This window comes from Erwinia sp. GW821-FHT03D09 (assembly GCF_059420805.1).
This window is the reverse complement of the sequence record NZ_JBWKUK010000024.1, coordinates 1-57,671: the sequence shown is the minus strand read 5'-3', so window position 1 is coordinate 57,671 and position 57,671 is coordinate 1. Positions and strand designations below refer to the sequence as shown.

General features: G+C 51.0%; 51 protein-coding genes and 4 pseudogenes. 30 read left to right on the top strand and 25 right to left on the bottom strand.

What is annotated here, in order from left to right; all coding sequences use genetic code 11:
- Positions 1-125: 125 nt before the first annotated feature.
- The 4 genes from AC07U6_RS20185 to AC07U6_RS20170 form a co-directional block, all read right to left on the bottom strand.
- Positions 126-2,240 carry a peptidase domain-containing ABC transporter gene (locus tag AC07U6_RS20185; RefSeq protein WP_494763552.1) on the bottom strand — a complete coding sequence of 705 codons (2,115 nt, stop codon included), beginning with the start codon at positions 2,238-2,240 and terminating at the stop codon, positions 126-128.
- Complete coding sequence (locus tag AC07U6_RS20180; RefSeq protein WP_494763553.1) at positions 2,233-3,516, bottom strand: HlyD family secretion protein; 1,284 nt, start codon at positions 3,514-3,516, stop codon at positions 2,233-2,235. Before AC07U6_RS20180 ends, AC07U6_RS20185 begins: the two co-directional genes overlap by 8 nt.
- Before the next feature lie 504 nt (positions 3,517-4,020).
- Positions 4,021-4,338, bottom strand: coding sequence for a VasL domain-containing protein (locus AC07U6_RS20175; protein WP_494764533.1), 318 nt, complete (start codon positions 4,336-4,338; stop codon positions 4,021-4,023).
- Entirely contained in the window at positions 4,339-4,647 is a 309-nt protein-coding gene (locus tag AC07U6_RS20170; RefSeq protein WP_494763554.1) for a VasL domain-containing protein, read from the bottom strand.
- A 368-nt stretch (positions 4,648-5,015) separates the two neighbouring features.
- On the opposite strand from AC07U6_RS20170, the gene AC07U6_RS20165 reads away from it, so the two are divergent.
- The 7 genes from AC07U6_RS20165 (at position 5,016) to AC07U6_RS20135 (ending at position 11,445) form a co-directional block, all read left to right on the top strand.
- Complete coding sequence (locus tag AC07U6_RS20165; RefSeq protein WP_494763555.1) at positions 5,016-5,729, top strand: aminotransferase class III-fold pyridoxal phosphate-dependent enzyme; 714 nt, start codon at positions 5,016-5,018, stop codon at positions 5,727-5,729.
- A gap of 24 nt (positions 5,730-5,753) precedes the next feature.
- Positions 5,754-5,948 (top strand): winged helix-turn-helix domain-containing protein, encoded by a 195-nt coding sequence (locus tag AC07U6_RS20160; RefSeq protein WP_494764834.1) that lies wholly within the window; start codon positions 5,754-5,756, stop codon positions 5,946-5,948.
- Positions 5,949-5,980: 32 nt separating this feature from the next.
- A complete protein-coding gene (locus tag AC07U6_RS20155; RefSeq protein WP_494763556.1) occupies positions 5,981-6,547 on the top strand; it encodes an RBBP9/YdeN family alpha/beta hydrolase in 567 nt (188 codons plus the stop codon).
- Between the two features lie 278 nt (positions 6,548-6,825).
- The gene (locus tag AC07U6_RS20150; RefSeq protein ID WP_494763557.1) at positions 6,826-7,869 is read left to right on the top strand and encodes a hypothetical protein; all 1,044 of its coding nucleotides are present in this window, start codon (positions 6,826-6,828) and stop codon (positions 7,867-7,869) included.
- Between the two features lie 191 nt (positions 7,870-8,060).
- Positions 8,061-9,008 carry a BamA/TamA family outer membrane protein gene (locus AC07U6_RS20145; RefSeq protein WP_494763558.1) on the top strand — a complete coding sequence of 316 codons (948 nt, stop codon included), beginning with the start codon at positions 8,061-8,063 and terminating at the stop codon, positions 9,006-9,008.
- 92 nt (positions 9,009-9,100) lie between these two features.
- Entirely contained in the window at positions 9,101-10,165 is a 1,065-nt protein-coding gene (locus AC07U6_RS20140) for a DUF4056 domain-containing protein (protein ID WP_494764535.1), read from the top strand.
- A gap of 413 nt (positions 10,166-10,578) precedes the next feature.
- Entirely contained in the window at positions 10,579-11,445 is an 867-nt protein-coding gene (locus AC07U6_RS20135) for a nucleoside-specific channel-forming protein Tsx (protein ID WP_105593146.1), read from the top strand.
- Positions 11,446-11,522: 77 nt separating this feature from the next.
- Here the strand turns inward: AC07U6_RS20135 and AC07U6_RS20130 are convergent, their stop codons facing one another.
- A complete protein-coding gene (locus AC07U6_RS20130; protein ID WP_105593145.1) occupies positions 11,523-11,858 on the bottom strand; it encodes a DUF2002 family protein in 336 nt (111 codons plus the stop codon).
- A gap of 149 nt (positions 11,859-12,007) precedes the next feature.
- Here AC07U6_RS20130 and AC07U6_RS20125 point away from each other — a divergent pair, with 149 nt between their 5' ends.
- The 5 genes from AC07U6_RS20125 to nrdF all read left to right on the top strand — a co-directional run bounded on the left by AC07U6_RS20125 (position 12,008) and on the right by nrdF (position 16,431).
- Positions 12,008-12,331 (top strand): DUF883 family protein, encoded by a 324-nt coding sequence (locus tag AC07U6_RS20125; protein WP_494763559.1) that lies wholly within the window; start codon positions 12,008-12,010, stop codon positions 12,329-12,331.
- A 267-nt stretch (positions 12,332-12,598) separates the two neighbouring features.
- Complete coding sequence (gene nrdH / locus AC07U6_RS20120) at positions 12,599-12,841, top strand: glutaredoxin-like protein NrdH (RefSeq protein ID WP_105593143.1); 243 nt, start codon at positions 12,599-12,601, stop codon at positions 12,839-12,841.
- A gap of 4 nt (positions 12,842-12,845) precedes the next feature.
- Positions 12,846-13,256 carry a class Ib ribonucleoside-diphosphate reductase assembly flavoprotein NrdI gene (gene nrdI / locus AC07U6_RS20115; RefSeq protein ID WP_494763560.1) on the top strand — a complete coding sequence of 137 codons (411 nt, stop codon included), beginning with the start codon at positions 12,846-12,848 and terminating at the stop codon, positions 13,254-13,256.
- Positions 13,229-15,379: a class 1b ribonucleoside-diphosphate reductase subunit alpha gene (gene nrdE / locus AC07U6_RS20110; RefSeq protein ID WP_494763561.1), complete on the top strand. Its 2,151-nt coding sequence runs from the start codon at positions 13,229-13,231 to the stop codon at positions 15,377-15,379. Before nrdI ends, nrdE begins: the two co-directional genes overlap by 28 nt.
- Positions 15,380-15,471: 92 nt before the next feature.
- Complete coding sequence (nrdF, locus tag AC07U6_RS20105) at positions 15,472-16,431, top strand: class 1b ribonucleoside-diphosphate reductase subunit beta (protein ID WP_494763562.1); 960 nt, start codon at positions 15,472-15,474, stop codon at positions 16,429-16,431.
- A 306-nt stretch (positions 16,432-16,737) separates the two neighbouring features.
- Here nrdF and AC07U6_RS20100 read toward each other — a convergent pair whose 3' ends face one another.
- The 18 genes and pseudogenes from AC07U6_RS20100 to AC07U6_RS20015 form a co-directional block, all read right to left on the bottom strand.
- Positions 16,738-18,015: an ABC1 kinase family protein gene (locus AC07U6_RS20100; protein WP_494763563.1), complete on the bottom strand. Its 1,278-nt coding sequence runs from the start codon at positions 18,013-18,015 to the stop codon at positions 16,738-16,740.
- A gap of 201 nt (positions 18,016-18,216) precedes the next feature.
- Positions 18,217-19,254, bottom strand: a complete 1,038-nt coding sequence (locus AC07U6_RS20095) for a sulfite exporter TauE/SafE family protein (protein WP_494763564.1) — start codon at positions 19,252-19,254, stop codon at positions 18,217-18,219.
- A gap of 375 nt (positions 19,255-19,629) precedes the next feature.
- On the bottom strand, positions 19,630-20,040 hold the full coding sequence (locus tag AC07U6_RS20090) for a 3-hydroxyacyl-ACP dehydratase FabZ family protein (protein ID WP_494763565.1): 411 nt from the start codon (positions 20,038-20,040) through the stop codon (positions 19,630-19,632).
- Between the two features lie 4 nt (positions 20,041-20,044).
- Positions 20,045-20,938, bottom strand: a complete 894-nt coding sequence (locus AC07U6_RS20085) for an NAD-dependent epimerase/dehydratase family protein (RefSeq protein ID WP_494763566.1) — start codon at positions 20,936-20,938, stop codon at positions 20,045-20,047.
- Positions 20,935-22,074: an L-histidine N(alpha)-methyltransferase gene (locus tag AC07U6_RS20080; protein WP_494763567.1), complete on the bottom strand. Its 1,140-nt coding sequence runs from the start codon at positions 22,072-22,074 to the stop codon at positions 20,935-20,937. The genes AC07U6_RS20085 and AC07U6_RS20080 overlap by 4 nt, the downstream gene beginning before the upstream one ends.
- Positions 21,986-22,990, bottom strand: coding sequence for an enediyne biosynthesis protein UnbU (locus AC07U6_RS20075; protein ID WP_494763568.1), 1,005 nt, complete (start codon positions 22,988-22,990; stop codon positions 21,986-21,988). Before AC07U6_RS20075 ends, AC07U6_RS20080 begins: the two co-directional genes overlap by 89 nt.
- Positions 22,963-24,816, bottom strand: a complete 1,854-nt coding sequence (locus AC07U6_RS20070; protein WP_494764536.1) for an FG-GAP repeat domain-containing protein — start codon at positions 24,814-24,816, stop codon at positions 22,963-22,965. Before AC07U6_RS20070 ends, AC07U6_RS20075 begins: the two co-directional genes overlap by 28 nt.
- A 23-nt stretch (positions 24,817-24,839) precedes the next feature.
- Positions 24,840-25,484, bottom strand: coding sequence for a LuxR C-terminal-related transcriptional regulator (locus AC07U6_RS20065; RefSeq protein WP_494763569.1), 645 nt, complete (start codon positions 25,482-25,484; stop codon positions 24,840-24,842).
- Positions 25,481-26,443 (bottom strand): DUF1702 family protein, encoded by a 963-nt coding sequence (locus AC07U6_RS20060; protein WP_494763570.1) that lies wholly within the window; start codon positions 26,441-26,443, stop codon positions 25,481-25,483. Before AC07U6_RS20060 ends, AC07U6_RS20065 begins: the two co-directional genes overlap by 4 nt.
- The gene (locus AC07U6_RS20055; protein ID WP_494763571.1) at positions 26,440-27,633 is read right to left on the bottom strand and encodes a glycosyltransferase; all 1,194 of its coding nucleotides are present in this window, start codon (positions 27,631-27,633) and stop codon (positions 26,440-26,442) included. The genes AC07U6_RS20060 and AC07U6_RS20055 overlap by 4 nt, the downstream gene beginning before the upstream one ends.
- 38 nt (positions 27,634-27,671) lie before the next feature.
- Entirely contained in the window at positions 27,672-29,351 is a 1,680-nt protein-coding gene (locus AC07U6_RS20050; protein WP_494763572.1) for an FAD-dependent oxidoreductase, read from the bottom strand.
- A 6-nt stretch (positions 29,352-29,357) separates the two neighbouring features.
- Positions 29,358-30,662: a beta-ketoacyl synthase N-terminal-like domain-containing protein gene (locus AC07U6_RS20045; protein ID WP_494763573.1), complete on the bottom strand. Its 1,305-nt coding sequence runs from the start codon at positions 30,660-30,662 to the stop codon at positions 29,358-29,360.
- Complete coding sequence (locus tag AC07U6_RS20040) at positions 30,659-31,423, bottom strand: SDR family oxidoreductase (RefSeq protein WP_494763574.1); 765 nt, start codon at positions 31,421-31,423, stop codon at positions 30,659-30,661. The genes AC07U6_RS20045 and AC07U6_RS20040 overlap by 4 nt, the downstream gene beginning before the upstream one ends.
- The gene (locus AC07U6_RS20035; RefSeq protein WP_494763575.1) at positions 31,420-33,312 is read right to left on the bottom strand and encodes a beta-ketoacyl-[acyl-carrier-protein] synthase family protein; all 1,893 of its coding nucleotides are present in this window, start codon (positions 33,310-33,312) and stop codon (positions 31,420-31,422) included. Before AC07U6_RS20035 ends, AC07U6_RS20040 begins: the two co-directional genes overlap by 4 nt.
- Positions 33,305-33,580, bottom strand: a complete 276-nt coding sequence (locus AC07U6_RS20030) for an acyl carrier protein (protein ID WP_494763576.1) — start codon at positions 33,578-33,580, stop codon at positions 33,305-33,307. The genes AC07U6_RS20035 and AC07U6_RS20030 overlap by 8 nt, the downstream gene beginning before the upstream one ends.
- A 24-nt stretch (positions 33,581-33,604) precedes the next feature.
- Entirely contained in the window at positions 33,605-34,741 is a 1,137-nt protein-coding gene (locus AC07U6_RS20025; protein WP_494763577.1) for a DegT/DnrJ/EryC1/StrS family aminotransferase, read from the bottom strand.
- A gap of 42 nt (positions 34,742-34,783) precedes the next feature.
- Positions 34,784-35,137, bottom strand: coding sequence for a VOC family protein (locus AC07U6_RS20020; RefSeq protein ID WP_494763578.1), 354 nt, complete (start codon positions 35,135-35,137; stop codon positions 34,784-34,786).
- Positions 35,138-35,412: 275 nt separating this feature from the next.
- Positions 35,413-35,514: pseudogene (locus AC07U6_RS20015) on the bottom strand (IS5/IS1182 family transposase); the annotation flags it as partial.
- A 658-nt stretch (positions 35,515-36,172) separates the two neighbouring features.
- Here AC07U6_RS20015 and AC07U6_RS20010 point away from each other — a divergent pair.
- The 13 genes and pseudogenes from AC07U6_RS20010 to emrB form a co-directional block, all read left to right on the top strand.
- A pseudogene (locus AC07U6_RS20010) lies at positions 36,173-36,365 on the top strand (transposase); the annotation flags it as partial.
- Positions 36,366-36,467: 102 nt separating this feature from the next.
- Positions 36,468-37,169 (top strand): hypothetical protein, encoded by a 702-nt coding sequence (locus tag AC07U6_RS20005; protein WP_494763579.1) that lies wholly within the window; start codon positions 36,468-36,470, stop codon positions 37,167-37,169.
- A gap of 100 nt (positions 37,170-37,269) precedes the next feature.
- Positions 37,270-38,535 (top strand): methyltransferase domain-containing protein, encoded by a 1,266-nt coding sequence (locus AC07U6_RS20000; RefSeq protein ID WP_494763580.1) that lies wholly within the window; start codon positions 37,270-37,272, stop codon positions 38,533-38,535.
- The gene (locus AC07U6_RS19995; protein ID WP_494763581.1) at positions 38,535-39,857 is read left to right on the top strand and encodes an NDP-hexose 2,3-dehydratase family protein; all 1,323 of its coding nucleotides are present in this window, start codon (positions 38,535-38,537) and stop codon (positions 39,855-39,857) included. Before AC07U6_RS20000 ends, AC07U6_RS19995 begins: the two co-directional genes overlap by 1 nt.
- A gap of 76 nt (positions 39,858-39,933) precedes the next feature.
- On the top strand, positions 39,934-40,728 hold the full coding sequence (locus AC07U6_RS19990; protein WP_494763582.1) for an outer membrane protein: 795 nt from the start codon (positions 39,934-39,936) through the stop codon (positions 40,726-40,728).
- A gap of 138 nt (positions 40,729-40,866) precedes the next feature.
- A pseudogene (locus AC07U6_RS19985) lies at positions 40,867-41,034 on the top strand (IS5/IS1182 family transposase); the annotation flags it as partial.
- Positions 41,035-41,354: 320 nt separating this feature from the next.
- Positions 41,355-42,466: pseudogene (locus AC07U6_RS19980) on the top strand (IS3 family transposase).
- Positions 42,467-42,690: 224 nt separating this feature from the next.
- Entirely contained in the window at positions 42,691-43,875 is a 1,185-nt protein-coding gene (locus tag AC07U6_RS19975; RefSeq protein WP_494763583.1) for an MFS transporter, read from the top strand.
- 139 nt (positions 43,876-44,014) lie between these two features.
- Positions 44,015-44,758 (top strand): AzlC family ABC transporter permease, encoded by a 744-nt coding sequence (locus tag AC07U6_RS19970; RefSeq protein ID WP_494763584.1) that lies wholly within the window; start codon positions 44,015-44,017, stop codon positions 44,756-44,758.
- Complete coding sequence (ygaH, locus tag AC07U6_RS19965) at positions 44,755-45,102, top strand: L-valine transporter subunit YgaH (protein ID WP_494763585.1); 348 nt, start codon at positions 44,755-44,757, stop codon at positions 45,100-45,102. The genes AC07U6_RS19970 and ygaH overlap by 4 nt, the downstream gene beginning before the upstream one ends.
- Before the next feature lie 82 nt (positions 45,103-45,184).
- Complete coding sequence (mprA, locus tag AC07U6_RS19960; protein ID WP_105593133.1) at positions 45,185-45,715, top strand: transcriptional repressor MprA; 531 nt, start codon at positions 45,185-45,187, stop codon at positions 45,713-45,715.
- Between the two features lie 168 nt (positions 45,716-45,883).
- Positions 45,884-47,056, top strand: a complete 1,173-nt coding sequence (gene emrA / locus AC07U6_RS19955; RefSeq protein WP_494763586.1) for a multidrug efflux MFS transporter periplasmic adaptor subunit EmrA — start codon at positions 45,884-45,886, stop codon at positions 47,054-47,056.
- 14 nt (positions 47,057-47,070) lie between these two features.
- The gene (gene emrB / locus AC07U6_RS19950) at positions 47,071-48,609 is read left to right on the top strand and encodes a multidrug efflux MFS transporter permease subunit EmrB (protein ID WP_494763587.1); all 1,539 of its coding nucleotides are present in this window, start codon (positions 47,071-47,073) and stop codon (positions 48,607-48,609) included.
- Between the two features lie 74 nt (positions 48,610-48,683).
- Here the strand turns inward: emrB and AC07U6_RS19945 are convergent, their stop codons facing one another.
- On the bottom strand, positions 48,684-49,724 hold the full coding sequence (locus tag AC07U6_RS19945) for a tRNA/rRNA methyltransferase (protein WP_494763588.1): 1,041 nt from the start codon (positions 49,722-49,724) through the stop codon (positions 48,684-48,686).
- A gap of 266 nt (positions 49,725-49,990) precedes the next feature.
- Here AC07U6_RS19945 and trxC point away from each other — a divergent pair, with 266 nt between their 5' ends.
- From trxC to AC07U6_RS19920, 5 genes are all read left to right on the top strand, one after another.
- On the top strand, positions 49,991-50,410 hold the full coding sequence (gene trxC, locus AC07U6_RS19940; RefSeq protein ID WP_494763589.1) for a thioredoxin TrxC: 420 nt from the start codon (positions 49,991-49,993) through the stop codon (positions 50,408-50,410).
- A gap of 133 nt (positions 50,411-50,543) precedes the next feature.
- Entirely contained in the window at positions 50,544-51,272 is a 729-nt protein-coding gene (locus tag AC07U6_RS19935) for a tRNA-uridine aminocarboxypropyltransferase (RefSeq protein WP_494763590.1), read from the top strand.
- Between the two features lie 91 nt (positions 51,273-51,363).
- Positions 51,364-54,033, top strand: coding sequence for a bifunctional acetate--CoA ligase family protein/GNAT family N-acetyltransferase (locus AC07U6_RS19930; protein WP_494763591.1), 2,670 nt, complete (start codon positions 51,364-51,366; stop codon positions 54,031-54,033).
- A 99-nt stretch (positions 54,034-54,132) separates the two neighbouring features.
- Positions 54,133-55,488, top strand: a complete 1,356-nt coding sequence (pssA, locus tag AC07U6_RS19925) for a CDP-diacylglycerol--serine O-phosphatidyltransferase (protein ID WP_494764537.1) — start codon at positions 54,133-54,135, stop codon at positions 55,486-55,488.
- Between the two features lie 56 nt (positions 55,489-55,544).
- A complete protein-coding gene (locus AC07U6_RS19920; protein WP_494763592.1) occupies positions 55,545-55,865 on the top strand; it encodes a YfiM family lipoprotein in 321 nt (106 codons plus the stop codon).
- Here AC07U6_RS19920 and AC07U6_RS19915 read toward each other — a convergent pair whose 3' ends face one another.
- Complete coding sequence (locus tag AC07U6_RS19915; RefSeq protein WP_494763593.1) at positions 55,866-57,158, bottom strand: MFS transporter; 1,293 nt, start codon at positions 57,156-57,158, stop codon at positions 55,866-55,868.
- Between the last annotated feature and the right edge of the window lie 513 nt (positions 57,159-57,671).

Genomic DNA, 57,671 nt, shown 5'->3' with positions numbered 1-57,671 from the left:
CCCGGACGGGAAATGAGTGAACAGGTAACTCACAGCGTGAGTCCAGCCTGCTCCCGGCATGCTTCGCCGGGAGCAGCAGCCTCCCTCTACCCCAGCGGCAACAGAATCGCCGCAGGTTAATTCACTCAGCCGGTCATTGGCTGGGAAAGATCGATAATCCTGTCGGCGCTTTCAATCGTTGAAGGACGGTGCGCCACGATAATACGCGTGATATTCAGTGCGACTATCGACGCATTGATCATCTTCTCGTTATTAACATCAAGATGGCTGGTTGCTTCATCCATAAACAGCACGTTGGGTTTCTGATACAGCGCGCGTGCAATCAGCAGGCGCTGTTTTTGCCCGCCGGAGATCCCGCCGCCCAGTTCGCCGATCATCGTTTCGTAGCCCATCGGCATCATCATGATTTCATGGTGAATATTGCACTTTATCGCGCACTCCTGCACCAGTTCCATATCCTGTTTATCATCGAAACCAGCGATGTTATCGGCTATCGAACCGGAGAACAGGCGGTCTTCCTGCAGAACGCAGGCGGTGCTGGCGCGGAAGTTATTGATACCGATTTTCTTGACGTCGAAACCGCCGATAAATATTTCGCCGCTGTCCGGCTGCAGCAGGCCAGACATTACTTTTAACAGCGTGGTTTTCCCAATGCCGGAGGTGCCGATCAGCGCCACGGATTCGCCGGGGGCAATGACGATATTCACATTGGAGAAGATCGGTTTTGACAGTGCATCGTACTGATAGCTGACGTTTTTAATTTCCAGCGAGACGCCAACGTTCTCTTCAAATACTTTGCGCGCCGGTAGTTCTTTTTCCGGCTCGCTGTAGGCAATTTCGGAAATACGTTCATTGTGGAGCGATAACATTCTCAGCTGGATAGTCAGGTTAATCAACGACGAGGCCCGCTCAGAAAACTGCCCACGGTAGGCATTAAACGCCATAAACATTCCAAGGGTCATGTTGTTCTCAATGACCATCATTGCCCCCAGCCACAGAATCACTACCTGATCGAGGGAGTTGATAAAACTATTCACCCCGCCAAACATCATGTCGAATTTCGTCTGCCGTAAGGTGGCGTTACTGGCATCAATGTTGGTATTCAGCCAGTGCTGAGAACGCCTGTGCTTCAGGTTAAGGGATTTAATCGTCGCAATGCCGTACAGCGACTCCATAAAATGCGAGCCGGAGCGTGCACGCTTAACGATCAGCTCCTCGTTAATCGCCCGATAAAATTTGTAGGTTGACAGGCGGATCAGGATGTAGCACAGGGTAAAGCCCAGCACCACCAGTACCAGCCAGCCGCCGTACAGGGTCAGCATTACCAGCAATCCGATCGCCATTATGCTATCCATTATGCCGGTAACAATACTGCTGGTGAAGGTTGAGCGGATGGTATCCAGCGAGCTGAAACGCGACTGAATATCCCCCAGTTTACGTTTTTCAAAGAACGAGAGCTGCAGGCTGAGCAGATGATCGAAGAAGCTGGTCTTCCACTGAATATCGGTATAGGTATCCAGCTTGAGCGACACCCACGCGCGGATCATACTGACAAAGGTTTTGAAGATGGTGAAGAAGATTAACCCGATACAGATCACCAGCAACAGGTTGTGATCGCGGGGTGGGATCACGTGGTCGGTGACCATCTGTGTGCCCATCGGCAGCAGCAGGTTAACCATTTCAATGACGAGCGACAGCATAAAAATTTTGGTTAGCGCCGGCTTAAGGCCGACAATGCTGTGCATCAGATCCGCCAGACTGATCCGCGATCGCAGCGTCTCTTTCTTAAAGTGACTGTCGGGCCAGACTTCGAGAGCGATACCGGAGAAGTTCTCGGACATCTCCTTCTTCTGCACCACACGTCTGCCCATCGCCGGATCGTTAATCACATAGCGATTGCCTTTTACCGCCACCAGCACCACAAAGTGATTCAGCGACCAGTGCAGCACGCAGGGCAGCCTGAGTTCTTTGATCTCCTCCAGCTCGAGGGAAAGCGCGCGGCTTTTCATCCCTACCTCGTGGGCAACCTTATCCAATACGCTTAGAGTTGCCCCCTGCGAGGAAGATCCGTAGCGATTGCGGAAGTTAAACAGATCGATATCTTTACCGTAGTAGCCGCAGATCATCGCCAAACAGGAATTACCGCATTCCGTGGCCTCGGACTGAATAATGACCGGAACCTTACTGCGGATTGAAAAATTAATGCGTTTATAAATCTGATCAAGTACGTTTTTATTCATCACCCGGTCCCTTTAGGCTTTGCACAATTTTATATACTGGCGAGAACAGCCACATGTAGAGCGGGCGCTCATCCATAAACACCACGCTCCTCGCCTTCAGCCCGTTGGCGAGCACTAACTTTCTTTCCTTATAGATAAACTCTTTGTCTTTAATATCCACGATGGTTTTATACAACGTGACCGGCGAATCGGAGTTCGCGGCAGGATTATTGAGATCGCTTAACTCCCTGCGGGTGGCGGGCATGGACGAGATTGAGATGATTTTTCCGGAAAACTGACCGAATTTATCGGAAGGGAATGCATCGTAGCGGATATTTACCACATCCCCGGGTTTGACATACGGCAGGCTGGTATCCGGCAGCCACAGCATCAGATAATACTTCACGTCGTGGATCTGTTTAATCTGTGCCAGGCTGCTGCCAGCTTCAACCATCTGGCCCGGAGTGGCGGCGATCGACTCTAAGCGACCATCGATGGTGGATTTGATCATAATCGTACCGTTGGCGCTGTTTTCCACCAGCTGGGTACGATAGTCATTCAGCTGGTTGTACTGGCTGGAAATCTGGTTATCAATATCGGAAGACTTCACCGTCAGGTCACTGCGCAACTGAGTGATTTGCTGTTCAAGCTGCATCTTTTGCGAGGATAAAGACTGGTAGGTATTCTGCTGCTGGACGTACAGCGAGCGCTGACCGTTGTACTGATCTTTGGTGATTAACCCCTGCTTAAGATAGCCACTGTAGCCGTCCAGCGTGCGCTCCATATCCGCCAGACCACGCCTTGCCGCTACCAGCATGTCATCCGTCTCTTTGAGTGAGTTTTCATAACGCGTAATCTGCTGCTGAGTCGTTTTAAGAAAATCTTCCTTATTCTCTTTCAGCTTCCCGATGATCTCTTCCGCATTGATGATCTTTTCCTGCACCATCGAAATACTGGCATCGCTAACGTTACCCACGCTGGTCGTCCTGGATACATCCAGCTCGAACAGCACGGTCCCCCTGGTGATGGTATCTCCTACCTGGACAAACTGGCGCAGGATGTATCCCTGCTGTGGTGAAGAGATGTTCAACGGATGGGGTAAGGTTATGACCTCTCCGTTAACATCAATACGCTGGGTAAAGCTGAAGAAACACAGTATGGCAATCGCAAGCGCCAGAAATGTCAGGCTGCACGCTGTAATAACAACGGATGAAACTCCCCCTAGTAAAATGACCCGGCCGTTCCAGTAGCTTTTCTGATGGTCTACGGCTTCCTTCCTGAATAGTTTTCGACTCATTAACACTCAACCTTGATTTTAAGAATTCCCGAATCCTTAGGTTTGCAGACAATATTAACCGGATAACACAGTAGTTGCCCCATCAAAAATCATCCTAAAAAACCCATTAACGCCTGCTTCAGGATGATTAATTTACCGAAATATTATATTTAACTTGACTCGCAAATAGAAACACTTCTCTTCCACAAGATTTAAAAATCGTTCATTTGAATAAGGACATCGTGTGGTTCAGTTTTTGTGGGGCGTGAATGATATGCCTCCCTTCCCCCGTTTACAAGTCAGGCAAAAATACTTCTGCATAAATAGCAATATATCCATAAATATGCTATTGAGCGAAACGGTTAGAAACACCTGAGCAGAATTTTTAATTAACGCAAAAAAACACATTAGTAACAATTAAGATAAAACATCGAAAATCTCGTGAGAATTATCCCAATTCATCAGAGGATGAAATTGGGATAATCGTATTCGCCACAATGGATAACGGTTACTCCCCCTTTGCTTTCAGCTTAATCTGCCGCGCCTGGGACGCTTTTCCACTAAGTAAAACATCTCTTTTTTGCAACCGTTCGAGAGCCATCTCAACCTGCCTGTGCTGTAAATCCGGCGAATCCGCTTCATACTGGCGCAGCAGTTCCTCAACGGGCGGCGCGCGGTTAAAAGCCTGAGTGATGGCAAAACGTCTGATTTCAGTTGGCTGACTGTCATATATTTACCGCGCTTTTCATCCAGCCCGTTCAGCCGCTCGGCCAACTGCTGCAGCTTGAGCATTCCCTGATGCCAGTTGCTCAGCGCCGCCAGTGGTACAGCATTATTTTCCAGCTACTGCTGCCACGCCTGTTGCATCTGTAACACCGCAGGATTACCCGGCCACAGCGCCATGCCCTGAGTAATTAATTGCTGGCTATACTGCTCCGGCCAGCCCGGCGGCAGCGACATTAGCCACTTAAGCTGCTTCTGCATCTTATCCGTGTGGAGGTCCGCCTCCGGCAAGGCCTGCCGAAGTTCACTCAGCTGTTGTTCCGTCAGCCGCTCGGGCAATGGCGTCAACGAGGCGGAGAGCTGCTGATGTGCCGCAGAAGGCCGGATAAAACTGTGCCAGCCCCACAGCAGCAGCCCACCGATCAGCATTGCACTGCCCATCCCGGCGACAAACGCGCGCCGCGAACTGCGTCCGGGCAGCTTGCCAGCTGGGCGCAGGGCGATGGGTCTTGCCTGATTTATATGAATTTATGAATTTTTGTGTTCGAGCGGGACGATATACTTTTTCAATCGAGCACACAAGAGGGTTAACATAATGATTTTTAAACCAAAATAAATCAGCTTTGATTGTTATGGAACGCTTATTAATTTTGAAATGGGGCCGACCGCAAAAGTGCTTTTTTCCGAGCGCGTTGCACAACAGCAGATGCCGGCCTTTCTCGACAGCTTCCGCTTTTATCGTCTGGATGAGGTAAACCGCCATCGCCGATTTGCAGCGCCACGGTATTAAGCCCGCCATGCTGATTGTCGATTCGCTCTTCACCAGTGACGGGATTCTGCCGGGTCCGACAGGCTTTTTGAAAGGTGCCGTCGAGGCGATTAAACGCGCTGGCGGTCTGTTTATTGCCGACGAGGTGCAGCCTGGATTTGGGCGAACGGGTGAACATATGTGGGGATTCCAGCGCCACGGTGTCATTCCTGACATCGTTACCCTGGGCAAACCGATGGGCAACGGCCAGCCGATTGCCGGTCTGTTGGCCACTGCCGACGTGCTGGAAGAATTCGGCCAGCGCTCCCGATACTTCAATACCTTTGCGGGCAATACCGTCTCCTGCGCGGCGGCTTTAGCCGTATTGCAGACTATCGAACGCAAGGGGCTGATCGATCATGCCCGCAATGTAGGCAAGGTTCTGCTCGATGGCATTATCGAACTTCAGGCGCAGCATCAGGCGATTGCCGACGTACGGGGCGCCGGTCTTTTCGTCGGCGTGGAGCTGGTATCCGATCGCCTTGAGCGCACCCCGGATCGCTGGCTGACCAGCCAGGTGGTAAACCGGATGCGCCAGCAGGGAATATTACTGAGCGCCTGCGCGAAGGGGCACAACGTGCTTAAAATCCGCCCGCCGCTGATCCTGAGCGAGGAGCAGGCGGCCATGGTCATCAGGGCACTTGACCAGGCGCTGACGGAAGCCGCTGCCGCTCGCACCGGGCAGTTAAATCCTGTGGTATAGTCCTTTTATGTCAATTCAAAATCTCTGGGCCTCGCCGATCTCAGAATACTCGAGCATCTTCAACGCGAGGGACGCTGTTCGAACCTGGAGCTGGCTGAGGCGATAAGCCTCAGCCCCGGCCTGTGTTTAACGCGGACCAAACGGCTGGAACAGAGCGGCGATTGCGAAGGGTGGATTGAGTTGGAAGTGAGATCGGTACGTTATCTCGCTATGCTGTAGAGCGAATTCCGCCGTTCAGGAGCAAAAAGCTAATGGCATCACCCCGCTTATTTATTATTCACGGTTACACGGCAGGCCCCCACCACCACTGGTTTGACTGGCTAAAATCTGAAGCGGAAGCGCTGGGCATGGTGGTTACCGTCCCGGCGCTACCGAATTCACAACATCCCGAGGATAAAGCATGGCAGGCCGCGCTGGCTGAATGTGTCGGCGAGGTGGATAACCAAACCTGGTTCGTGGGCCACAGCCTGGGCTGCATTACTGCCCTGCGCTACCTGAACCACCAGCCCGTCGGGCAGGATGCCGCAGGGGTGATTATGGTGGCAGGCTTCAGCGAAAATGTCCCACCGCTGCCGGAGCTGGATACCTTCATGTCCGCGCCGTTTGATGCTACCAGTATCGTACAGCGTTTGCCGCATCGCGCCGTTATCGCCTCGCTAAACGACGATATCGTACCGCCTGCGCTATCACTACGCTTGAGCCAGCAGCTGAACGCGCCGTTCTACGCGCTGCCGGACTACGGGCATTTTCTCAGCCGTCACGGTATTACCGAACTACCTTTGGTTCTACAGCTGTTGCGTCAGTTTATTACTGCCTGAATTTAATATATGCTGGGATAGCGACACGTTTAGTTATCCCAGCACAGTCAGATGTAACTGATTATAAAATCAATGCAAAACTCTATTTTCCGCATTATCAAATAAAAAATTAAGATTAAACCTAATCACTTAGAATTAAAAATTTAAAAAACCACCATTAATTTTTATTTACCATTAAAATCATAAAATTATAATATGCAGCACTTTCTGGTTTAATAAAACACGCCCCTACAATTAAGATATGCGTCTTTACGTATAGCCTGACATGGAATGGAATAATGAGAAAGGTTTACTGCAGGGAAGCATTTACGCTTTGCGGTGTTTTGTTATGCATGGTACCGGCACTGACGGTGCAGGCAGCGATTCCCAATATGCAAAAACAAGCACCTTCTTACGATTATCACAGCGACCCGCTTGATCCCTCTGCGGCATCTATTACTCCCAAAGAGAAATCGCCGGATCTCTTCGGTGAAACGACGGGGCCTTTGCCATTTTTTGGCAAGGAAGCCAGAGAACGCGGCTACGATTTGCCAGATCCTTATGGTATTGGCTATACCCATATGGATATCCATCAGAATATTAAAGTTAAAAGTATTAATTTTTCCAACTTGAAATTTCCCGTTCCAGGAATAGGCTCTATCCCTGTCGATAATATGTTTAATATTCTCGTCGGCCACACCAGGGAAAAAAGTAAAACGGATACCGCAAGACTGGATACCTGGTTATTTCCGTTTATGAACGTCTACGGGATTGTCGGGCATACCCGAGGGCGTTCGGTTTCCAATATTAGTGCCTGTATAACAGGAAGCGGATGTCTACCCGGGCTTAAAAACATTGATTTTACGCTGAAATTTAAAGGCACCACCTGGGGTGGTGGCACAACGCTGGCCTACGGCTATCACGACTGGTTCGGTACGATGGATTTCAACTATACCGAAACGCACTTCGACGTACTGGACGGTAATATCTCCGCCTTTACCTTCACGCCACGCGTTGGTTACCGCTTTACTGTTCCTGGCGCCGAGCGCTTTTCCATTCCTGTCACCCATGCCAGTCTGTGGGTTGGCACCATGTATCAGGATGTCGATCAGGACTTCAAAGGGAATATCAGCGATCTGCATATGCCTGCCGGGCTGAGTACACTGGTCAATATGGTCAACAGAGACGACCAGGGGCGTTTCCGGGTGAAACAGCATCTTAAATCACCATGGAATATTCTGGTCGGCGGTCAGTATGAGCTGACCCGTAACTTCAATATCACCTCGGAAGTCGGCTTTTCCAACCGTAACAGCTTTATGGTCGGCGGAGAGTTTCGCTTCTAGACATGTGGTTAAAGATAATACTTCTCTGTGGCCTGATAACTATTTCCCCTCTGGGTCAGGCCACCGTAATTCCCGACAGGCAAACCATCGATCATTTTCTGAACAAGTTAGGGGCAGACCGTAAAGCCGACATAAATAAGACGATTGACTGGGGAGTTGTCCCCGGGCCTTTCTACACGCCAGAACTTGGAGTGGGTGTTGGCGTTGCCGCGGTTGGGCTTTACCGCCCCGATGAATATCAGCACCATACGCCGCTCTCTTCCCTCTCTTTCACCGGATTTGCCAGCTCAACCGGGGCTTTTGGTGTGGGCTATGAAAACTACACGTTTTTAGATGATGATAGCTGGCGTTTTTACCTGTCTGGCGATCTCAGTCGCAGACCGCTGCACTACTGGGGAGAAGGATACCGTGCCGGGCGAAAACAGCGTGGCAAGCAGTCCTACGACTCAACAAAATTGAGCGGCGTGCCACGCATACTCTATCAGTTGGCTAACCATACCTACGCCGGTGTTGGCTGGTCGTTCTCCTATGAAGGCGCTTCATCGCTACAGCATAAAACCAACGGCAGTTTCTATCATCAGAATGAGTCACGCCATATCTTCAGCTCAGGAGCCAGCATGCTGTTTAGCTATGACTCCCGCGATTTTGTAGCGAATCCGTCGCGCGGTCAGGTACTGAACCTGTCATGGACCCGATACAGCCCGGCGATAGCCAGCGATAATCGTTTTGATGCTTTAGACGCGCAGTACAACCTTTATCATGCCATAAATGACACCAATCTTCTGGCCTGGGAGGTCTACAGTCGTTTTACCAGCGGACACGTCCCCTGGACTATGCAGTCGCTGCTGGGGGACAGCCATCATCTGCGCGGCTACTACGAAGGGCGATATCGCAATCGTAATATGCTGACCAGCCAGCTGGAATGGCGCAAAAAACTCAGCTGGCGCCACGGCGTAGTGGCATGGCTGGGTGCCGGTAGTATGTCGGACAAACCGAGTGAGGTTCTTGACGGGCACTGGCTGCCGTCTGTCGGGGCCGGATACCGCTTTGAGTTTAAGAAAAATATGAACATCCGCCTTGATTATGGCCTTGGCCAACACAGTTCAGGTTTTTACTTCCAGGTTGGGGAGGCGTTTTGATCTTCCGTTTAATCGGCCGGTTGGTGTTGCTTGTACCATTCATTTTCTTCGCCAACAGCAAGGCTCAGCAACCTGATTACCCGATAATCCCCATGGCCGATCTCAGCCTTCCGGCAGGTCAGTCACCCCAGGTATGGTTGTTGACGCGGCCACTGCCGCAGCCGAACGGCCTGAGGCCATGTTGTGCTTTCGGCTATAGCCTTAAAGCTAAACTATTTGGCATACCGGTACCGTGGTATCAAGTGGATAACGTGGTTGCTCCAACAGACACAGGGAAACACCACTTCAATCCAGGCATGTTGGACATGCTGAGCACGCTGAGCGGTCTGAACAGCGAACACAACGGCCTGGTCTACACGCGTCGGGGTGGCTTCATCGATCTGGCGCATCTGCGTGACAGCGCTGATAACACGCTGTGGTTGTTCAGTCATATCTGGCCCCGCATGGGCCAGGCAACAACGCTGAAACTTGGCGACGAGTTGGGCCAGCGCGAAATCCACCTGTTTTCCTACTTCCCTCCAGCCAGTGCCACTGAACGTTACAGGCTGGCGGTATTTCTGGCAGCGCATCTGGCATTCGAACTTGCCGCATGGCATGAGGTGGCACAGTGGTATGGGTTTGAATCAGTAAAGGGATTTTCCGAAGGCGTTTCGGCTTTTTCTCCGGAAGATCTCTATTCCAATCTGCTCGGAACCCGCATGGCGATCGATTTACTCAATGCGGGAGGTGGCGCTTCACTATCCCGCTATCAGCGAGCCATGCGAACAATGATCCCGCAGGCGCTGGACCAGCTTGAGGCAGAGTCTCCCGCCGGGACGCGCTTCCACTTCGATATGCTCGATCGTCTGTGGTGGAACAGCGCCTGTCGCCTGCCGGATAAATTTCTGCTGCGCTACCGTAACTATGATGTAAGCGAACGGCGGCTGCCTTCACGTGCACCGGAGAGTGTTCCCCCGCTCTGGCTGACGTTGCCCGACCGCTTTAATGGCATTGAACTTTCCCACTTTGGACGCCTGGAAATACGACCCGGGCGCTCAATGGCTCGTCTGCCTGTACCGGTTTCACGCTACCAGTTTTCTGATTTTCCCGCACTGGCCCGGCAGGCAAAAAAAGCCGATTTGCAGCATCTGGCCAACTTACATTACCGCTGCAACTGAGCAAAAAAACACCTTCCACGCTGTAAAGCCATAATCAAAAGTTATATTTCATTTCACTTTTTAACCTCAGCACATCAGACTTTTTTTCTACCAGCGCTCTCCTTTTCTAAAACTCGCTGCAGGCAAACGTTTAACCGCTCATTTAATCAGCGAATTAGCACTAAAACGGAAAGTTCCCTAATTCCACACGCTTTTATGTGACACTCATCACACTTTAACTGACTTGAAATGAAACAGAATTTGACAAGTGTGAGCAATCTCTATTTCCTAATGGCCGGATAACGGCACACTGCCGCAACATTACTGATGGGGATTTTCGTCATTTGCGGCGGGACCCGTTTTGAAGGCTTTACTAACCCAACCTGACCCTCGCGCTGGCAGCTGAGGATGGTCTCTGAGCATGTGGTACTATAATGAAATATAAAATTATGATGGCTGGTGCGCTGGCAGCGTTGTCTTATACCAACGTCTCTTTCGCTGATTCAAGCAGCCCTGAATACGTTTCCGACTGGTGGCACCAGAGTGTTAACGTTGTTGGAAGCTACCACACCCGTTTCGGACCGCAGCTGAACAACGACGTTTACCTGGAATATGAAGCCTTCGCGAAAAAAGACTGGTTTGATTTCTACGGCTACATCGATGTGCCTAAATTCTTCGGCGTGGGCAACGGCAACGATAAAGGTGCATGGGACAACGGTTCTCCATTTTTTATGGAAATTGAGCCGCGCTTCTCTATCGATAAGCTGACCGGCGTTAACCTGGGCTTTGGTCCATTCAAAGAGTGGTATTTCGCTAACAACTATATCTACGATATGGGTGACAACCGCGCCAATCGCCAGAATACCTGGTACATGGGCCTGGGTACCGATATCGATACGCATTCAGATGTTGGCCTGTCGCTGAACGTTTACGCAAAATATCAGTGGGCGAACTACGGCGCCGCGAATGAAAATGAGTGGGATGGCTATCGCTTCAAGGTGAAATACTTTGTGCCGATCACCAGTCTGTGGGGCGGCAACCTGAGCTATATCGGTTTCACCAACTTTGACTGGGGTTCAGATCTGGGCGACAACTCCGCGCCTGCGCGTACCAGCAACTCCATCGCCTCCAGCCATATTCTGTCACTGGGTTACGATCACTGGCACTACTCGTTCGTGGCGCGTTACTTCCACAACGGCGGCCAGTGGAACGATGGCACCGAGCTGAACTTCGGCAACGGACCGTTCCACGTTAAATCCAACGGCTTTGGCTACTACCTGGTTGTCGGTTACAACTTCTGATTGTGACAAATCGAACTGAATTCTGAATGCGCCTGCGGGCGCATTTTTTTGCGCGATTTCAGCATCCGACGGGGAAATTAGTCAAACATCCGTTCCAGATAGCGCTCGAGTGCGGCGCGCGAGCTGAAGCCGTAGGGTATGCCATAATGATCGTTTGTGTCGCCCACCAGGTACATCGGGAAGCGGACGTAATGTTCGCAGGTTTTTATATCAGATGCCGGTACCGCAATCGCCTGGCTTTTCTCTTTCAGTGTCGGATGGATAACCAGCGCCGTACGACCTAAACGCGCCTCACGATTAACATAGACGTAGTTTTCACCCCGACTGTAACCGTAACTTTTGGCAGTGACCGTATCCATCTCAAATCCCGCCTTTTCCAGTACGCGAGCTACCTCATCAGGTCGTAAATACATGCTTTTTCCTCTGTGTCTGCAAACCCCGCAACCTTACCTCAGGCCACATAGCCAGTGCTTTCGGAATAATCCAAAACGCAGGTTTTCAGCGTTGCCGATTTTTAGCCTGTCCTATACTTAATAGTACATTTCAGAATTAGGGAGCGAAAATGTTCAACCGGACTGCGAAAAATAACGATATTGATCTGAGTGAAGATGTATCACTGCTGGCAGATACCCTTGATGACCTGCTGAAATCCTACGGCAGTAAAGCAAAGGATGACGTGGAAGGTGCTAAAAGCCGTGCTGAAACACTGCTAAAAGAGACCCGGGCCAAACTGCAGGGCCACAATCGGGTGACTCAGACTGCAAGGGATGCTGGCGCTCAGGTGAACACTTATGTACGCGATAAACCCTGGCACGGCGTGGGGATCGGTACCGCTGTCGGTGTACTGATCGGCGCATTAATCGCCACCAGCACAACCCGCCGTTAGTACCGTTTATTTTTTGAACAAATGCTCGCAGATCATAGTGCGGGCATTATTTTTATCTGCGCAAAACCTTGTGCCATAAGGCTTGTGAGCATCCTGGCTAAATAAATACGCTTTTCCTATATCTTGTGTGGTTGCTTTTTATGGCCACTATATCTAGTATTCACTTCATCAAGACCACGCAACATGGTGTGGCAGTGGCGGCGCGACTCGGGCAGTAATTTCCGCGCCAGATACTTAGTTAATCAGCCCGCAAGGTGAATACGAATCATGCGCATTATTATTTACACTAAAAATAATTGTGTCCAGTGCAACGCGACAAAAAATGCGATGGATAAGAAAGGGATCGACTATCAGCTGATCAACCTCGATAGCGAACCCGCTCACGTAGAAACTCTTAAATCCCTTGGTTATCGCCAGGTCCCGGTCGTCATGGCCGAGCAGGATCACTGGAGCGGCTTCCGCCCTGATAAGATTCAGGCACTGAGCCATCTGGCAGCCGTCCGGGGTTAAGGCGATGACTATGCTGGTCTATTTCTCCAGCCAGTCGGAAAACACCCATCGCTTCATCACCCGCTTAAACCTGCCGGCGCGACGTATTCCGTTAGACAGCGCTCAGCGCCTGCAGGTAGACCAGCCTTATATACTGATAGTGCCCAGCTACGGCGGCGGCACCAGTCATGGTGCGGTGCCTAAGCAGGTGATTCAATTTCTTAATGATACCAATAATCGTCAGCTTATCCGCGGCGTGATTGCTGCTGGAAACCGTAACTTCGGTGAGGCCTACTGCCTCGCTGGCGACATTATTGCGCGTAAATGTCAGGTGCCCTACCTCTATCGCTTTGAGCTGATGGGTACCGCAGACGATATCGCTAACGTTTACAAGGGAGTAACCGAATTTTGGCAACGACAGACAGCACCCTCATAGAGGCCGCAGCGGCCGCCCCTGATTATCACGCGCTCAATGCGATGCTGAATCTGTATGATGCCGCAGGCAACATCCAGTTTGAGAAAGATCGCGAAGCCACGCGTCAGTATTTTATTCAGCACGTTATTCCCAATAGCGTGCAGTTCGCCTCGGTGGCCGAGCGTTTACAGTATCTGGTCGCTGAAGGTTACTACGAAGCCGACGTGCTCAATGCCTATCCGTTCGATTTCGTCTGCGCGCTGTTCGAGCAGGCTTATTCGCGCCGCTTCCGCTTCCAGACTTTCCTGGGTGCCTGGAAGTTCTATACCAGCTACACGCTGAAAACCTTCGACGGTAAGCGCTACCTTGAGGGCTTTACCGAGCGCGTGTGCATGGTGGCGCTGACCCTGGCTCAGGGTGACCAGGCGCTGGCGCTGGCGCTGAGCGATGAAATTCTCGCCGGACGCTTCCAGCCCGCCACGCCAACCTTCCTGAACTGCGGCAAGCAGCAGCGCGGCGAGCTGGTTTCCTGCTTCCTGCTGCGTATTGAAGACAATATGGAGTCGATTGGCCGTGCGGTAAACTCGGCGCTCCAGCTCTCCAAGCGCGGCGGTGGCGTGGCGTTCCTGCTCTCCAACCTGCGTGAGTCCGGTGCGCCGATTAAGCGCATCGAAAACCAGTCATCCGGGGTGATCCCGGTGATGAAGATGCTGGAAGATGCCTTCTCCTACGCCAATCAGCTGGGCGCACGCCAGGGTGCCGGTGCCGTATATCTGAACGCCCATCACCCGGATATTCTGCGTTTTCTGGACACCAAGCGCGAAAACGCCGATGAAAAAATCCGTATCAAAACACTTTCGCTCGGCGTAGTGATTCCGGATGTGACCTTCCAACTGGCGAAAGACAATCAGCCAATGGCGCTGTTCTCCCCGTATGACGTCGAGCGTATCTACGGACTGCCATTTGCCGATATCAGCATCAGCGAGAAATATGACGAAATGCTGGCCGACGAGCGCATTCGTCGTACCTTTATCAATCCGCGCGAATTCTTCCAGACGCTGGCTGAAATTCAGTTTGAGTCCGGCTACCCGTACATCATGTTTGAAGATACGGTCAACCGCGCCAACCCGATTCACGGCCGCATAAATATGAGCAACCTGTGCTCGGAGATCCTGCAGGTCAATACGCCGACCGAATACAACGACGATCTCAGCTATCGCCGCATCGGTAAGGATATTTCCTGCAACCTGGGCTCGCTGAATATTGCCCATGCGATGGACTCAGAGGACTTCGCGCGTACGGTAGAAATCGCCGTGCGCGGCCTGACGGCGGTTTCCGATCAGAGCCACATCGGCTCGGTGCCTTCCGTTGAGCAGGGGAATGCACTGTCACACGCTATCGGCCTGGGACAGATGAACCTGCACGGCTATCTGGCGCGTGAGCGCATTCAGTACGGCAGTGAAGAAGGGCTGGATTTTACTAATATCTACTTCTATACCATCACCTATCACGCGCTGCGCACGTCGAACCTGCTGGCGCGCGAGCGCGGTACCACCTTCAGCGGTTTTAGTGATTCACGCTATGCCAGCGGTGAGTATTTCAACCAGTACGTTGAGCAGAGCTGGCTGCCGCGCACCGCACGCGTCGCGGCCCTGTTTGCCGATGCCGGTATAGAAATCCCAACCCGCGAACAGTGGCAGACGCTGAAAGCCGCGGTGATGAAGGACGGCCTGTATAACCAGAACCTGCAGGCTATCCCGCCAACCGGTTCGATCTCCTATATCAACCATGCAACGTCGAGTATTCACCCGATTGTGTCGCGAATTGAGATTCGTAAAGAGGGTAAAACCGGGCGCGTATACTATCCGGCACCGTTTATGAACAACGATAATCAGGACTACTACCGCGACGCGTATGACATCGGGCCGGAAGCGATTATCGATACCTACGCCGAAGCCACGCGCCATGTCGATCAGGGCCTGTCACTGACCCTGTTCTTCCGCGATACCGCGACGACTCGCGATATCAACAAAGCGCAGATTTACGCGTGGAAGAAAGGCATCAAGACGCTCTACTACATCCGTCTGCGCCAGATGGCATTGCAGGGAACCGAAGTCGAAGGCTGCGTCTCCTGCTCGCTGTAACAACACATTAAATCGCGGGCCGGCGCACCTCCGGCCCGTCTAACATTTATTCGCGACCGGTCGGTGCCGGGATCGGAACTAAAGATATCACTATGAAACTGAAGAAAGTTCACGCTATTAACTGGAATAAAATCGAAGACGAAAAGGATTTGGAAGTGTGGAACCGCCTGACCAGTAACTTCTGGCTGCCGGAAAAGGTTCCGTTGTCGAACGATATTCCGGCGTGGAACGGCCTTAATGCCGATGAACAACAGCTGACCATCCGCGTGTTCACCGGCCTGACGCTGCTGGATACCATTCAGAATACCCTGGGCGCACCGGCGCTGATGGCCGACGCGCTGACCCCGCATGAAGAAGCGGTGATGTCGAACATCAGCTTTATGGAAGCGGTGCATGCCCGCTCCTACAGCTCGATCTTCTCAACCCTGTGCCACACCAGCGATGTGGATGCCGCCTATGCATGGAGCGAGGAAAATGAACCGCTACAGCGCAAGGCCGACATCATCCTGCAGCACTACTATGAAAATGACCCGCTGAAAAAGAAAATTGCCAGCGTGTTTCTGGAATCATTCCTGTTCTATTCCGGTTTTTATCTGCCAATGTACTGGTCCAGCCGCGGTAAGTTGACCAACACCGCCGACCTTATCCGCCTGATTATTAAAGATGAAGCGGTACACGGCTACTACATTGGTTACAAGTACCAAAAAGCGCTGGAAACTCAGAGCGACGAGCGTAAAGAAGAGCTGCAGCAGTTCGCCGTTGGCCTGCTGCTGGAACTGTATGAGAACGAAGTGGAGTATACCGATGCGCTGTATCAGGGCGTCGGCTGGCAGGAAGATGTGAAGAAATTCCTGCACTACAATGCCAACAAGGCGCTGATGAACCTCGGCTATGAGGCACTGTTCCCGGCAGAAATGACCGACGTGAATCCGGCGATCCTCTCCGCGCTGTCACCTAACGCGGATGAAAACCACGACTTCTTCTCGGGCTCTGGCTCCTCTTACGTCATGGGCAAAGCCGTCGATACCGAAGACGAAGACTGGGATTTTTAATTGGTTCGGGGGGATTCTTGTTGGCCCCCCACTTATTATAATTACTCGCGAAATTAGTAATTAAAATCAGCCAATCGGCTGATTTTTTGCTTTCAATAATGGCCTGTAGACACTGCCTGATTAGCCTTATATTCATCTCTGACGGGTTAATATTTCAGCAATACAGGGATATTTTTTAGCTATATATTGATTTTTTTACTCCAGCTCAATTCTGTGCAATCCATCATCAGCCCTGACATTTTCAGATGTAATCCCCCCAAAATATTCACCTGTGTCGGTAAAAAAGCCTCAAAATAGCCAAATAAATTACAACCCAACTTCTAACAGAAAGTTACGAGCCTCTGTTTGAAAATCAAGCGATGGCGATAACTGCTTAACGATTCCCTCAAAAACGACCAGTGCTAAAATTACGGTAACAAAATCGGTAGATCCACGCAGCCCGTTGCGCCGAAACAACTCAAAGAGTTCTTTGGCGAAGTGAGCCACCTCGAATTGTTCTGCGCTCTTACCTGAATTTGCGTTGACGAGTTCGCACATCTCTTTTTCGAAGCAGTTCCAATCGAAGATCCTGGTACGCCAGGTAGATGTTGAGAGAGCTATTTTCGCGCACTCGCTTCCATTGTTTGTTGCAATAGACAAGAAGAATCGAGTGAACTCAGACTGTCTTTTGGGATCCAGGTGAACGACTAATCCACAGTCGAGCAATACGAGTTCTTCATCATTCTTGAACCTGACGTTGCCTGGATGCAGGTCACCGTGGACGAATCCGTCGACAAAAATCATTTGGAAAAGTGCTCGGAGGCAAGTATTGGCGAGTTCACCTGTGCATCCCACTTTCTTAGCCATTTGCTCGACTCTTTGCAGACCGTCGAGATACTCCATTGTCAGCATTCGGTCGTTTGAGAGCTCACTGTGTATCCGGGGTAACTGTACGTGGGGCGATTTGCAAAAATTCTCTCTGAATTTTCTATAGTTGCAAGCCTCGGCAGACAAATTAAGCTGACAAATCAGAATATGGCGTACTTCCTCTACCATTGGAGCCATTGGTATTAACCTCATCCGCGGCACCAAACTTAGTATTTTAGCCGTTACCGAAAAGAGTACCATGTCACAAAGCATCCGCCATCGCACTCCCGGTCGCACGATCTTAACCGCGACTACGGAGCCATCTAACAGTTCCGCCCGATAAACATGGGCTACGCTACCAGCTGCAATAGGTTCTTCTTCGAAGTGTCCGAAGACACTGTTTAGCTCTCGGCCAAGGAACTGTGCTATTAGACGCTTTACTTGCGCGGGCTTTCTGGACTCTACTTGTTCTTGCAGGTCGGCTAACTGAGATGAGATTTCTGGCGACACTAAGTCCGGTCTGGAACTGAGGATTTGGCCAAGCTTGATGAAAGTCGGCCCGAGAGCCTGCAGTGCTTCACGCAGAGTATTGCCTTGTGAAACAAAATAAGCATTTCTTGAGTTGAACCGCCTCAAAGACCAATTAAAGGACATTTTCAGGGCGTAGGCTGAGACAACAAAGCATATTTCCGTTATACGCACTGGCAGAAGAATGACGAGTTTGGCAGAGTTGCGCAAGCGGCCAACCTGGTTCGTCGAATGCGTTCCTGAACATCCTTTGCAGTTCTTAGGCGTTTTTGATTCGCTTCGCATCGCTCTCACATTTTAAACAAATTTAGTTGGTGCCTCTTCCCAGAGTGTGTTGATCTTCACTTCTCAATCAACCCACATTAGTAGTCACATAATACTAAAAAAGGCTTCGTTGAATAAAAATCAAAGTTAACCAGCAGAATAGTTCCTGTCGGTTCCCTGATTTTCTTGTGGGTCTGGTTGCCCCATCCCGACATGTTTTAAGCGTCGATTGCCGAAATGAATTGCCGTCCAAAAACAAAGCAATCCGGCAATAATTACCGAACCGCTAAAGAGCACGAGTCTCATATCCATAGGTAGTATTATCAAGGCACCAATATATTGAGATACAATAGAAGCATACAGTATTCTCACAATAAACTTACGTGACTTATTGCGAATAAACCAGGCTCCTAGTGGTGCCCCAATCACCACAATCGGGATGCATACCAGCCAATAATCCCATGCGGCTTCGGCAACACCTGAGCTAACTCCCTCCATCCAGAGAAATGCACAGACTGAATTGATCGCCATCAATACTACTGAGGTAGGGGTGGCCACGCTTTCGCAGGTACGGTAAAACAGCACCAGCAGCGAAAAAGTGATGAGATCCAAGCCACTGCCAGTGATCCCGCTTACCGTTCCGCCAATAAAACCAACAGCAAGCAGCCTAATAATATCTGAATTTGTTGCCGGCCCCATATCCCTCACAACCTGGCGATCCGCATGTCGATTGGTCCAGAATAGAACACAGCCAAACGACAGCCAGAGGCTGGTGAAGAAAAGTTTAACGAGTGAGGGTGGCATCATTGGCTGCATAACTTCGATGCCGAAGATTACTCCACAAACTCCACCCAGTGATGCTAGCACTATCGCCCGCCAGACAATTGGTATTCTCAGCATGATGATCGCCATAGACGCGGATACCATGCCAACAGACTGAATCATCAATGAAAAATCACGAGCGGTGCTGGGGGGTATATCAAAAATCAGGACCATCACCGGAAAGGCAACGGCTCCCCCCCCCTCACTGGTTGCTCCGGCAATGAATGAACCCAATGCCATGGTCACACTCATAAACCAGTTTTCTTGTAATAGATACCAGGTATCGGCGTATGTCATATACGCTCCCCAGGTTGCCCAGATAAATAGTGCCCAATAGATGGGGAAAAATCGTTTATTCAACATTTTTCAGCTCTCCATATTACTGATATATAAAATTTAAACACCACTACACCCACCAATTGATAACTGCACACCATAAAAAAGCAGGGACGCTAAACTGTGCTAGTTTCCCGATAATTTACTGGGTAGTGTCGCCACCGCTCGGTATTTTTTAATTTAAAAAAACATTTTCAGCCACGTAAGGGTATCGACATAAATACCAATCCGCGGCCTTATTACCCAACTTACTCTGGCTTCAACTTGGTTTATTAGCAGTGACATCGTTAATCTCAACTGCGTCACTCTCTATTTCAAATAGTTTGAAATAGTCTGCCCAAAATCCCTTTGTTCGACCAAAGGCTGAATATCTCAAGACGATACTCAAGTGGCCCTGGATTTCTAAACAACGACAAAGGAGATTTCTCCACGGCATATTGTTTGTTTTCCTACCTTTGCTGTTCCTCGTGCTTTTCCATACCTGCTTCCTAAGCTAATAATCTCGACCGATAGGTAAACCGTACTGTCGACAGAGTAAGGATGGAGATACTCAACATTTTCAAGGCCTACCAGAAACGGTGTGCGACCTCGGTAGCGTTCAAAAGCAAAAACTGCACAAGCACCAAGCTGTGCAAGAGCTTCCATTGGCAAAATTGGCAACATATCGGTGGAACTTGGGTGTGACCTGAGCCAACAGTTACGTGAAGGTTGCCATTCGCCAGTTGCGCTAACACCGGGTTCCAACGACGAGATGTTATGTATAAACAACATCTCGCCCCTGTGCGGGATGAGTTCTGTCGCGTCGTAGTTCATGGTGTTAAATCCCGCGACCGTCGGAAGGCAACACCATTGCGCGATGTTGTTGATCCTCCCATTGGTCAATAATTATTTGCGCAAGACTGCTTCTACAGGCTCGCCAGCCCAATAACTTTCTTGCGGCCAGGAGGTCGCTGGTTCGCGGAGCAGGTTCTATGCGGCTCTTAACACTACGCTTTTTGATTTCAACTCCCGTTATTCGCTCAACTGTTTCTACAACTGTTGATACGTGTTGTGGTAACCCGGTGCCAATATCTATAACAAAATGTCCCTCAATCGGGGCCAGGCAGGCAGCAACGATTGCTGAAGCAGCATCGGCGATATGGAGATACTCACGAGGAGGTGCTTGCTGAAAAATTTTGAGCGACGTGCCTTCGCGGGCTGCGCGAAGAGCATTGCCGATTAGCCCGACACAGGGTTCGCGATGTGCACCTGCTATGGCTTGAAAACGCAGTGATATGCTACTTGCTTTGTTACCCGCGCACTCTACAACCAAGACCTCTGCTGCTCTCTTGGAACTTGCGTAAGCCAAAATCCCCTGATTAGCCTCCGGTTGTGTCTTTCCTCCTGCTGCCATTGCACTGGAAGCAAATACTATGCGACAGGCATTCTGGGCAGCAGTGAGCAGCTTTTTCGTTCCAACAACGTTTGCTTCCCAATATAAATTATCAGATGGTGTGATTGACTGGTGAGGATGGATGCCCGCAAGGTGACAAACCACGTCAGCGTGTTGCAGCATGCGCAAAGCGGTTGGTTCGGCGGCGCCTATTAAGAATTTACTGAAAGAAAACGATTCAACTTTTACATTGGTCGCCTTCAGCGCCGCCAACACTTGTTTGCCAAGATAGCCGGTAGAGCCAGTTAAGACCAGACTCGGTGCTTTCTGTTCTGTCATATCTTTGAGACCGTTGCTAAAAGCATAAGCTCGGGCCCGATGCTGTTGATTGCTATGTCAGATTTAAGACCGGCATTACTAATCGCATGCTGCCAATCTTCCGAAGAGAGGAAGCGGCTGGAGCAACCGTGTCTATGTTCAGGTAGGGGAAGTAGGTTCAGGAAAAATTCTTGATGGACTTGCTCACCCAAGCCACAAATCGACTCGCTCGTTATAAGAACACCTCCTTCTTTGAGAAGCGAAGACAATATTCGCAGTGAAGCCGGGAGGTTATGAGCATTGTGAAGCGCATTGACAGCAAGCACAACATCGAAGCCCCCAGTTGAAACGTGTTTCCTCGTTGGCTCAGCATTAAAATCATAGGGTTCAAAATTGAATTCTATTAGCCCGGTAGCGCGTTGGTTCAGTTTGTCCGCAGTTGAGCGAAGAAGACTTGCACTGATGTCGGTTGCAAGATAGCTAACGGGCGCGGTTGCAACCTGTTCGAGGGCATTTAGTGCGGTTGTAGTCGCACCACCGGTACCAACACCGATTTCGAGTATCCGCAACGGAACACCTTCTTTGACTCGCTCTACCAGCGCGGTCGCCGCCGCTTGATTCAGAGGAGCATAGAGTGGATTTGACGAACTGTAGTAGCCCCGCCAGATTTGCAGACCATCGCCAGAAAAAAGTAAATTAGTGCCGTTCGATTCACCCGCAAGGAAACCTGGATAGGCATCTCGAGCAAGTGTCAAAAAAGACGATGCCGATCCGTTTGGTAGAACGGGGGAATTGAGTGATACTTCACGTGCCGAAGCCAATCGCAGCCATTCCAAAGCTTGCGATCTGGTGGAGGGAGCTGATTCATTGCCCTCATATTCAGAAACTATGTCTCGCGCATAGCCGCCTACTTTTGACCATGCAGCTTCAAGAAGCTGCAGGTACTCTTCGTCTATGAGACTATCAACGATTGCCAGATTTCCATTTTTCACAGGCCGTGGTGGCCTTTCTTGCATCGATATTGTTTGCGTTTTCCACTGATTACCATTCATATCAACGAGGCCCACCTTAACCATGGCTACTTTGCACATCAGGCGCAGAGAGAACTTTAGCGCCACGCCTGTTGGATATTGCCAGGAGAATACCGCGGCTGGCACACACTATCGTTAATGCGACAAAAATGCCGAAAACCTGGTGAAACGCCATTAGCAAGCCATAAACGAAGGCGACCGACAGCCCAAATATAATCTGGCCACGAGTCGAGTATGGTGTGGTGCCTGGGTCAGTTACCATATAGAGGGTGAATAGAATGAGGGCCATTCCGGTTAACGGTGCCAGCGCGGCATCGAAGTCAACGTTGGGATCCAAGACTGAGCGCAACGCAGCTTGAAGGATAAAGCCACCGATCCAGGCAGCAATGAGGGGCACGCGTGCGGTAAAAACAATGTTCAGAAATAAACCGATAATTGTAACAACAACAGGGAGCACGATATCACCACTGGCTCCAAGCTCTGCTGTAAATTGATATGGCGCAGCAATGCTGATTGTTTCAGGAAAAAACAAAAGCACAATCGTTATTCCAAAGTTGGAAGGGTTGAAATAATGGCTGCTGCGCTTTCCAGTCCAAACTCTAAAGCAGTACTTGCTGCTCATCGCGACAACCGCAGCGACGATAAAAAGATCCAGGCGGTTGCTTGCGTACAGGAGCATACCAAGAGCGAGTCCCGAAATATGGGCAGGAAGGAGAAAGTCGATAAGGGTGGTCACTTTGACCCGAACCGATGAACCGGCAGCAGCAGCATACAAGGGTCGCCGTTGTTCATGACGTGATGTCATCGTCTCCATAAAAAGCTCAGTTATGTAGCAAGCAAGCACGGCGACAAGCGGCTGTGCGATGCTTTGTTCAAAACCGAGGTAAGCATGACCGGCAACAGTGAGTAATGTTATCCCGGTAGCGAATCGACGTAATGCTGCGACACGGAGAGCGGCAGGTGTTGCCGGACGGAGTCTTGCAATTAACCGTGTCCATGCGCCTCGATTTTGGATTACGACGGCAGGAGTATCGTTTGCCATTTTTGATTTACCTCTATTGTTATGGAACGGACGTTTCCTTCAAAATCCCGCCATTTTATTGTCGCATTTAGGGGGGCTGTTGTTTTTTCAGTGAGGCCCAAATGGATGTCGGTACTCTGTTGCCCACTGTGACCGTTGCCGCCATCAACAAACGCTATTTTTCGATTACCAGACGGTAATTCAAGAGAGACAGTTGCACCAATCGCGGCCGTCCCGCTGACGGTATGAGCGGGTTTCAGTCCGTCGAGGTTACTTGTGAGAGCCAGGCCACGGACTCGCAGTAGCCGAAGCCCCACGAACGGCCCGCATGGCGCGCATTCGTTTACCACAAGCCGGGAATCGGCAAAATGGTTGGCTTCAACCCAATCAAGATCGCCGTCACCATCTATATCGGCCAGAGCAATCCCTCGGGTAATTCCAATGTCATTAAGACCGGAGGCTTCGGCGACATTTTGAAATGAACTTTTTGTGTCTGCCCGGCTGAAAACAACGCGTGGCGCTGCTCCACTCATGTCACCTCTGAGCAGGTTAGGCCAATTTCCTGGGTTGGAAACCAGCACATCATTTGCAAGCGCTATTTCTTGTATCTCAGGCCAACGATTCACTTTTCCTCGAACAAATCCTGTGGCCTGGAGAATTTCCGGGATCCCGTCATTATCCAGATCTGCTATCTTGTTATCCCAGCTAAAGGCCGTGCGCGCGGCCGCAAGCTCCTCACTCGCGTTGTGGAATTCAAGCGGGTCGTCTTTGGAACCAGAATTTAGAAACAGCATTTGAGTTTCGAAAAGACCCCATCGTTGCGTAATATTACTGACAACAATGTCCAGGTCTCCATCGTTGTCGAGATCGGCAATTGATGCGCCCATTCCCTTGAAGGAGTCTCTGCCCAGACTGTGAGACAATGGTTCGCCGAATTTTTTGCTCCGTGCTTTGCGCGGCTCCAGCTGCAACTTACCATTGCCTGACGTGTTGAGAAAAATTTGATCTGGACCAAAATCATTGGCGACAAAAAGCTCCGGCAAGAGGTCGCCGGTAAGATCCGCCGAGGCTGAAGCAAGCGTCCAACCTTGCCCATAGTTGGGCTCGAAAACGTCAGGAGCCATCTCGAAATTTCCAGGTTCACCCGGTTTCTGGAGCAGAATTCGATTCATGCCACCATTAAACGCGTGCGAGAAGGAAGTGTGCATAGAGACCGTTTGGCGCGATTGAGTATCAAGAAGCTCTGAACCGTCTGCGAAGTAATTGCCGACGAAGATATCCAATAAGCCATCTCCATTAAAATCGGCGATGTGCACAGTATTTGTATACCAATCGTGCTCTGGTTTTTGAGTAACAAAGATATCCGATGCGGAGAAATTCCAATTACCTTTGTTTTCGAAGAGAGCTGGCGGACGTCCCCAGTAATAAACCAACACATCTGACCAGCCGTCGCTATTCAGATCGGCGATTCGACACCCCATTGGCGCTATTGCGTGGGCAGTGCCGAGAGGGCGCAGAAAACCATGGACAATATGCGCAGGTTTATTTGGATCAGAAGATACTGTGCCAATCGAAACTGTGTCAGAACGAGGATCCACGTGGCACAAATCATTCATAAGGCCATCACCATCCAGATCGTCTAATGCAGCGCTAGCACCGGTGGCACTGAGCCAGGACGCAATGTGTCTGACCGATGGGTTTACTGCTCGCTCCTCTTGCAAAGGAGCGGTGGCTGGAGGCAGCGAACGTAACGTTAGTGGAAGCGATTTTGAAATCTCATCAACCGAATAAGTGGTTGATAAATATCCAAATACCAACGCTAATACTGGCAAAAGAAACTTAATCATTTTCAAAAAAACACCTCCGTGTTTCACATTTGTTTAATAAATCCGTGCTTAACGGCGGCAATGATTGCCTCGTTACGGTTCTCTACTCCCAGCTGGCGATACAGCGCTTTCATTCGGCGGTGCATAGTGCGTTCGGATGCGTTTTCTTCACGGGAGATTTCCGCGATACTGTGCCCCGCAGCTAACTTGTTGAGAGTTCTGAGAGATTGGTTGTCCAGAACGACTGGGCTTCTGCCTGTGAATTGACTCAGCAATTCATCCACAATGGAATGAGGCAGGCGCACAGCCCCCTCTAAAGTGGCTGCGAGGGTTTTGATAATCTCTGTGGGATTCGCGCCGTAGCAGACCGCCCCGGATGCTCCTGCGTTCAAAACGCGAGCGTAACGATCACTGGTGTTTTCCAGAAGAAGCGCTACAGTACGAACCCTCGGATCGAATTTCTGAATGCGACCCAGGGTCACAAAATCTTCTTCTTCTCTAATTGAGTGTAAAATCGCGAAACAGCAATCACTTACGCCCAGGGCTACCCGGAATTGCTCGAGCCAATTCAGGACATCCTCTGGCTCGGCTACTTCGTAGCCAGCTACTTTGAGGGCATCCATAAGTCCGCGGCGGTAGGCTGGTATCACGTCACGGACAGCGCAAATATACCGTTTATCACTCATCATGTGATCTCGTAGTGTTGGAAATCGCCCCGCAGTTCGTCCTGCCATTTTGTATAAACATTTGTTGGGCAGGCATTGATTGATCGCGGTTCAATCAGGCATCTCGAAATGAGCCGCTGCGCGTTCTGTTTTTCGCCAGGTGTCAGCGAAAAAAGCCAGCTAGAAAAAGTCGCTGGCGTTGACATTGCCCGAGCTGTCAAGCCAAATGCATATCCCTGCAGATAAGCTGATTTGTTAGCGCGGATTGTGGTTAGAAAGGAGGAAACCGGCGATACCATTCCTGCAAAGCCCGAGGCTAAACCAAGACCAGAATCGAGGTCAGCGGATAGCTCGTTTCCTACCCTTTTCCGCTGGCGTTCAATGATAGAAACGTTTGCCATTGTGAGGAACCATAGAGCTCTGCCGTATCCCTGAACCCACAGTCGCTTCTTTGCGTTTGAAACAGGCGGGATTCTTAAGTCAAAGTATGGAGGGCGAGCGAACAGGAAGGCGCGCGCAAAGGCCGTCCCATCAATAATGAGCACGCTGAAAATATCCGTTGCGTCAATTGAGTTTTGAAAACTTCGTGTGGGGCGTAGCATAAATGCGTTCCACCACCCCCAACCGGCGTAAATAACGTGCTTGAATCCGGGCAGATGGTAAAGCAGATCAGACGGCCCTGCGGAAGCCTTAAAAACAGGCAATGCACGAGAAACAGCGAGTGCCAACGAGGCTCCTTCAACGTAGAAAGGTTTGAAGAATTCCTCATTGTTGCTTTCAACGTACCTGATTGAAGCGCCGACATCACCGGTCGCTATGGTTTCGCTGAAACCAGAAACGAACGTTGAAGCTATCTTTATTACTAAACGCCTGTCCGCAGGGGCACAACGAAAGGCTGCCACGCGGCGCGCCACGATCCACTTTAGAATACCTGGATGGCTGGCCAGCGCCTGGCTTTTGCTTAATCTTAACGCGTCCTTCATCGCTTTGCCTTTGATGCGACGTTTTCAATGAACCGAACCGCATCATTGTCAATCGGAGGGACTGCCAACGCCTCCCTTTGAAGTTTGCGTGCTTGTCGGCGGTATTTAGGATCCTCCAAAACATGCTTGACAGCGTCGGCTACTTCAGCAGAACTCAGTTTTGTCCAGTCAAGCTGAACTGCCAGTCCCTTTGCGCAAAGTCTATTTGCAATCTCAAAGCCATCAAAGAGCAGGGGCACTGCAACAATGGGCACGCCGCAGACGATGCCTTGTCGTGCTGTTGAAGGGCCACCATGCGTGATCAAGAGATCGATGTTACGCATCAAGAGCGCTTGCGGCGCCCAATCGACAACATGGACGTTTTTGGGGATGTCATGTTCGTCAATAACCTGTTCGCCGTTCCAGTTTAGACTCTTGCCGACCGAAACAATTGCATTAGCGTCAATCAAACCCAGGCCGTCGACAACGTTACGCAGCGCAGGACCAAAACCGGGGATTGTTGCGGCCGCAGTACCAAAACTTGCATAAATCAATGGCTTTTCGGCGTCCGCAATGTTGGCAATCCAATCAGGGAGGACTTCTCCCCTGCCGACACCGTCAACGCGGACAGAGAAAGTATTCGGTAGCGTAAGTTCTTCAGGCGCAAACGTTGGACACATCATATTGATGTGCCCATATTCATATTGCCTGGATCCCTGCGCATCATCTGGCAAACCGAGTTCTGCACGTCGTTCATTTAACGCCGCGACAATGCGGTCTCCAAGAAACATGCCATTAAAATCTAAAACGCCGATAGAAATGTGCGGTAGATTGGCCATCTCGGCAGCTAACAGGCCTCCCATCTCGCCAGAGTCACGCATAACGATGTCGGGCTTCCAGCTATCGATAATTGTTTTGACATCTTTCGCCATCGAGATAGCGGCCGGGCCGCACAACATTTGTGCCATGAAGTCTTGTGTAAACTCCTCCATCTTTTCTGGGTGTACATCATCCACGCGGTCGTCGATCGCTTTGGGTATCCAGTCTTCGCCGGCATCGAAATGCTTCAGGCCAGCGCTAGTCACTACTTCTCTAAAATTTTCCAACACGGCGATGGCCACGTCGTGGCCTTCACGCTTCGCAGCTTCTGCAATCGGAAGTAATCCCAGGAGGTGATCGTGGGCAGGAGGACAAGTGACTAAAATTTTCATTACTTTTACCTCTATAATTGTTCTTCAATAATGTTGTTTCAAAACGCACTCGAGCTGGTTATGCGATTTTGGAGCATGGAAACCGCGTCGAAAGCCGCCTCTAAGGCGCCGTCAAGAAAAGGCCGGTCAGTTACGTCAGCCCCGGCGATGGCTATGCGCCCTACGCCGCGCGCAAGCGCTTTCTTTTCTTCGATAGAAGCGAGCGATTTGTCTCTATCATCAAGCGAGGTGGTGTAGCAGGGGTAACCATTCGGCCAAAGCTCAACCTGGCATGCGTGAATGTCGTTTTGCGCATCAAATCCAGAAGGTCCAAGCGCGCATTCCAGTAACCGAATTAGTTCATCGCGCAGCTTTTCCGCCTGATGCGGCTGATTAAGAAATTCGCGACCCATGGCAGCGGCCACTGAAAGCCTGTCATGAAGGAAAGTCGTTGCACCTATTGCCGTTATTGTGTTTGGTTGGTCTGGCGAGTCCGGCGGAGAATAAGCGCCGATTTTGACAGGAAAACCAAGTTCTGCACGTTGCCATGATGGGTGGCCGGGCCAACTCAGGCTAGAGATGCCAAGTTGTTCCCATGGACGCCAATTTGACACTGCGACCGTGGCAGTGATTATTGGCAACCGACCCATTGCCGACGAGGTCGTCTTTTGCTCTTTGTTTAGTGCTGGAATAATTGCTTCGCACTCGGTCGCCCAGGTCGCGACTATGACAGCTGAACCGCTGTATTTGGCACAACGACCATCTGACGTTGTTGTTTCAACGACTACTTTGTCTTCACCTGTCGACTCGATGGTCTTTACCGTTTCATTGACATGGAAGCGACGTGTAGCCGCCGGATTGCGCAACTTTTCGAAGTCAATAGTCTCGCCTAAGCGGGTGGCTACAGTGTCGCCCTGGAAAATGTCGGGGCGTAGCCAGGCTAAAAATGCTCTCGCTATTGTGGCGTTACCGTCAGGGAATCGATAGGTTGTCCGTGAAGAACTGTTGAAAAACTTTGCGCCAGCTTGGGTTAAGCCTGGCCATGGACCAGGCAAGTCTGGTGCTAGCGCTCCTATTGGCGGATATCCAACAAGCGCTGCATCAAGCGCCGGGTGAAGGCTAAAAGGCAAGCCTGAGCTGGGCGAAGTCCAATAGGCAAAGAAACGTTTAACTTCCGGGTGGCATTTGCCAAAGTCCGTCAGAACTTCTGTGCACGACCGTGCTTGAAGTGCCTGAAGCTTTTCCGTTTCGTCAAGCCCTTCGAACCAGGGAACTTCACCCTTGAATATCTTAGAGAGCTGGCTCTTGGCTTCATTGCAGAGCGGGGCGTCCGAAAGCTCAATGCCTTCTTTGTAACGCCAAAAAGCCATACCATCATATTCCCATTGGTCCGCAGAAAAGCAAAACGCATGGTTTTTTGCCCCGCGGCTACGATAGTGCGAAAAATCAATGTTCTTCATCAAGTCGTCAATGTCTATTCCGATCGTCGTCATTGTTGACCTGACTGTGGAAGAAAAAGACTCCGGAAAGGTAAGTTCTTGCGCACCGCCAGGTGCCGCCATGGAATATCCATTGACCTTGAAATTATGATCGACAGACGATCCGCCAATTCTGGAGCTTGCTTCAATTATTAAAATTTTCGCGGAGGCATCAACCCGGGAACACCAATAGAATGCAGCTGCCAGACCTGAAAGACCCCCACCAACAACGATTAGATCAAAGTCAGAATTGGGCATCATCGAAATTCACCTTTTTGTTTTCTGGTTGTAAGCCACATCTTGCTGGAAAGATGTTTCATTGCAACGGCCAAGCACGACGGCTCCATAGAAGCCAGCGAAAGCTGCAGATGCTTTCACAGCAACGTTAATGTCAGTCGTTCGCCAATCGCAGTTCTTTGTGACTAACAGGTCTGTTTGAGAAGTCTCTGGCGGAACGTTGTGTGGTATTTGCTGAGCCTCGATTATCTTTGCGAGGATTGCGGCCTCCAGAATAGAAGCGCCTCCCAGATTGTGGCCGAAGAAAGGCTTTAGAGGCAGGCAATATGGCTCGTTTACGCTCTTTGCCCAAACGTCTTTTAAACATCGCTGCTCGTACTGATTAGTCGAGCGAATGCCCGTGTAATGTGGCACAACAACATTGACCTGGTCTGGCTCAACGTAAGCATCACTGAGCGCTCTTCGAATTGCACGTGCCTGATTGGCCTTCTGGGGGTGGGGGGCGCTCACACGCCATCCGTCTTGTGTGAATCCAGCCCCAAGGTATTCGGCATAAATTCTAGCGCCACGGGCGATAGCATGATCGCGGTCCTCGAACACTAGTGCCGCACCACCATCACCGAAAACGGTCCCTCCGGCTTGCGAAAAGCAAGCCGACAGTTTGCCGCTGAGCTCGTAAAGACCTCGCTTCGCAAACCACTCAAATTTCCCGGAGCTTAGCGGATCATCGCAACCTGTCGCTATCGCGATAGAGGCTCTGTTATTGCGAATCTGCGAGGCAGCGCAGTCCATCGCGTTTAGACCTGAAGTGCACGCTGAATTAATATGGAAGCACTCACCGCCCAGTCCAAACATTCGAGCTATCCTATACGGAACAAGGAATGAATTTAGTTCAAAGACCTGATCTGAAAGAGACGCACTTTCTACTTCAGAAATACCCTGGTATAGCTTCCGAGAGAGCTGCTCAACGCCAGGGTGCTCATCAGCAACAACAACGCCGACTTCATCAAGATCGACACCAGCAGACCGTACGTTGGCATCATCAAGCGCAAGACCAACAGATGCTATAAGGTGCTTCAGGTCGCGCGAGTAATCGAGACTCTCTTTTTCGAGCTGAACTCTTGGAAGTACAGTGTCAAACATTTCGCTAATTGAGTATTCAGGTGCCACGAAAGCTTGAAACTGCGTTATCGTTCCAGATGGGCCGGGAACCTTGACTGGTGTTGCTATCGGTCGCTTGTTGCGGATGCGCTGCCAGGTCTCCTCGATTCCAATTCCAGCTGCGGAGACGATGCCTATGCCGGTAATGACTGGACGCGATTGGGGTTTTTTCATGCTGACAGGCCCCCATCGACTGTAAACGTCTGGCCGGTTATATAACTTGCTTGTTCAGTCGTCAGGAAAGCGACAAGCGATGCGACTTCATTGGGCTGCCCAAAACGTCGAAACGGAATATTGGCGAGGAAATTTCGGGTTGCTGCAGGAGGCAGGTCTGCTGTCATTTCGGATTCAATTAATCCGGGTGCAACCGCATTAATGGAAACGCCAAACTGACCAACTTCTCGAGAGACCGAACGAACGAACGCTTCCATACCAGCTTTGCTGGCCCCATAATTGCTCTGTCCTGCCAAACCGTTACTCCCTGCGACAGAGGAAATGAAGACGATGCAACCTCTCTTTGCTTGTGTCATCGACTTCAAAGCCAGACGTGCAAAGTCCGCTGCCCCCCTCAAGTTTGTGTTCAGGACCACGTCCCAATCCTCTGTGGTTTGAAAGACTTGTGGCTTGTCCCTGCGGATCCCCGCGCAATAAATCAAGTTGTCGGGTTCCCCCAACTCGGCAACAAGTTTGTTGTACGCCTCTGCTATGCTTTGACGATTGCTGGTGTCGCATTGAACCGCACAGTGCAGACTCTTCTCTGGATCAATGTTTGCGATGAAGGTGAGCAGCTCTTCTTTTCGTAAGAGGTAGGTTCCACCCACCCGTTGCCCCTGTGCTGAAAGTTCAGCAAAAACTGCCTGACCAATCGCTCCGCTGGCACCGATCACAAAGCTCACGCGATGCTGCTTGTCTTCATCCTTTGAACTGCCCTTCATGAAATGTGCTCCTCGGTTCTGAGCGCATTTTTCTTGAATTTACTGGCCCAGCTTATTACGCTTTCTGTGCTGCCAATCGACGTATCCAGGTGCAATTGTTCGGCTGGTCCGATATAATGCCTTCCAAGGAATTCGGGCCTTGTTGCCAACACTGTGATCGAAGCGACCGTACCATCAGAATCACCGTGCGACTCATATACGCCGCAATAAACTAAGTCAGCGCAGCCTGCCTCGATCAACGCAAGCGACTGCTGAAACGCAGAACTATAGCTGAGCGCTCCCGACGAGATCACGATGTTGGGACCACGGCAATCGGCGGCAATCGCTGCAGCTCCAACAGCCGCATTGTGAACCGTCCATGGAAACAATCCCGGGTTAACGATCGCGTCACCTTTTTCTACTGACTCGGTTAAGAACCGTTCAATGTCTGCGCTGGCACCTGTTTCGGAACCAAGAACTATTCCACGTCTTTGAGGATCTGGAAGTTCAGCCGTCTCGGCATCTTCAAGCCAACGCTCTATAGCCGCTACGACAACTGCTGCGCGTTTAGACCGAAAACGCTGGACGAGAACCTGCAACCTGTCTTGATCGAGTTCGGGCAAGCTTCCACCGCTCCAATGATTAATTGGATAGTCAAATGCAATACTGGCTGTAGCGCAGTAAATTTTCGGTTGTTCGGATTTGGACCTAATGACACGAGGAACGCTACGCTGTTGAGGGCGCCCAAGCGCTATGCTTGTGTTGTTGCCAAAAAACGCAAATGCATTGTTGAGAACCAGATCTATTTTGCAACTGGTTTCAGTACCTGACACGAGATTCAAGTTGAGCGTTGACTGGCCTTCTAAACCCAGTTGAGGAATTAGTTTCTGATTTTTAATGCCCAAAACACACGCGACCAGCTCAATTGCACTGGCCGCGCCAAGCGAATGTCCAATTGAGCCTTTTATCGAACTTAAGGCTGGGCATTTTGAACCAAAGAAGTTTGTGTAGCCCTTTGCTTCAGCGGCGTCATTCTGTAGTGTCCCGGTTCCATGTGCACACACGTAGTCGACTTGTGTGGGCGACAGGCTTCCCAGTGCGGACTGCATGGCTCGCACCATGCCTTCGCCTTCTGAATCAGGTGTGGTCGGGTGTTTGGCATCGCAGGACATGCCATAGCCCAGGATTTCAGCAAGCGGGTTAACACCTCGGGCTGCAGCATGTTCGGCCGACTCGATAACAACAAAAGCAGCACCTTCGCCCAAAAGCATTCCATCGCGATCTTCGGAAAAAGGTCGACATTTTTGCGCAGCCATGCCACGCATTCGGGCGAAGCCAACGAATGCCATCTGCGAAAGTACTTCAGCGCCTCCAGCGACAATTATTTCGGCTTCACCGGACTCGACAAGTTGGCAAGCCCGAATTATCGCGAGATTTCCGGCGGAGCAAGCAGTTAGAAACATCTGAACAGGCAGGTTGTCTCGAGAAAGTGAAAGAGCTCGTCGCAAACTTTGATCAACTTTAAGCTTCATCGGAATGTCGATACCGTTAGATTTGCAGGCGCGAATTTCCACTTCGTGAGTTGCAATATCGCCAACAGTTGTCCCAACCAAAACCTGATCCACATCCGATGCATTACAGTTTGCCTGAGCCATTGCCTCGTTTTGAGCTGCCACCGCGAACGCACAAATACGGGATTCAGACAATAGTTCTCCGTCGATTGTTTCATAGCCGGGAACCCAGGGTCCGATTTCGCTAGCAATGCGATTTGGTATTCCAGTTGGCGAGAACAGCGAAATTTCTCGGAATCGATCTTCAGGCGATTGTATTCCTTTCCAGAAATGCTCAGCACCAATTCCTGCACTTGAAACAACGCCAACGCCTGTAATTACCGGTGTTCTATTAATCATGCCTGGTTGCCTCAGAGATTTCTTTCACTACGCGTTCTGCATAATCGATGATCTCAATAACGGTATCGAGCACCGGAATGTTTTTTTCGGGAAACATGAAACCGAAATGAGCCTCTACTTTGGCGACAAGCTCAATACTCCCAAGTGAGTCCAATCCAATAGCGGACAACGAGGTATCTGGTGTGACGTCTTCGGGATCGACCCAAGCCAGCATCGCCGCAAGCTCGCACAGGTCTTTCTCCAATTTTTCTCTGGTATTGTTTGTCATAGACTAAATACTCTCACTTTGGATTTAACTTAATTTGCGGAGACTCTCCGTAATGCGCCGAAGTTCGCCAATTACGCGAAGCTGTTCGTCAATTTGAAGCGACGGGTACATAGGCAGAGAAAATATTTCATTTGACGATCTCTCGGTGATTGGAAGATCTCCGACTTTCATGCCGAGATAACCAAATCCTGACATCAGATGAATAGGCCAGCGATAGGAAACATTAAGGCAAATACCGACCTGCTCAAGTTCGTTAAGAATCACATCTCGTTCGGGATGTCTCACAACGTAGAGATAGTATGCGTGCTCATTTCCAGGTGAAATTGTCGGAATTCCAATTTCAGTGTCTGCCAACCATTCGTCATAACGTGCTGCAATCGCTCGCCTTGCGCTGAGATAGTCTGGCAGTTTCCTTAACTTATAGCGTAGTATTTCGGCTTGAACTTCATCCAGACGACTGTTGAAACCTGGTGTGTTTTCAACAAAATACCGGTCCTTCATACCATAGTAGCGTAATTGACGAATGCGTTCCGCGATCGCAGCGTTATTGGTGATAACAGCCCCGCCGTCACCATAAGCTCCAAGGATTTTCGTCGGATAAAACGAGAAAGCTGCAGCGTCCCCGAAGGTGCCGACAATTTTCCCATTGTAGGTGGCACCGTGTGCCTGTGCACAGTCCTCAACGACAGCAAGTCCGTATTTTTGCGCTATTTTGCAAATTGAATCCATATCTGCGGCCTGCCCATAAAGATGGACAACCACGATGCAAGTTGTTTTTGGTGTAATGGCTTCCTCAATCTTAGATACATCAACGAGAAAGCTGCCATTTCCCTCTATATCAACGAGTACGGGTTGAGCGCCAATTGAATTGATAGCAACAACTGTTGGAGCTGCAGTATTAGCTACTGTGATGACTTCATCCCCAGCACAAATACCGACAGCTCTTAGAGAGAGTATTAAAGCATTCGTGCCGTTATCGACGCCAATGCAATGACGAGAGCCATGATACGAAGCGAATTCATCCTCGAATCCGGCTACGCTTCTGCCCAAGATCAGTTGGCCCGAGCTAAAAACCCGGTCAACCGCCGCAAGTATTTCCGCTCGATCATTTTCGTATTCTCTTTTGTAGCTCCAAACGCCAACTTCAATGTTTTGACACACATTCTCCCCCCCTAAGAATTCATTTCGCTAATCAAGACTGCTCTACATTTCCTGGACGAACATCACGGTGTTTCCTGCTGGATCGCTGACTTGCGCAAGCTTTATGAATCCCAGGTCCTGTGTTTCGCTCGCGGTAACACCAGCGTCTTGACAAACGGCCCTCTGTGCTTCGATATTGTGGACCCCGCAAACTACAAATGATTTACCTGCAAGGCTTGGATCAGGAGCAAGCGAAACTTGAATCCAGGCATTTTCTGCCAGCTGCCATTCGGCGATTCCCTCATCAGGTGTAACATCCGGCTTGCGCCCAAGCCATTTGGCGTACCATTCAACGGCTTCGTCGAAATCATTCACGTGAAGAACGGAAAAAAGACTCGTAAAGTTGTTATTCGGCATTTCCTTACTCTCCTAATTAAATTGAAAAGCCCGTTTTTTAGCTTGCTTGCAGTCTCAAACTCCCTTGTTAGTTCAAAATTTTAAGCACAAAAAAAATTTAATTTCAATTCCAATTTTTAAATTAAATTTAACAGTAGAAAAAAAAATTGGATGGCGCCTCTAACTTTGTTAAATTCAGTGTATAAATCTAACTTGTACTCTTTATATAGAAGTATATTTCTACCCAGTTATTTATTAATCAGAGTTAACTGGCAAGACAGTATCCGGTTCACTCGTTATGCGATCCGGATGCTACCCGGCATCAGCACTTTGACCATCACCATCGCTTCACCGACCTGTGCGCCATAGTCTCTCAGGCTCAGATAGTTGCACAGCAAGGCACTGATATATAAAAAATTATTAAAACTTCAGAAAAACCAGATGGTGCTGCCAGAAGGAATAGCTCAGGTGTCCGGAAAAAGCGTAAAAAGCTGACTTTTGACGTTCCCCTGGCTTTGAATTAGGCGCTTTGCCATCGACGAATATTTCCTCAGCTTTCTCACCTATTTCTAACGATATTTTATCCTAACTTCATCGACTCCTGGCTTCTGAATGTTCCGTTTTATGTTAATACCCCTTCTTTTCGTAATAAATTTGAAGAATACAAATATTCACCATGGCATGACCGCGCCATTTTCCGTCTCAGCTATGCCATAAAATTGACACTTTGCTATCGACAAATATTCCTTCGAAGTTTTCAGCTATTTCTAACGATATTTAATCCTCATTTCATCAACTCCTGGTTCTGAGTGTTCCGTTTTATGTTAATACCCCTTCTTTCCATAACAAATTCGAATAATATAAATATTCACCCTGGCATGACCACGCCATTTCCCATCTCAGTTATGCCAGAAGATTGGCTGTCTCGGCACCTAGACATGGCGCGATTCGTAGCACTAATATTAAAACGCTGCTAAATCAGCTTTGTTGAATAAATCGAACTTTATAGATGATTGGCAGATCTGATCGCTATATTCGTTTCAACATCAGGTCACCATGGCAAAGCAAAAGTTTAAAATCACTAACTGGCCCGCATACAAAAAAGCGCCAAGGCAACACGACTCCCTGACCTTATGGCTTGATGAGTCGGCCATCGCTGCATGGACTGACAGCTCACAGACTGAGGAACGTGGCTGGCCGCTTCACCGGTATGGCAATCACGACAGTACTAATTGATAAAATGTGTTTTTGATCAGCAGGCGGATCGCATAACGGGTGAACCGGATACTGTCTTGCCAGTTAACTCTGCTTTATTCAACAAATCGACTAAATCCACAAAAAACCCAACAAAGTGAAAGAAAAACTTATGATAAAACTTGCAGATATGATGTTAGAGGAGGCAGGTCCTGCACTCCCAAATGAAATCGCAACTCCCTGGAAGGCTCTCCGTAACCGCGCAAGCGAAATCTTGCTGAGAATGGAGCCGCGACACACATTCCCAGATGGTTCGCGCGGCTACAAAGCTACGTCGCAGACAACTATTGAAGTGGTTGTCGGAACAAAGCATGACGATCCTAATGCCCTGCGCGAGCGGTTCGAATTCCCTGAAGCTGAGTTCGAGATCCTTGTTCATGATCCGGTCTTTAGCATGAACGGTACCATTCGGCTAGACCTGGAAATTAAGAACTACCGAACTGAGACGATCAGCAAAGTCCTTTTCCCCGGCCAAACTGTCGCTCTCGGTGTGGGTACTTCTTTTAATGCCGATCTCAAGCCTTCGATTGGTCGTTTGGAAATTCCTCTTGGAATAGAGTTCGGGCCAGAGTCTGTTCGAAGCCAGCAATTCATTCATTTGGCTGTTGAAACACCGATGGGGATTCTGCACAACCCGGATGCAGCTCACATGCGAGCAACCGTAAACCAGGTTCCTCCAGTTGGTTCTGTTTATAGCCAGAGCGGGCTTGTACCAATGGCGAATGCGCAAGGCGAAATCGTTGCTATTAAAACGCTGACTGAGACGAAAATCGTCAAGCTGTTGCCTTTGACGAAGTGAGCCTCCACTAATCGCTTTGCAGCCTGGTTGAGCCTCTACCTGCGAAATGGGCTGCAAAGCTAATTGAAAAATTTCAGCAAAGAAGACTGTTAAAACACTTATGCACAGCTTACTAAATACAAACTGCTCCAATCGTCAACCAAATTGCAGAATTTGCGGTCTTCGTCTCCATCAATTTATTGATCTAGGTAAGCATCCCCGGGCTGATTCATATCGCCGTCCTGACGACCAATCGCCTGAGTTAATGTTTGAGTTGAAAGTCGGCGTGTGTGAATCGTGTCAACTGGTGCAACTCATTGACGAAGTGCCCCCCGAAATGATGTTTAATTCGGACTACCCATTTCGAACTTCTTCGTCCCAACGGATGCAGCAGCATTTCCGTGAAATGGCTCTTGAAATACTCGACTTCGAAAGGCACGCTGACTCAGTGCCATTTATTGTAGAGTTTGGCTGTAATGATGGCACCTTTCTTGAACCATTTGCCAAGTTGGGTTTTATGCATCTCGGCATTGATCCAGCTTCCAATCTCGTTGCGGAAGCCGTGGATCGTGGAGTTAATGCCAAGACCGGTTGGTTCAACACTGATACTGCTGCCGAAATATTGGAATCGGTCAGGCCGGCTACTGTAATTTATGCAGCGAACACACTTTGCCACATTTCTGATCTCACATCAGTCTTCAAAGGGGTTGATTTGCTTCTTACTGAAGATGGCCGCTTTATTTTCGAGGATCCTTACCTGGGCGATATCGTTACGAATTGTGCCTTTGATCAGATCTATGACGAGCATATCTACTATTTCAGTGCAACTAGTATAGATTTGATTGCCCGAAAGTTTGGCATGAAACTGATCGACGTTGAACACTTGGAAACCCATGGGGGACAACTTCGGTATACAGTCGGACGTCAACACCAAACACAGTCACGCTCGGTTGTGGACTTTATAGAAAATGAACGTAAGGCTGGCCTTCATTCTGTTCAGCGTTTGGAGGAATTTGCGGAAACCGTTGAGGTTCGCCGATCCGAATTGCCGAAAATTCTGCGTGAATTGGCTTCTGCTGGTAAGACTGTTGCCGGATACGCAGCAACCGCAAAAAGCTCAACTGTTTTAAACTACTGTGGGATCGATCGCAACCTCCTCCCGGTCATATACGACACGACTCCCGAGAAACAAGGGAAATTAACTCCCGGAACAGGCATACCAATTGAGCCGTTTCCTCAAAGTATTGGGGATTATCCCGACATTTACCTGCTCTTCGCCTGGAATCACGAGGAAGAGATCATTGCTCGAGAATCCGCTTTCCGTGCACAGGGTGGATCATGGCTTAAATTTGTGCCCAACGTCACGTTCTCGTTCGGCCCTGGTTAATGAATTCACGACCTCATCATCACTTTGCTCGGGTTTCCAGGGCTGACGCATTTTTCGAATTGCAGAGTTGGCGGCTGGCAGCCAGAGAATGGTCTTCTGCAACGGCAACGCGGATCCCTCTTTCCGAAGTCAGGCAGTGGGAAACGTCAGAGTTAAGCCCTGCCTATAGTCACTCGAGCGGAAAGTTCTTCTCGGTGGTTGGTGTCACGCACGGTTTTTACGGTGAGGAACGCTCTACCGCCAGCGCAATGATCGATCAGCCGGAGGTCGGACTTCTTGGCCTTGCAGTTGCGAGATCTAGCCTGGGTTTGTTTGCCCTGGTCCAGGCCAAAGCAGAACCGGGAACTATCCACGGCTGTCAGATTTCACCTACCGTACAGGCAACACGAAGCAACCAGGTCCGAGCTCACGGTGGTAAGCCAGTTCTCTTTCTTGAACTTTTTCGAGCTCCGTGCGTGGTATTGCTCGACACTGTTCAATCCGAGCACGGCAGCGTCTTTTGGCAAAAACGCAATCAATCGATGATAGTCGAAGTGCCTTACTTTGAGCCACCTGTTGGGTTTCGTTGGGTGGAAATCAATGATCTTATTAGGCACCTATCGGTAAGCAATTTGATCCACTCAGATCTGCGAACAATTCTTGCTTTAGGTCCGTTCTGGAAAAGCCTAAATACATCATCTCTGGCCGCCGAAGCTGATCGAATTCAAGAATGGCTCGGACATCATCGTTCCAGAATCGCGTTTTCGGCAACTCGCGTTCCTCTGTGTGATCTGATGGGCTGGTGCCGGCAGCAAGACAAGCTCCATCGCATTGATGGTTCCGGGCACGAGGTTATCGGTGTTCGCGTAGACGCGGTCGGCAGAGAAGTCGATTTCTGGGATCAACTCATGGTGAAACCCAAAGCGGTTGGACTTGTTGTCCTGGCAGTGCGTGAACGCGAAGGCGCACTTCAGGCTTTGTTCAGAACTTGTGTTGAGCCGGGCATTCTGGATTTTGTGGAAATTGGCCCAACGGTCCAAATTTCTGGCGGAGATAAGCCTTCAGACAAACTGCAGAATCAGCTGGTGTGTGCACTGGCCTCCAACACCGGAAAAATGCGCAATGCGCAGATTCTTTATGATAATTTTCACTCTGATGAAGGCGGGCGCTTTTTTCAAAGTTCAGTCCGTTACGTCTTAGTTAACTGTGACATTTCACCTCTCAGTGATGAGTACCGTTGGTGTGACGTCAAAACGCTGATTTCAATCGCGCAGTTAGGAAATCTTCTAAATATTCAAGCCAGAGATGCATTAGCTTTTCTGTTATTTCTGTCTCAAGTTTGATGCTATATCGGTTTGAATTCCTTTAATTAACTATATATTTTTCGGTTAATAATACTTTATCAATGAGAGTTTACGGATGAAAAAAAAGTCTATTATTTCTGTATTAAGTAGTGTTGTAGCATTTTCTGCTCAGGCGAACGATGTATCAGGGTTTTATCTCCAAGGTAAGTTAGGGACCAGTATCCAGCAACAGTCTAATCGGCATGTTTCTACTGATCTTGTTGATTATGATAATAAGGAACCTAGTTTTTCACTCAGGCAAAACTTAGGCACTAAAACAAAAGCAGTTCTCGCAGGTGGTGTTGCTACGGGGTTTGATTTCAATCCACAATTTAATGTACCACTTCGCCTGGAAGTAGAATTTATTGCTCGTGCTAACGGTAGTTCGAACAGTGATTCACGTCCAGCCTCATCTCGGCAACATTTTGATTTTGTGGATGGTACATATGCCCTATCCAACGGTAAAGCTGGTGTTAGTACCCAGACCTGGATGGTAAACAGTTACTATGATATTGATACTGCTACTCCATGGCGTCCTTACCTTTCATTAGGCGTGGGTTTGGCACATAACCGTCTTCAGTCAGGTGGGCGCTTTACTGCGCATGATAGTATTACTGAGGAAACCTGGTTTGATGAGTGGCTACCTCTTTCGAAGAGCAAAGCGCGCTTTGCCTGGTCAATCGGCGCTGGTGTGGCTTATGATTTTGATAAAAATTGGTCTGTAGATTTAGCGTATCGTTTCCTGGATGCAGGTAGTGTGTCTGGAACAATGACTTTGTACGATCCTGTTGATAATGAAGCTATTCACGCAACAGGCAGTGCTAAAGCCCGATACCACGATATTCTGGCAGGTCTTCGCTACACTTTCTAAGATTGATGTGATGGGCCCTCTCTCCTCCGTAGCCGGTGGGATACTTTTACTGACTACATCAATCTGGGAGTAACATCACATGAATAAGGACAGAGTTGTTGGTATCAATATCGCCAAATCTGTTTTCCTGGTATGTGCAAATCAGCCCCAGAATTACTTGAGAGGTTGCCAGATGCCGAGCATGTCATTGATCGGGATTATGGCAGTGAGAAAATCCGTGAGCAGATTCGGCAGAAATGGGGGATAACGGCCATCCCCCGCAAACGGAACTCAACGATTGGAAATGGCGATATTGACGGGTGTTTGGGCTTTGTTGAATAAATCGAACTCTTACCCCGCAGGATCAGATCACTCTCCTTCTGACTAAACAGCAATCCTTGCGGTCACCCGTAATCGCTCGTTAAGCCCCGCCATCTGAGAGTGTGCCAAGCTACTATCTATGGTTAGGGATCTCAAAAATGGTCAATTCAATCGTAAGCGAACGGTGAACTCATATTGTTAGCGACATTGCGCTATTGCATGCTGACCTCAGCAATACAACCCATCTTGTAAGCATCCCCGCAAAACGAACCATTCACTTTTAGAGATCTTCCGACATACTGATTATGTCCCCTGAGGAGATCGCCATGCGTAAAGCCCGCTTCAACGAACACCAGATCATCGCCGTTCTGAAGTCCGTCGAAGCCGGACGTACCGTCAGGGATGTCTGACGCGAAGCCGGTATTTCCGAAGCCAGCTACTACAACTGGAAAGCAAAATATGGCGAAATGGAGGCCTCTGATATCAAAAAGATGAAAGATCCGGAGGCGGAAAATCGCCGCCTGAAACAGATGTCTGCCGATCTGAGTCCTGAGAATCGGGCATTAAAAGACATTATTGAAAAAAGCTTTAATACCAGCGATAAAACGTGGGCCTGTCAGCTATCTGACGGCGTAATTTACGATGAGCATACGTCAGGCATGCAGGACGTTATCGCTGAGCAGGACAGTATTTCGTTATCAGCCGGATACGCGACGTGATGAGCCGGTGATTATGGCACTGACCGTGGCGGCTGAACGCTATCCGCGATATGGATTTAAAAAGCTTTTTCAGGTACTTCGCAGACAGGGCAATATCCGGAACCATAAAAGAGTTCACCGGATTGACTGCCTGCTGAAACTGAACTTTCGTCGTAAGGGAAAGCAACGTGTGCCGGTGCGCAATCCGGCTCCGCTGGCGACGCCGGAAGCACTTAACCAGAGCTGGCCGATAGATTTTATGCATGATGCGCTGGTCTGCGGCAGATGCTTTCGGACCTTCAAATGTGGTGGATGACTTTAACCGCGAAACTCCCGCAATAGAAATCGATCTGAATATCCCGGCATAGCGGGTGGTCAGAGTCCTGGACAGGATCGTGGCAAACCGTGGTTATCCGCTGAAACTGCGGATGGACAATGGCCCGGAGCTAATCTCGCTGACTCTGGCGCAGTGGGCTGAAGAGCATGGTGTGATGCTGGAATTTATCAAACCAGGAAAACCAGCGCAGAATGCCTTCATCGAACGTTTTAACCGGACGTACCGGACAGAAATACTCAATTTTTATCTGTTCAGAACCCTGAATGAAGCAAGGAAAATCACAGAAAACTGGCTGACGGAATACAACAGCGAACGGCCTCATGAACCCCTGAATAGCCTGACGCCGGAAGAATACCGACTGATGGCAGAGAAACCGGAAGTCTCAAAATGTGTGTGGAACTAAAACAGGTGTGCTTACACCCTGTTATTTAATGGCACCAGCCAGGGAGGATCGCTATTCTCGATAGCGCCATCATCCCTGGCTGTAAAAGCCCGCACCGGTGGCAAAATCCGCCCGTCAGAAAGGCCCGTGCGAACGGGTTTGTCCTGTTAATTATTCTGTGAGTGAAATAGTTTTTTAGGTTACTATTAGTCTATGAGATATTTCTTACTCTTGTTCTGCCTGCTATGAAATCCCCCCATACCGGACTGAATCCGGCGCTGGTTGCGCTAATGTCTGTCGCTACCGGTTTGTCCGTTGCCTGTAATTATTATGTTCAACCACTGCTGGCAACCATTGCCCAGGCGTTCGATCTCTCTTTCCATCAGGCCGGTTTTATCGTCACCACCGCTCAGCTTGGCTACGCCGCCGGGTTGTTGTTGCTGGTGCCGCTGGGCGATATGCTGGAGCGCCGTGGTTTAATTGTCACCATGAGTCTGCTGGCGGCAGGCGGGATGGTAATTACCGCGCTCTCCCCCACGCTGCCGCTGATGCTGCTGGGTACCGTACTCACCGGGTTGTTTTCCGTGGTGGCGCAAATCCTCGTTCCTCTGGCCGCTACGCTGGCCGCACCGGAAAAACGGGGACGGGTTGTCGGCACGGTGATGAGCGGGCTGCTGCTGGGGATACTGCTGGCGCGAACCGTTGCTGGCGGGCTCGCACAACTGGGCGGCTGGCGTACCGTATACTGGGTCGCCAGCGTGCTGATGGTCTGTATGTCTCTGGCTCTGTGGTGCTATCTGCCGCGCTATAAGCAATCGGTTTCGCTGAACTACGGTCAGCTGCTGGGTTCAATTTTCTCACTGTTTGCTCAGCACCCCATTCTGCGCACCCGGGCACTTACCGGCTGTCTGATTTTTGCCAACTTCAGCGTGCTCTGGACGTCAATGGCATTCCTGCTCTCTTCACCCGAGTGGGGCTATTCCGAGGGCGAAATCGGCCTGCTGGGGCTGGTCGGTGCGGCAGGTGCGTTGGCTGCACGCCAGGCCGGCGCATTAGCGGATAAAGGCAAAGCCCGGCTGACCACCAGCGTGGGGCTGATACTCCTGCTGCTGTCGTGGGGGATCACAGCAGTTGGCGCTCACTCACTTATTGCACTGATAATCGGCATTTTGCTGCTCGATCTGGCGGTGCAGGGCGTGCATATCACTAACCAGAGCGTGATCTATCGCCATATGCCGGAAGCGCGTAACCGCCTGACCTCGGGTTATATGACCTGCTATTTTATCGGCGGCGCCGCAGGCTCTCTGCTTTCCGCCTCGGCCTATCAGATGGCGGGCTGGTATGGCGTTTGCGTAAGCGGTGTTCTGTTAACCGTCGTTAATCTATTCAACTGGTGGCGAAACTCTAAGCATGAGTCAGCTTCAGGCTGATTTTTTGAGCCAAAAATGAAGTTTTTTCAGGTATGACGGCCTGTTAACAGATTTCACACTCTGGTAATGTTAAGCGCAATTTATTCAAGCTGGTTATTTTTTCACATGCAATTATTCAGCACCACAAGCGATACGGGTTATGACAGCTGAACATAATTATCTTTCGGAAAGTGCAGATCTGCCTCCTTCCAGCTGGCGCGAAGGTGTTATCGACAGCCTGCCAATTGTTATTGGCTACGTGCCGGTTGCCTTTGCGTTTGGCCTGAATGCGACAAAGCTGGGCTTTACGCCGTTAGAGGCCATCTTCTTTTCCTGCATTATCTATGCAGGAGCCAGCCAGTTTGTGATAACCGCACTGCTCAGCGCCGGAGCTTCCCTGTGGATCGCGGCACTGACCGTAATGGCGATGGATGTGCGGCACGTTCTTTACGGCCCTTCTCTGCGTCAGCGCATCACTCAGAAGCTGAATCCGCGTAAAACGCCTTTTTGGGCATTTGGCCTGACCGATGAAGTGTTCGCTGCAGCGACTGCAAAACTCTACCGCGATAAGCGGGGCTGGAGCGAAAACTGGATGCTGGGTATTGCCTTCTGCTCCTGGCTGTCGTGGGTTGCCGGCACCGTCGCGGGGGCATGGTCCGGTAATGGCTTTTTGGATGATTACCCCGCCGTTGAAGGCGCACTGACCTTTATGCTGCCCGCGCTGTTCCTGAGCTTTTTGCTGGCTTCGTTCCAGCGCCGACAGAGCTTTACCGTTATCGCCGCGCTGGCGGGAGCGCTGGCCGGCATGATGCTGTTCTCTATTCCGGTTGCCATACTCAGCGGCATTGTTGCCGGCTGCCTTGCTGGCCTGCTACCGCCGCCGGGCGGCAGGGAGCGCCAGTGAGCTCACAAATTCTTATACTCAGTGTACTGGTAGGCCTGGTGAACTTCCTGTTTCGCTATTTACCACTGCGCCTGCACGGCAGAAACAGGACCACCAGCATCCAACGTGGCGTGACCGGCCTGCTGTTAGACAGTATCGGCATCGCCTCTATCTGCGCCCTGCTGATTGTCTCCAGCCTGCCTGATATTTTGCGGCATCCTGACCGATTGATACCCACGCTGCTCGGCTTCGCCGTGCTGTGTATGACGTTCTATTTTTCGCGCAGCATTGTTTTATCAACGCTGTTCAGCGCCCTGGGTTATGGAGTGACCTGGAAATTACTGATGATGAGTTCGGCTTTGTGAACAGCCACTAACCGGGAAAGCGATCTTTCTCAAATGCCATCATCGTTACGACACCAGTTTCAATTAATGAGGTCCCTTTATAATGGAAAGTTCGTTTTCTCCCATTGAACAGATGCTTAATTTTCGAGCGAATCGTCAGAAAGATTTCCCGTTGCAGGAGATCATGCTGACCCGTTTGTGTATGCATATGCAGAGCAAGCTACTGGAAAACCGCAACAAAATGCTGAAGGCTCAGGGAATTAACGAGACGCTGTTTATGGCATTGATCACGCTGGATGCGCAGGAAGATCACAGCATTCAACCTTCTGAGCTGAGTTCAGCTCTCGGATCTTCCCGCACTAACGCCACCCGTATTGCCGACGAACTGGAAAAACGCGGATGGATTGAGCGCCGCGAGAGCGATAACGATCGCCGCTGCCTTCACCTGCATCTGACGCCTAAAGGTAATGATTTCCTGCGCCAGCTGTTGCCACCTCAGCATCAGAGCCTGCAGCTTCTGTGGTCATCGCTAAATGATTCCGAAAAATCCCAGCTGGAAGGTATTATCCGTAAGTTATTAAATCGACTTGATAAAATGGATGAAGAACAGGTTATCGCCTCACTTTCTCGTTAATTGAACAACTAATAGCATATTGTGCGACACACCCGTATCGGGGAATCGTTACTTTAAGCATCCAAAAATAAACTCATGCCAGCGCTAACCCCGCTGGCATTTTAGACTCAGGCTGTTGCTGACAGGATGTCTGGCGAACCTGAATGGCAAGAGAACGTGGAGAAAAACATGAGTGCAAACGCGGTCACGCAGGACCCGCAGCAGCCGAAAAATAAAAAAAAGACGCGCAAAGGCGCGCTGATTTTTCTGGCTGTACTGTTCGTTATCATCGGGGTGGCCTATCTGACTTACTGGTTCCTGGTATTACGTCACTATCAGGAAACGGACGACGCCTATGTTGCCGGTAACCAGACCCAGGTGATGGCGCAAGTCTCAGGTAGCGTCAATAAAGTGTGGTTTGATGACACCGATTATGTGAAAAAAGGCGACGTGCTGATCACACTCGATCGCACCGATGCTGAGCAGGCCTTTGAGAAAGCGCAAACGGCACTCGCGACCAGCGTGCGGCAGACCCACCAGCAAATCATTAACGGTAAACAGTATCAGGCCACCATCGCGCTACAAAAAACCGCGCTGGTGCAGGCTCAGGCGGATTTAAAACGCCGTGAACCGCTGGGCGCCGCCAATCTGATTGGTCGTGAAGACCTTCAGCACGCCCGTGATGCCGTGGCTACTGCTCAGGCCCGGCTCGATGTGGCCATCCAGCAGTACAATGCCAATCAGGCGATGATTCTGGATACCTCGCTGGAAAATCAGCCCGCCGTTAAGCAAAGCGCGGCCGAACTGCGCGATGCCTGGCTGGCCCTGCAGCGTACCACCGTAATCAGCCCGATTAACGGTTATGTTTCACGCCGCAGCGTACAGGTGGGTTCTCAGATCACCAGCTCGACACCGCTGCTGGCCGTGGTGCCTGCCGATAATCTGTGGGTGGACGCTAACTTTAAAGAGACCCAGCTGGAAGGCGTACGTATTGGCCAGTCCGCTACCGTTGTTAGCGATATTTATGGCGATGATGTGGTCTATCACGGCAAGGTCGTCGGCCTGGATATGGGTACCGGCAGCGTGTTCTCACTGCTGCCAGCGCAGAATGCCACCGGCAACTGGATCAAAGTGGTTCAGCGCCTGCCGGTGCGTATCGAACTGGATGCGCAGGAAGTGGCGAAGCATCCGCTGCGTATCGGCCTGTCAACACTGGTGAAAATTGATACCAGCAATCGTGACGGTGCAGTTCTGGCCACCAGCGTGCGCAGTAAACCTGCTTACGAAAGTGATGCGCTGGCGCTGGATCTGGCCCCGGCTAACGCCCTGATTGCCGATATCATCCGCGCGAATGCCAACTAAGCCTGCGGGAGGTTGTGATGGCACAAAAACCGCTTGAGGGCGCGCCACTGGTCCTGATGACCATCGCGCTGTCGCTGGCTACGTTTATGCAGGTTCTGGATTCCACCATTGCAAACGTGGCCATTCCAACGATTGCCGGTAATCTGGGGGCATCAAACTCCCAGGGAACGTGGGTTATTACCTCGTTTGGTGTGGCGAACGCTATTTCGATCCCGATTACCGGCTGGCTGGCGAAGCGCGTCGGCGAAGTGAAACTGTTCCTGTGGTCAACAGTGGCGTTTGCCATCGCCTCGTGGCTGTGTGGCATGTCGGAAAGCCTGAGCATGCTGATCTTCTTCCGCGTGATTCAGGGGATCGTGGCCGGTCCGCTCATTCCGCTGTCGCAGAGCCTGCTGCTCAGTAACTATCCCCCGGCGAAACGCAGTATTGCGCTATCGCTGTGGGCGATGACGGTGATCGTCGCGCCGATCTGCGGCCCAATTCTGGGCGGCTGGATCAGCGATAACTATCACTGGGGCTGGATCTTCTTTATCAACGTGCCGATTGGCGTTGCGGTAGTGATTCTGACGCTGCAAACATTGCGCAATCGTGAGACGCCAACAGTGATCCGGCCGATTGATACTGTCGGTCTGGTGCTGCTGGTTGTCGGCGTCGGCTGTCTGCAGGTAATGCTGGACCGCGGTAAGGAGCTGGACTGGTTTAGTTCCCCGGAGATCATTACGCTAGCGGTGGTCGCCGTGGTCGCGATCGTGGTGCTGCTGGTCTGGGAACTGACCGACGATCATCCGATTGTGGATCTGTCGCTATTTAAATCGCGCAATTTCACCATAGGGTGCCTGTCGATCAGCCTTGCCTATATGCTCTATTTTGGCTCGATCGTCCTGCTGCCGCAGCTGTTGCAGGAGGTGTATGGCTATACCGCAACATGGGCAGGGCTGGCGTCAGCTCCGGTCGGGATCATTCCGGTTATTCTGTCGCCAATTATCGGCCGCTTCGCCCATAAGCTGGATATGCGACGGCTGGTGACCTTCAGCTTTATTGTTTACGCGATCTGTTTTTACTGGCGCGCGTACACCTTCGAGCCGGGAATGGATTTTGCCGCATCGGCGTGGCCGCAGTTTATTCAGGGCTTTGCCGTGGCCTGCTTCTTTATGCCGCTCACCACGATAACCTTATCCGGCCTGCCGCCGGAGAGGCTGGCGGCGGCATCAAGCCTGTCTAACTTTACCCGTACGCTGGCCGGTTCGATTGGTACATCCATCACCACGACTATGTGGACCGATCGTGAATCGCTGCACCATGCCCATCTTACCGAGTCCGTAACGCCCTACAGCGCCAATACTCAGGAGATGTACAGCAAGCTGGAACAGTTAGGGATGAGCCACGATCAGGCATCAGCTTATCTGGCGCAGCAGATCACTAATCAGGGGCTAATTATCTCCGCCAATGAGATTTTCTGGGCTTCTGCCGGGGTGTTCCTGATCCTACTGGTACTGGTGTGGTTTGCCCGTCCTCCGTTCGGTGCCGGAGGCGGCAGCGGCGGCGCGCATTAAAAAAGGCGGCCGGTAAACCGGCCGCCTTCGGCTATATTTCAAGGGCGGATGCGAAATCCGCCTTTTTTATGGTATTACGCCTTGTTCTGACGCCACCATTCAGCGAGCAGAATACCGGTTGCCACGGAAACGTTCAGACTTTCCACGTTGCCCGTTCCACCGATCGATACGCTCAGATCGCCCTGCTGGAAGGTGCTGTCTGATAAACCATCACGCTCCTGACCGAGAACCAGTACCATTTTCGCCGGCAGTTCTGCCTGCGACAGGGAAGTCCCTTTATGGCTGGACGTGGTAACGATGGTGTAGCCTGCGCGGCGGAATGCATCCAGACCCGCGGCAAAGCTCTCGTCGGTGATAGCCTGCACATGCTCAGCGCCGCCTTCTGCGGTTCGCACTGCCGCACCGGATTCCAGCAGTGCCGCGTCGTCCACCAGCACGCCTTTTGCGCCGAAGTGCGCGCAGCTGCGCATAATGCCGCCAAGATTATGCGGGTTACCGATGCCTTCCAGCGCCAGCACACAATCTTTTTCATCGGCTTTCGCCAGCCATTCGCTCGCCGGCGTGCCGACGCGCTTCTTAATCAGGAAGCAGACGCCGCCGTGGTGTTCGGTGCCGGAGGCTTTCTGCAGCTCGGCTTCATCAACGGTGTGATACGCCTTGCGATTTGCCGCCATCCACTTTAATGCATCACGGAAGCGTGGCGTTACGCTCTGCACAAACCAGGCGCGTACGATGCACTCCGGACGGCTCTGGAACAGAGCCTGGCAGGCATTTTCGCCATACACGCGAGTCTCTTCCATGCGCTGACGGCGCAGCTGTTCCGGATCAATAAAGCTTTTACCGCTGATACCGCCGTGATCCGGTTTATCCGCATCAGGCGTGGTATTTGGTGCGCGGGAAACGGTGCGCCACGGAGAGTCAGAACGCCCTTCGCTGCGATCGCGCCCGCCGCGTGGCTTACTGTCAGCATGACGAGATGGACGCCGCGCGTCATCCTGACGAGGGCCTTTACCGGTGCGAGGATTATATCCACCCTTGCTGCCGCCGCCTTCATCATCACTGCGGACATACATCACTTTAACCTTGCTGCTTTTACCTTTCGATTCGTCGTTCATTTTTCCTCCACCTGGGCTGAGCGCGAAGCGCGCAGATTACCTGATGTGGCAACAGTTAGCTATCAACTTCCAATAAAAGCCGACGTTCGGCAAATATCACCCGCGCAGCCGTGTATTTTGCATCCTGAAGCGTATGAGACATGACCTATTATAACCATTGAACAAATCTCTTTGTTGCCAGGATTATCGCCCCGCATAATAGCCGAACTATAATGATCAATGAGGTAAGTGAACGCTTACCCAATCGCCGATCTGCGAGGTAAAAGATGAATACAGTTTGTATATCCTGCCAGGCAACCAACCGCGTGCCTGAAGAGCGTATTACCGATGGCGCGAAATGCGGCCGCTGCGGCGACCCATTGTTCGATGGTCAGGTGATTAATGCCACTGCCGATACGCTGGATAAATATCTGCAGGACGATCTGCCGGTAGTGATTGATTTCTGGGCCCCCTGGTGCGGACCCTGCGTTAACTTCGCGCCGGTTTATGAAACCGTAGCTAAAGAGCGTAGCGGTAAAGTCCGCTTCCTGAAGGTCAATACCGAAGCAGAACAGCAGTTGAGCGCGCGCTTCCGTATTCGCAGCATTCCTACCATTATGGTGTTTAAACAGGGCCAGATGGCAGATATGCTCAGCGGCGCGATGCCGAAAGCGCCGTTCGACCAGTGGCTTGATGAAAACATCTAGCCCTGTGTCGATATCCTGTTTGAAAAAGGATGCACTGCTGACCAGGGATTCAGTCTTCACTCTACTGCGTCATCAAGGCCGGGCACGCCCGGCCAGAATCCGCTAGAATAGCGTTTTTTGCTGATGATACCCGATGACCGATAACGCCGTCCTTCGCCTGCGCGCCGCGCGGCTTGCCCGCGCCACCCGCCCGTTCCTTGCCCGCGGTAACCGCATCAAACGCTGCCAGCGCTGCCTGCTGCCGCAGAAGAACTGCCTGTGCGCTACGCTTGAGCCGCAGCAGGCCCGCAGCCGCTTCTGTCTGGTGATGTTTGACAGCGAACCGATGAAACCCAGCAACACTGGACGGCTTATCGCCGATATCCTGCCGGATACTGAAGCGTTTGGCTGGTCACGCACGGAGCCCGATCCCGACCTGCTCCGGGCGGTTCAGAACCCTGACTACCAGCCAATGGTGGTTTTCCCTCAGTCTTACGCCGATGCCGCTCGTCCGGTGCTGAATACTCCGCCACTTAGCGGTAAGCCACCGCTATTTATTATGCTTGACGGTACCTGGACCGAAGCACGGAAAATGTTTCGCAAAAGTCCGTGGCTCGACGATTTGCCGGTAATGTCCCTGACGCTGACCCACCCTTCAAACTATCTGTTACGCGAGTCGCACGGCGAGGGCCAGCACTGTACCGCCGAAGTCGCCGCGGAGCTGCTGCTACAGGCCGGAGATACCGCTGCCGGTGAAGCGCTGTTCCGCCATTTCGATCTGTTCCGCCAGCGCTATCTGGCTGGAAAACCTCATCATCCGCTGCATCAGGCTTCCGCTCAGAATGTTGATGAAGAACCACAAACTCTGCCCACGATCAATTAACTGACACGCAGCGCAGCATCTTCCCGCTGCCCGGAGTAGAATCAAAATACGTTACTGCAGGGTAGCGGATAATTTCTCGAAGGGAGCGGAGATGAGCCAACGCGGTTTAGAAGCACTATTGCGACCGAAATCGATCGCCGTGATCGGTGCCTCCACCCGGCCCGAGCGTGCCGGATATCTGATGATGCGTAATCTGCTGGCTGGCGGGTTCAGCGGACCGGTACTGCCGGTGACGCCAAAATATCAGGCGGTTTGTGGCGTTCTGGCCTGGCCGGATATTGCCAGCCTGCCGCTCTCTCCGGATCTTGCCATTATCTGTACTCACGCGCGTCGCAATCTGGAACTACTGACCGCACTCGGCGAACGCGGCTGTAAAGCCTGCATTATTCTCTCCGCGCCAGCCAGCCAGTTGGCCGAACTGGAAGCCTGCGCCAGCCGCTGGCAAATCCGCCTGCTCGGCCCGAACAGCCTTGGTCTGCTGGCTCCCTGGCAGGGGCTGAATGCCAGTTTCTCCCCGGTGCCAATTCTTAAGGGCAAGCTGGCTTTTATCTCACAGTCGGCGGCGGTGTCAAACACGATTCTCGACTGGGCGCAGCAGCGCCAGCTCGGTTTTTCCTGGTTTATCGCGCTGGGCGACAGTCTGGATATCGATGCTGACGATCTGCTCGACTTCCTCGCGCGCGATGGCAAAACCAGTGCAATTCTGCTCTATCTGGAGCATCTCAGCGATGCGCGCCGCTTTGTTTCTGCCGCCCGCAGCGCAGCGCGCAATAAACCGATTCTGGTGATCAAAAGTGGCCGCAGCCCTCACGCCCACCAGCTGCTGAAGTCCCATGGTGGGATGGATGCGGCATGGGATGCGGCCATTCAGCGCGCCGGTCTGCTGCGCGTGCAGGATACTCACGAACTGTTTTCCGCAGTGGAAACGCTTAGCCATATGCGCCCGCTGCGCGGTGAGCGGTTGATGATTGTCAGTAACGGCGGCGCGCCTTCCGCGCTGGCGCTGGACGAACTGTACGATCGCAACGGCAAGCTGGCAACGCTGAGCGAGTCTTTACTTACTGAACTCGGCGAACGCCTGCCTGAAGGGATTACCCCGGGTAATCCGCTGGATTTGAAAGATGACGCCACGCCTGAGCGCTATCTGCAGGCGCTGTCGCTGTTGCTCGACAGCCATGACGTTGATGCGCTGCTGATTATTCATGCGCCCAGCGCCGTTGCTCCACCGACGCTAACAGCTCAGCGGGTAATCGAACTGATGAAACAGCATCCGCGCGGCAGGCAGATAACGCTGCTGACCAACTGGTGTGGTGAGCACTCCTCGCAGGAAGCCCGACGGCTGTTTAGTGATGCCGGTATCCCCACCTACCGCACGCCGGAGGGGACGGTAACGGCCTTTATGCATATGGTTGAATATCGCCGTAACCAGAAACAGCTGCGCGAAACCCCGGCTCTGCCTGCGAACCTCACCGCCAATACCAGCGATGCACATTTACTGATTCAGCAGGCACTGGAAAATGGCGCTACGACGCTGGATACACATGAAGTTCAGCCAATTCTTCAGGCCTACGGTCTGAATACACTGCCCACCTGGATTGCCGGGGACAGCAGCGAAGCGGTGCATATCGCCACGCAGATTGGTTATCCGGTGGCGCTGAAGCTGCGCTCACCGGATATCCGCCACAAGTCTGAAGTTCAGGGGGTCATGCTGTATCTGCGTACCTCCACCGAGGTTCAACAGGCGGCGGATGCCATTATCGATCGCGTCCGGCTGACTTCGCCGCAGGCACGCATTCACGGCCTGCTGGTGCAAAGTATGGCGAACCGCGCCGGGGCACAGGAGCTGAGGATCGTGGTCGAGCAGGACCCGCTTTTTGGCCCAGTGATTATGCTGGGTGAAGGGGGCATCACCTGGCAGGGCGACCGTCAGGCGGTGGTAGCACTACCGCCGCTGAATATGACGCTGGCCCGCTACCTGGTGATTCAGGCGATCAAAAGCGGCAAGATCCGCGGGCGCAGCGCGCTGCATCCACTCGACGTTGTTGGACTCAGTCAGGTGCTGGTGCAGGTGTCGAACCTGATTATCGACTGCCCGCAGATTGTTCGTCTGGATATTCATCCCCTACTGGCCACCGGTGACGAGTTTACCCTGCTGGACGTGACGCTTCAGCTGGCGGTATTCAACGGAGATGCGGAAGATCGTCTGACCATCCGCCCCTATCCGCACGCGCTGGAAGAAACTATTTTCCTTAAAAATGGACAAAAGTGCCTCTTCAGGCCCATCCTGCCGGAGGATGAACCTCTGCTACAGCAGTTTATCGCCCTGGTTACCAAAGAAGATCTTTACTATCGCTACTTCAGCGAGATCAACGAGTTCACCCATGACGATTTGGCTAACATGACGCAAATCGACTACGATCGGGAAATGGCGATTGTTGCCGTCCGCCAGCATAACGGACTGGATGAGATTATCGGTGTAACCCGCGCTATTTCGGATGCGGATAATATCGATGCGGAATTTTCCGTACTGGTGCGTTCCGACCTGAAAGGGCTTGGGCTTGGCCGACGATTGCTGGAGAAAATGATCGTCTACACCCGCGATCACGGCCTGCAGCAGCTAAATGGCATAACGATGCCGCGTAATCAGGGCATGCTGGCGCTGGCACGCAAACTGGGTTTTGTCGTGGACGTCCAGCTGGAAGACGATATTGTTGGTTTGTCGCTGTCGCTGGGCGAACAGGAAGCTGGCAATGAAAAGTAAATCTAACGCCTTTCGCACAAACTAATGGTATTATTCTCGGTTAGGGTCATGATTTTACGGATAAAGGCCATTCTATGAACAGAGAAGAAACGCACTGTGATGTTGTCAAATTTTAAACGCAATAAACACCAACAGCACCTTGCGCAACTGCCTAAACTTTCTCAGTCAGTTGCTGATTTCGCCACGCTGTATTCTCCTGCGGATTTTCGCCAGACGCTGCTGGAAAAAATCGCTACGGCGACACGGCGTATCTGCATCGTGGCCCTCTATCTGGAAAATGATGAAGGCGGCCAGGCGATTCTCTCAGCGCTTTATGCGGCTAAACGCCTGCGACCCACGCTGGATATCTGCGTACTGGTTGACTGGCACCGTGCTCAGCGCGGTCGAATTGGCGCGGCAGCCTCGGCAACGAACGCCGACTGGTACTGTGAAATGGCCAGCCAGAACGAGGATATCGCAATCCCTGTTTACGGTATTCCAGTCAATACCCGCGAAGCGCTCGGCGTACTGCATCTGAAAGGTTCAATTATCGATGATACGGTGCTGTATACCGGTGCCAGCTTCAATGATGTCTATCTTCATCAGCGCGACCGATACCGCTATGACCGCTATCAGCTCATCACTAACCGCGAACTGGCCGATACGATGTTCAGATGGATCGACAAAAATCTGATCCAGGCCGAAGCGGTTCATCGCCTCGATCGCCATCAGCGCCCTAAAAGCCCGGAAATTAAAAATGAAACACGCCAGTTCCGCCAGGATCTGCGTGGGTTTGACTATCAGTTCACCGGCAACGCCAACAATGAGCAGCTGGCGGTCACGCCGCTGGTTGGGTTGGGTAAGCGCAGCCTGCTGAATAAAACCATCTATCATCTGATGCCCTGTGCTGAACGCAAGCTGACGATTTGTACCCCCTATTTCAATCTGCCAGCGATTCTGGTTCGGAACATTATCTGGCTGCTGCGGCAGGGTAAAGAGGTTGAGATTATCGTTGGAGATAAGACGGCGAATGATTTTTATATTCCTGAAGCTCAGCCATTTAAGATTATCGGTGCGCTTCCCTATCTGTACGAAATCAATCTGCGCCGCTTTCTTAGCCGCCTGCAGTATTACATCGATGTCGGGCAGTTAACCGTGCGTTTATGGAAAGACGACGAGAACAGCTATCATCTCAAGGGGCTGTGGGTGGATGACGAATGGATTATGGTCACCGGCAATAACCTGAATCCACGCGCATGGCGGCTCGATCTGGAAAATGCAATTCTGATCCACGATCCACTCCAGCAACTAAGTGAACAACACGATCGCGAACTGAGTCTGATTCGCCAGCATACTACCGTCGTGCAGCACTTCCGCGATCTGGAAAGCATTGCCGATTATCCTGTTAAAGTCCGCAAGCTGATCCGTCGTCTGCGGCGCATTCGTATTGACCGACTGATTAGTCGTATTCTGTAGTTTCTGACCTGTTATACAGCCCCGTTTTTACGGGGCTTTTTTAACCGGAGTCAACGATGCGCATATTTTTGCTCCTGGTTTTACTTTGCTGTAGCGGCTGCACTCATCTGGCCCAGGATGAATGGACCGGGCGTGATAAAGCCCAGCATTTTATCTCTTCCGCCTTTCTGGCGGCGGCGGGCAATGCATACGGTGAACGGCAAAACTGGAGCGAAGGGCGCAGCGCCAGCTTTGGCCTGACGTTTGGCATTACTCTCGGCGCGGCAAAGGAGCTGTACGACAGTCGGGAAGGGGGAACCGGATGGAGCTGGAAGGATTTTGCCTGGGATGTAGCCGGTGCTGCCACCGGCTATACATTATGGAATCTTGGTCACTAGCTACAGCCTGAGGCCCTTTCCTCGTTTATGCAACATCAGTGACACCAGGAAAGTCACGGCACCCATCAGGGAGACATACCAGAAGAAGGTGGTCTCGCTACCCACCGCCTTCAGCGACAGGGCTGCGTATTCCGCCGATCCACCGAACAGCGCATTGGCTACCGCATAGGACAACCCTACTCCCAGCGCCCTGACTTCTGGTGGAAACATCTCGGCTTTCAGGATACCGCTAATGGAGGTATAAAAACTGGTTATTACCAGCGCCAACATCACCAGAGCAAAAGCGATAACTGGATTATGTACGCTCTGCAACAGAGTCAAAATTGGCACCGTACATACGGCAGCCAGCCCGCCAAAGATCAGCATAGAGCTCCGGCGACCAATTTTATCCGATAAGCCGCCGATAACAGGCTGCAGCAGCATAAATACAAACAGCGCTGCGGTCATCAAACCACTGGCCGTCTTATGATCCATACCCGAAGTGTTAACCAGGTATTTCTGCATATAGGTGGTGAAGGTATAAAAGCTGAGTGAGCCACCGGCTGTAAAGCCCAGCACCATAATGAAAGCGCGGCGATGCTTCCATAGCCCAATCAACGATCCAGCATCTTTACTCGCGCGCGAAGTGCTATCTGACGTTTCATTCAGTGAACGACGTAGATAAAGAGCTACGATTGCCAGTGCCGCACCTAAGGCAAATGGAATACGCCAGCCCCAGCTGCGCAGTTCCTGGTCGGAAAGAATTTGCTGGAGCATGACCACCATCAGTAACGCCATTAGCTGGCCACCGATCAGCGTGACATACTGAAATGATGCGTAAAAACCCTTACGCCCTTCTGCCGCCACTTCACTCATATAGGTCGCACTGGTGCCATATTCGCCGCCTACTGACAGCCCCTGGAACAAACGCGCCAGTAACAGCAGTGCCGGAGCCCATACGCCAATCGTGTCATAGCCCGGCAGACAGGCGATAACCAGTGAACCAAAACACATCATGCAGACGGAAATCAGCATTGAGGTTTTTCGCCCGTGTTTATCACCAATGTAACCAAACAGCCAGCCGCCGATTGGCCGCATCAAAAACCCAGCGGCGAAAATACCGGCCGTCTGTAACAGCTGGGTAGTTGGATTTCCCGAGGGAAAAAAGATATGAGCAAAATAGAGCGAGCAGAATGAGTAAACGTAAAAATCAAACCATTCAACCAGGTTGCCGGACGATGCTCCCACAATCGCCCAGATTCGTTGCCGTGCAGACAGCGTGCTTCCCTGCTGCTTTTCGGTAATAGCGTCCATTTAAAATCCTCGTGAGTGCTTCCTCGCCAGCTTTAATGCCAAAGAAAGTAAACTAAGTGATGGTGGTTTTGCATAACATTATGATTTATATGGTATATATAATTTTATACTCCAGTTAATTATGGCATAACCGGAAGGAATAATTCGGGCTTCTATTACAGTGGATTTAGCGATTTTAACTATTTTGTGCAGTGAAACGGTTGGCTAAAAACGTTTTGCCCCGGATTGATTGCCGGTACTGATTAAAAAAGACTGGTGTGGGTAGTGGACTTTTTAGCGCGGCGCGGAAGGCGAGCCTGTTTTTTCACCTGAACACGCATTGCAACGAGCAGATAACACCAGTGTCGGACTGGTGCGTTTTTTTAATGCGAATATTGGTATCAAAAATGGGGAAACCGAACGGAAAAGGGTCACTTCAGAGGGGGGGTTAAGCTATGTAAACGCAAAAAGGCCATCCGTCAGGATGGCCTTCTGCTTTATCTGATGCCTGGCAGTTCCCTACTCTCGCATGGG

Coding starts and splice junctions, on each gene's coding strand:
- AC07U6_RS20035 (WP_494763575.1), bottom strand. CDS start 33,312: ATGATTAATAGAACACCGGTAATTACAGGCGTTGGCGTTGTTTCAAGT.
- nrdH (WP_105593143.1), top strand. CDS start 12,599: ATGCGCATTATTATTTACACTAAAAATAATTGTGTCCAGTGCAACGCG.
- AC07U6_RS19990 (WP_494763582.1), top strand. CDS start 39,934: ATGAAAAAAAAGTCTATTATTTCTGTATTAAGTAGTGTTGTAGCATTT.
- AC07U6_RS20140 (WP_494764535.1), top strand. CDS start 9,101: ATGGCCGATCTCAGCCTTCCGGCAGGTCAGTCACCCCAGGTATGGTTG.
- AC07U6_RS20185 (WP_494763552.1), bottom strand. CDS start 2,240: ATGAATAAAAACGTACTTGATCAGATTTATAAACGCATTAATTTTTCA.
- emrA (WP_494763586.1), top strand. CDS start 45,884: ATGAGTGCAAACGCGGTCACGCAGGACCCGCAGCAGCCGAAAAATAAA.
- AC07U6_RS19975 (WP_494763583.1), top strand. CDS start 42,691: ATGAAATCCCCCCATACCGGACTGAATCCGGCGCTGGTTGCGCTAATG.
- AC07U6_RS20150 (WP_494763557.1), top strand. CDS start 6,826: ATGAGAAAGGTTTACTGCAGGGAAGCATTTACGCTTTGCGGTGTTTTG.
- AC07U6_RS19915 (WP_494763593.1), bottom strand. CDS start 57,158: ATGGACGCTATTACCGAAAAGCAGCAGGGAAGCACGCTGTCTGCACGG.
- AC07U6_RS20030 (WP_494763576.1), bottom strand. CDS start 33,580: ATGACAAACAATACCAGAGAAAAATTGGAGAAAGACCTGTGCGAGCTT.
- AC07U6_RS20045 (WP_494763573.1), bottom strand. CDS start 30,662: ATGAAAAAACCCCAATCGCGTCCAGTCATTACCGGCATAGGCATCGTC.
- AC07U6_RS20020 (WP_494763578.1), bottom strand. CDS start 35,137: ATGCCGAATAACAACTTTACGAGTCTTTTTTCCGTTCTTCACGTGAAT.
- AC07U6_RS20095 (WP_494763564.1), bottom strand. CDS start 19,254: ATGTTGAATAAACGATTTTTCCCCATCTATTGGGCACTATTTATCTGG.
- AC07U6_RS20075 (WP_494763568.1), bottom strand. CDS start 22,990: ATGGCAAACGATACTCCTGCCGTCGTAATCCAAAATCGAGGCGCATGG.
- nrdI (WP_494763560.1), top strand. CDS start 12,846: ATGACTATGCTGGTCTATTTCTCCAGCCAGTCGGAAAACACCCATCGC.
- AC07U6_RS20085 (WP_494763566.1), bottom strand. CDS start 20,938: ATGACAGAACAGAAAGCACCGAGTCTGGTCTTAACTGGCTCTACCGGC.
- AC07U6_RS20065 (WP_494763569.1), bottom strand. CDS start 25,484: ATGATGAGTGATAAACGGTATATTTGCGCTGTCCGTGACGTGATACCA.
- AC07U6_RS20125 (WP_494763559.1), top strand. CDS start 12,008: ATGTTCAACCGGACTGCGAAAAATAACGATATTGATCTGAGTGAAGAT.
- AC07U6_RS20000 (WP_494763580.1), top strand. CDS start 37,270: ATGCACAGCTTACTAAATACAAACTGCTCCAATCGTCAACCAAATTGC.
- AC07U6_RS20170 (WP_494763554.1), bottom strand. CDS start 4,647: ATGCTGATCGGTGGGCTGCTGCTGTGGGGCTGGCACAGTTTTATCCGG.
- AC07U6_RS20090 (WP_494763565.1), bottom strand. CDS start 20,040: ATGAACTACGACGCGACAGAACTCATCCCGCACAGGGGCGAGATGTTG.
- AC07U6_RS20040 (WP_494763574.1), bottom strand. CDS start 31,423: ATGAAGGGCAGTTCAAAGGATGAAGACAAGCAGCATCGCGTGAGCTTT.
- AC07U6_RS20155 (WP_494763556.1), top strand. CDS start 5,981: ATGGCATCACCCCGCTTATTTATTATTCACGGTTACACGGCAGGCCCC.
- AC07U6_RS20060 (WP_494763570.1), bottom strand. CDS start 26,443: ATGAAGGACGCGTTAAGATTAAGCAAAAGCCAGGCGCTGGCCAGCCAT.
- AC07U6_RS20135 (WP_105593146.1), top strand. CDS start 10,579: ATGAAATATAAAATTATGATGGCTGGTGCGCTGGCAGCGTTGTCTTAT.
- AC07U6_RS19995 (WP_494763581.1), top strand. CDS start 38,535: ATGAATTCACGACCTCATCATCACTTTGCTCGGGTTTCCAGGGCTGAC.
- trxC (WP_494763589.1), top strand. CDS start 49,991: ATGAATACAGTTTGTATATCCTGCCAGGCAACCAACCGCGTGCCTGAA.
- AC07U6_RS20050 (WP_494763572.1), bottom strand. CDS start 29,351: ATGATGCCCAATTCTGACTTTGATCTAATCGTTGTTGGTGGGGGTCTT.
- AC07U6_RS20130 (WP_105593145.1), bottom strand. CDS start 11,858: ATGTATTTACGACCTGATGAGGTAGCTCGCGTACTGGAAAAGGCGGGA.
- pssA (WP_494764537.1), top strand. CDS start 54,133: ATGTTGTCAAATTTTAAACGCAATAAACACCAACAGCACCTTGCGCAA.
- AC07U6_RS19930 (WP_494763591.1), top strand. CDS start 51,364: ATGAGCCAACGCGGTTTAGAAGCACTATTGCGACCGAAATCGATCGCC.
- AC07U6_RS19970 (WP_494763584.1), top strand. CDS start 44,015: ATGACAGCTGAACATAATTATCTTTCGGAAAGTGCAGATCTGCCTCCT.
- AC07U6_RS19920 (WP_494763592.1), top strand. CDS start 55,545: ATGCGCATATTTTTGCTCCTGGTTTTACTTTGCTGTAGCGGCTGCACT.
- AC07U6_RS20055 (WP_494763571.1), bottom strand. CDS start 27,633: ATGAAAATTTTAGTCACTTGTCCTCCTGCCCACGATCACCTCCTGGGA.
- AC07U6_RS20165 (WP_494763555.1), top strand. CDS start 5,016: ATGCTGATTGTCGATTCGCTCTTCACCAGTGACGGGATTCTGCCGGGT.
- nrdF (WP_494763562.1), top strand. CDS start 15,472: ATGAAACTGAAGAAAGTTCACGCTATTAACTGGAATAAAATCGAAGAC.
- mprA (WP_105593133.1), top strand. CDS start 45,185: ATGGAAAGTTCGTTTTCTCCCATTGAACAGATGCTTAATTTTCGAGCG.
- AC07U6_RS19935 (WP_494763590.1), top strand. CDS start 50,544: ATGACCGATAACGCCGTCCTTCGCCTGCGCGCCGCGCGGCTTGCCCGC.
- AC07U6_RS19945 (WP_494763588.1), bottom strand. CDS start 49,724: ATGAACGACGAATCGAAAGGTAAAAGCAGCAAGGTTAAAGTGATGTAT.
- AC07U6_RS20070 (WP_494764536.1), bottom strand. CDS start 24,816: ATGATTAAGTTTCTTTTGCCAGTATTAGCGTTGGTATTTGGATATTTA.
- AC07U6_RS20180 (WP_494763553.1), bottom strand. CDS start 3,516: ATGAGTCGAAAACTATTCAGGAAGGAAGCCGTAGACCATCAGAAAAGC.